This is a genomic window from Cellulosimicrobium sp. 22598 (assembly GCF_052044445.1).
Lineage (GTDB): Bacteria > Actinomycetota > Actinomycetes > Actinomycetales > Cellulomonadaceae > Cellulosimicrobium > Cellulosimicrobium cellulans_G.
Map to the genome: position 1 here is coordinate 1 of NZ_JBQEMZ010000006.1, position 56286 is coordinate 56286.

Sequence of the window (56286 nt, forward strand, 5' to 3'; positions counted from 1 at the left end):
AACCAAAGGAATCCCAGACACAACCAACCACCCCACCCGACGGGCGAAGACGATCAGCCATGCCACAGGGACAAAAATTGGCATTGACTAACAAGCACACTGTTGAGTTCTCAAACAACCGACACACACCAACTCAGCACCACCCGACCGGGCAGAACCTCGCTTGGGGCAACTTCTCTAATATACCAGACCCTCAGCGCCCTCTCCAACTCGGTGATCCGAGCGGAGGGAGCCGGGGGAACCGGCATCCCCGATCATGTCACGGCGCGCGAGGCTCCGTGTCCTTCTCGAGGGGGACCGCCCGGGGGACCAGCCACCGTCTCGTGCGATCGAGAACCGGTGTCCGTTCCTCCCTGCCGGGCGAACGTCGAGAACACTACACGCGCTCCGACCGGGTGCCAAATCCGTGTGGTGCGCTCCCTTCTCCCCCGCGGCAGCGCCGTCCCACGCTCGGTTCGCGGTCGCCCCGTCGCGGCGCGGGACGGCCGGGTCGCGCGGTCCTCCCGCCACGACGGGACGACGAAGGGGCCGGTCCCGCTCGACGCGGTCCGGCCCCTCCGTCCTCATGCCGACTCGGCTGCTCAGCCGGCGGCGCCGTCCGCGACGGCGACACCGAGCGTCTTCTTCCCCCGGCGCAGGAGGGCGAACTGCCCGTGCAGCAGGTCCTCCGCCGCGAGGACGGCGTCCTCGCTCGTCACCTTGACGTTGTTGACGTACGCCCCGCCCTCGGCCACCGCTCGACGCGCGGCCGCCTTGGAGGCGACGAGGCCCGACGCTGCGAAGAGGTCGACGACCGCGTCGCCCACCTGCGCCGCCGTGCGCGGCAGCTCGGCGACGGCCGCGCCCAGGGTTCCCGCGTCCAGGCCGGCGAGCTCGCCCCGGCCGAAGAGGGCCTGGCTCGCGGCGATCACCGACGCCGTCGCCTCCGCCCCGTGCACGAGCGTCGTCACGTCCGACGCGAGCGCGCGCTGTGCCTCGCGCGCCCCGGGCCGCTCGCGCACCGCGGTCTCGAGCTCGGCGATCTCCTCGCGCGTGCGGAACGTGAAGATCTTCAGCCAGCCCACCACGTCCTCGTCCGCGGCGTTGAGCCAGTACTGGTAGAAGGCGTACGGGCTCATCATGTCGGGCGCGAGCCAGACCGCCCCGCCCTCCGTCTTGCCGAACTTGGTCCCGTCGGCCTTGGTGATGAGCGGCGTCGTGAGGACGTGCACGGCCGCCCCCTCGGTCTTGCGGATGAGCTCGACGCCCGAGAGCAGGTTGCCCCACTGGTCGTTGCCCCCCGTCTGGAGGGACACGCCGTGCCGGCGGTACAGCTCGAGGAAGTCGATCCCCTGCAGGATCTGGTAGCTGAACTCGGTGAAGCTGATCCCCTCCTCCGAGCGCAGGCGGCGCGCGACGGTGTCCTTCGCGAGCATCGTGCCGAGGCGGTAGTGCTTGCCCACGTCGCGCAGGAAGTCGATCGCCGACAGCTCGGAGATCCAGTCGAGGTTGTTCACGAGGAGGGCGGGGTTGTCCCCCTCGAAGTCGAGGAAGCGTGACACCTGCGACTTCAGCCGCTCGGTCCACTCCGCGACGGTCTCCTTGGTGTTGAGCACCCGCTCCCCCGACTGGCGCGGGTCGCCGATCATGCCCGTCGCCCCGCCCACGAGCGCCACGGCGCGGTGGCCCGCGAGCTGGAGGTGACGCAGCACGACGAGCTGCACGAGGTGGCCGTGGTGGAGGCTCGGTGCCGTCGGGTCGAAGCCGCAGTAGTACGTGATCGGGCCCTCGGCCAGCGCGGCGCGCAGCGCGGCCTCGTCGGTGGACTGCGCCACCAGGCCCCGCCATTGCAGCTCGTCGAGAACGTCGCTCACTTCTGCTCCTTCGTCGAGTACCCGTGGACCGGGCACGTCCGGTGCTGCCGTGCGGCAGCGTGTCCTAGTCTGCCGTGCCGCGCGGCGTCCGACGTCCACCGCCCACCGGGCGGGCGCTCACCGCGCGCGGGCGCTCACGCGGCGGTAGGCCGAGACCGTGGGGTCGCCCGCGAGCCAGGAGCGCCACGGGTAGAGGTCGCCGTCTCCCCCGTCGCCCGCGACCCCGACCCTCGGACCGGTCGCGATCGCGGGACGCAGCGGCCCCCCGGACGCGCGGTGCAGCACGAGCTCCCCGTCGGGGTCCGTGAGCTCCGCGCCGTACTGGCGCAGGTCGAGGTCGAGCGCGACGGCGAGGCGCGCGGGACCCCGCGCGATCTGGCGGTCGGAGTCGCACCTCCCGGCGACGAGCCGCCGCGACCGGGCGAGGTCGACGCCGTCGGTCACCTCGCCCGCGCGCAGCAGGACGGCGGACGCCCTGCCGACCGGCCCGCACACGACGTTGACGCAGTGGTGCAGCCCGAGGTGCCGGTACACGTACAGCCGGCCGGGCTCGCCGAACATCGCGCGATTGCGCTCGGTGCGGCCACGGAAGGCGTGCGACCCCGGGTCGCGCTCGCCGTCGTACGCCTCGACCTCGGTGATCCGCAGGGTGACGTCGCCCGCGTCGCTGCGGCGGGTGAGGAACGACCCGAGCAGGTCGCGCGCGACCTCGTGGACGTCGCGCGCGTACCACCCCCGGGCAGGGACGTCCCACGGTCCGACGGCGCGGGACTCCCCGGTCCCCGTCGTCTGCGCCACGGCGTCCGTCACTTCGCACCACCTTCCGTCGTGGGCAATCTACGCCCCGTCGCGCTCGCGCGGGCTCCGCCGCGGCGGACGCGGACCCACGTACCAGGCCAGCACGGCGACCAGGGCGAGGCTCACCCACGTGGCGGGAACCCAGCAGCCGGCCGCGAGGCTCCGCAGACGGCCGGGGACGGCGTCGCCGGACCCGGCGACGACGAGGGCGAGGACCCACCACGTCCCCGCGGTCGCGGCCACGACGGCGCTCACGAGCGCGAGCGGTGCCGGGTAGGCACGCCGGCGCTCCACCCAGCGCCCTTGCCGGACGACCCGCCGACGGGCCGCCGCGGCCTCCCGAGCACGGCGCTGCGCCGCGCTGGGTGCGCTCCGCGCGCCGCGTCGTGGTCGAGACGCCGGCGAGCCCGCCACGGGCGGACGTCCGCCCTCGCGGGCCAGCCCCGTCTCGATCTCGGCACGCCGACGGCGCGTCCGCCGCGCACCGACGAGCGCCGCGACCGCGGGCGGCAGCAGGACGGCCACGGTGATCCACCACACGTCGGCGGTCGGGACGTCCCACACCCACCACGTTCCCGACCTGGTGCTGCTCCGGCTCGGGAGCAGGAACCAGGTCGAGAGCGTCGCCGAGCGGGCGGTCGCGGCGAGGACGACGGCCGTCGCCGTGCCCACGACGGCGAACGTCGTCACCCCGGCCGCGAGGCCGTCGGTCGCCCGGACGGCGCGGTCCCAGGCGGACCGGGCGGCCTCGACCTGCGCGTCGGACGCGCCGTCGCGGCCGGCGCTCATCGGTCCGCCGCGCGCACGACGTTCCCCCACCCGTCGAGCACGACGTCCGCGCGCTCGCGCGAGGCGTTGCGGGCGTAGTGCTCACGCTCGTCGAGCATCCACGCGAGCCAGTGCGCGCGCTGGTCCTCGCCGTCCCGGTCGAGCCCCCGGCGCAGGCGCACGTCGTCCGGGGCCTCGACCCACAGGCGCAGCGCGGCCACGCCGTCCGCCTCGCGGCGACCCGCCCCGCACCCCTCGACGACCAGGTACGGCGCCGGGGCGACGTCGTGCCACTCGGCGAAGCGGTCGAGCGTCCAGTCGAACCGGCGGTACCGACCCGGACGACCCGCGGCGAGAGGCGCGAGGACCCACTCGTCCAGGCGGCTCCACGCGGGCTCGAGCCCGCGCCAGCCCTCGTACAGGTCGTCCATGTGGAGCACCTGTGCGGGCAGTGCCTCGCCCAGCTGGGCGGCGAGCGTGGTCTTGCCCGAGCCGGCGGGCCCGTCAATCACCACGAGCCGGGTGCCCGACGCGCGTTCTCCGGCCGGCCCGTTGCCCGGGCCGTGCGACGGGCCGAGTCGCGGGTCGGCGTCGCGCACGCGACGCACGAGGTCCGCGAGGACGTCCTGGTCGACGCTCACGCGCGCACCCTCGGCACGGGCGCCGTCAGTCCTGGGCCCAGAAGCGGTACTCGGCCGAGCGCTCCTTCGCGGCCTCGAGCTGCTCGGCGACCCGCACCGGGGCGGTGCCGCCCACGGCGTCGCGCGACGCGAGCGAGCCCTCGACGCTCAGCACGTCGCGCACGCCCGGCGTGAGGTGCTCGGAGATCGACGCGAGGTCGTCGTCCGAGAGGTCCCACAGCTCGATGCCGCGCTCCTCGCACGCGCGCACGCACGCGCCCGCGACCTCGTGCGCGACGCGGAACGGCACGCCCTCGCGCACGAGCCACTCGGCGACGTCCGTCGCGAGCGAGAACCCCTGCGGCGCGAGCGACGCCATGCGGTCGGTGTCGAACTCGAGCGTCGCGACCATGCCCGAGAACGCGGGCAGGAGCACCTCGAGCGTGTCGACCTGGTCGAACACCGGCTCCTTGTCCTCCTGGAGGTCGCGGTTGTACGCGAGCGGCAGGCCCTTGAGCGTCGCGAGCAGGCCCGTCAGGTCGCCGATGAGGCGGCCCGCCTTGCCGCGCGCGAGCTCGGCGACGTCGGGGTTCTTCTTCTGCGGCATGATGCTCGACCCCGTGGAGTAGGAGTCGTGCAGGCGCACGAAGCCGAACTCCTTGGTCGCCCAGAGGATGACCTCCTCCGCGAGGCGCGAGAGGTCGACGCCCAGCATCGCGGCGACGAACGCGAACTCCGCGACGACGTCGCGCGACGCGGTGCCGTCGATCGAGTTCTCGACCGGGCCGTCGAACCCGAGCTCGGCGGCGACGGCCGCCGGGTCGAGGCCCAGCGACGAGCCCGCGAGCGCCCCCGACCCGTACGGCGAGCGCGCGGCGCGCACGTCCCAGTCGATGAAGCGGTCGACGTCGCGCAGCAGCGGCCACGCGTGGGCGAGCAGGTGGTGCGCGAGGAGCACCGGCTGGGCGTGCTGGAGGTGCGTGCGGCCGGGCATCGCCGCGCCCGGGTGCGCGGCGGCCTGCTCGATCAGCGCGTCGACGACGTCGAGCACGAGGCGCGCGATCGTGCGTGCCTCGTCGCGCAGGTACATGCGCGTGAGCGTCGCGATCTGGTCGTTGCGCGACCGGCCCGCGCGCAGCTTGCCGCCGAGCTCCGGCCCGGCGCGCTCGATGAGCCCGCGCTCGAGCGCGGTGTGCACGTCCTCGTCGTCGTCGGCCGCGACGAACGCGCCCGACGCGACGTCCTCGCGCAGGCGCTCGAGCGCCGCGAGCATCCCGTCGAGCTCGTCGTCGTCGAGCAGGCCCGCGGCGTGCAGGACCTTCGCGTGGGCCTTCGAGCCCGCGACGTCCTGGCCCGCGAGGCGCCAGTCGAAGTGCGTCGACTTGCTCAGCGCGGCGAGCGCGTCGGCGGGACCGCCGGCGAAGCGCCCGCCCCAGAGGCTCACGCGCCCGCCCGCCGGCGCGTCCTGGTCCACGTCCCCGGGCGCGGCGGTCCCGTCGGGCTGGGTGGCGTCCGTGACGCCCTGGTCGTCGTGCGTGCTCACAGTGCTCCTGCCCCGAGGTCCACACCGTTGCCGAACTTCTCGTCGCGCGCGGCGGCGAGCTTCGCGGTGAGACCGTAGATCTCGATGAACCCCTTGGCCTGCGACTGGTCGAACGAGTCGCCCTCGTCGTAGGTCGCCAGGTTGAAGTCGTACAGGCTCGCCTCCGAGCGGCGGCCGGTCACGGTCGCCCGTCCGCCGTGCAGCACGAGGCGCACGTCGCCGGAGACGTACCGCTGCGTGTCGTCGATGAACACGTCGAGCGAGCGCTTGAGCGGGCTGAACCACATGCCGTCGTAGACGAGCTCGGTCCAGCGCTGCTCGACGCCGCGCTTGAAGCGGGCCTGCTCGCGCTCCAGGGTGACGTTCTCGAGCTCCTGGTGCGCGGTGATGAGCGCGATCGCGCCCGGAGCCTCGTAGACCTCGCGCGACTTGATGCCGACGAGGCGGTCCTCGACGATGTCGATCCGCCCGACGCCCTGGGCGCCCGCGCGGCGGTTCATCTCCTGGATCGCCTGCAGCGGCGTCACCGCGACGCCGTCGAGCGCGATCGGGACGCCCTGCTCGAACGTGACGACGACCTCGTCCGCGACGGGCGGGAACGTCGGGTCGTCGGTGTAGTTGTAGACGTCCTTGGTCGGGGCGTTCCAGATGTCCTCGAGGAAGCCGGTCTCGACCGCGCGGCCCCACACGTTCTGGTCGATCGAGAACGGGTTGTGCTTGGTCGTCGCGATCGGCAGGGAGTGCTTCTCGGCGTACTCGATGGCCTTCTCGCGCGTGAGCGCGAGGTCGCGCACGGGCGCGATCGTCTTGAGCTCGGGCGCGAGCGACGTCGTCGCGACCTCGAAGCGCACCTGGTCGTTGCCCTTGCCCGTGCAGCCGTGGGCGACGGTCGTCGCACCGAACTGGCGCGCCGCCCGCACGAGGTGCTTGACGATGACCGGCCGCGAGATCGCGGAGACGAGCGGGTAGCGGTCGAGGTACAGGCCGTTCGCGCGCAGCGCGGGCATGCAGTACTCGGCGGCGAACTCGTCGCGCGCGTCGGCGACGTACGCCTCGACGGCGCCGCAGTCCAGGGCGCGCTGCCGGATGACCTCGAGGTCCTCCCCGCCCTGGCCGACGTCGACCGCGACGGCGACGACCTCGGCGCCCGTGGCCTCGGCGATCCAGCCGATGGCCACCGACGTGTCCAGGCCGCCCGAGTAGGCGAGCACGACGCGTTCAGTCATGACGGTCTCTTTCTGTGACGTGCGGGTGGGGTCCGGGGTCCAGTCTCGCAGGGCGGTCCGCCGCGCGAGGGATGGTCCGACGGCGGTCAGTCCGGCGTGCCGGGGACGGGCCCGCCGTGGGGCCCGGACAGCTCGAGGAAGCGGCGCGCGAGCTCGGCGCCGCCGTCGGGGTCGCGCGCGATGACGAGGATCGTGTCGTCGCCCGCGATGCAGCCGAGCACGTGCGGGAGCACGGAGTGGTCGATCGCGGACGCGAGGTAGTTCGCCGCGCCGGGAGGCGTGCGCAGGACCACGAGGTTCGCCGACGCCTCCGCGGAGACGAGCATCTCGGAGCACAGGCGCGCGAGCCGGGCCGCGAGGTACTCGGGCGACTCCGCGGTCTGCACGCTGCGGTCGCCGCCCTCCCCCGGCACCGCGTAGACGAGCGCGCCCGACGCCCCGCGCACCTTCTCGGCGCGCAGCTCGATGAGGTCGCGCGAGAGCGTCGCCTGCGTCACCGACAGCCCCTCGCGCTCGAGCTCGCGCGCCAGCTCCGCCTGGGAGTGGATCTCGGTGCGGCGCACGATCTCGGCGATGCGCGCGTGGCGCGCCGTCTTCGTCGTCGCCGTGCGGGCCTCGGTCACGACCGCTCCAGGAGGAACGTGAGCAGCGCCTTCTGGGCGTGCAGCCGGTTCTCCGCCTCGTCCCACACCGCCGAGCGGGGGCCGTCGATCACCTCGGCGGTGATCTCCTTGCCGCGGTAGGCGGGCAGGCAGTGCAGGACGATCGCGTCGTCCTTCGCGTGCGCGAGGAGGTCGTCGTTCACCTGGTAGGGCACGAAGGGCAGCGCGCGCTGCTCGGCCTCGGCCTCGTCCCCCATCGACACCCACGTGTCGGTCGCGACGACGTCCGCCCCCGCGACGGCCTCGACCGGGTCGGACGTGACGAGCACCGAGCCGCCGGTCTCGGCCGCGATCCGCTCGGCGTCGGCGACGAACACGGGGTGGGGCGGGTACCCGTCGGGCGTCCCGATCCGCACGTGCAGGCCGGCGGTCGCGCCACCGAGCAGGTAGGAGTGCGCCATGTTGTTCGCCCCGTCACCGACGTACGCGAGCGTCTGGCCCGCGAGCGCTCCGGTGCCGCCGCGGAGCTGGGCGATCGTGAGGAGGTCCGCGAGGATCTGGCACGGGTGGAAGTCGTCGGTGAGCGCGTTGACGACCGGGACCCGGCTGATCGCCGCCATCTCCTCGATCCGGTCCTGGCCGAACGTGCGCCACACGATCGCCGACGCCTGCCGGTCGAGCACGCGCGTGACGTCCGCGACGGACTCGCGCACGCCGACCTGGGCGAGCCGGCCGTCCACGACGACCGGGAAGCCCCCGAGCTCGGCGATGCCCGTCGCGAACGAGAGCTGCGTGCGCAGCGTCGGCTTGTCGAACAGCACGGCCACGCCCTGCGGTCCGGCCAGGGGCTGGCGGAACGTGCGGTCGTCGCGGAACGCGAGGCCGATCTCGAGGACCTGACGCTGCTCGGCGGGCGTGAGGTCGTCGTCGCGCAGGAAGTGCCGGGGGGCCATCAGGAGCTCCTCGTCGTGGGGCCGGTAGGTGTGGGGGTCGCGCCGGACGCGGCGGTCGGGTCGGCCGGGACGGTGACGGTCGCGAAGAACCCGACGACGTCCCGCACCTGCTCGGGCGTGAGGATCAGGGGCGGCGCGAGGCGGATCGCGTCGGGCGCGACGGCGTTCACGACGAACCCGGCGTCGAGCGCCGCGCGCGCGACGTCCGCCGCGACGGGCCGGGTGAGCTGGACGGCGAGGAGCAGCCCGCGCCCCCGCACGCCCGCGACGAGCGGGTTCCCGGCCCCGGCGATGCCGTCGCGCAGGAGCGCCCCGACGGTCCGCACGTTCTCGAGGAGCCCGTCGCGCTCGATCACCCCGAGCGTCGCGAGCGCCGCCGCGGCGGCGACCGGGTTGCCCCCGAACGTCGTGCCGTGCTGACCGCGACCGAGCAGTGTCGCCGCCCGCTCGCCGTACGCGACCACGGCACCCACGGGGAAGCCGCCGCCGAGGCCCTTGGCGAGCGTGACGACGTCGGGCACGATCCCGCCGCCGACCTCGGGCTGCTGGTAGGCGAACCACGAGCCCGTGCGCCCGACGCCCGTCTGCACCTCGTCGAGCACGAGCAGCGCGCCGTGGCGCGCCGTGAGCTCGCGCGCCGCGACGAGGTAGCCGGGCGAGAGCGACCGCACGCCCGCCTCCCCCTGCACCGGCTCGACGACGAGCGCCGCGACCTCGCCGCGCGCGGCGACCGCGGCGGGCGAGAAGGCCTCTTCGAGCGCGACGACGTCGTCGAACGCGACGAACTCCACCCCGCCCGGGAGCGGCTCGAACGGCTCGCGGTACGCGGCCTTCGACGTCAGCGCGAGCGCGCCCATCGACCGGCCGTGGAAGCCGCCCTGGAGCGCGAGGACCCGCGTCCGACGCCCCGTGCCATTGTTCCGGCGCGTCATCTTGAACGCCGCCTCGTTCGCCTCGGTGCCCGAGTTCGTGAAGAACACGCGCGACCCCTCGGGCGCCTCCGCGAGCGCCAGGAGGCGCTCGGCGAGCGCGATCTGCGTCGGGGTGCCGAAGAAGTTCGAGACGTGCCCGAGCGTGCCGAGCTGGGCGGAGACCGCCGCCGTGAGCGTCGGGTGGGCGTGGCCGAGCGCGTTGACCGCGATGCCCGCGAGCAGGTCGAGGTAGCGCTTGCCGTCGGCGTCCCACACGTACGCGCCCTCGCCGCGCACGAGCACGCGCTGCGGCGGGCCGAACGTGTCCATGACGGCGTGGGCGTACCGGTCGGTCCACTGGGCGACGGAGCCGTCGGCTTGGGCAGTCACGGCGCTCGTCGTCGCGGGCGCGGGCGCGTCCGCCGGGTGGTCGAGGGCGTTCACGCGGCTCCTCCGGTGGTCGTGGCGGGCACGGGCGCCGATGCGCCCGCGGGGTCCGGGACGACCATGGTCCCGTTGCCCTGGGTGGTGAAGACCTCGAGCAGCGTGGAGTGGGGCACGCGCCCGTCGATCACGGTCGCCGCGGGGACGCCGCCCTCGACCGCGCGCAGGCACGCCTCCATCTTGGGGACCATGCCCGCGGAGAGGGACGGCAGGAGCGCCGCGAGCTCGGAGCGCGTGATCTGCGCGACGAGCGACCCGCGGTCGGGCCACGACGTGTACAGACCCTCGACGTCGGTCAGGACGACGAGCTTCTTCGCGCCGAGCGCGACCGCGAGCGCCGCGGCGGCGGTGTCCGCGTTGACGTTGAGCACCTGGGTCGGGTCCTCGAGGTCGGGGGCGATGGTCGAGACGACGGGGATGCGCCCGGCGTCGAGCAGGTCCTGGACCGCGGCGGGGTGCACCTCGACGACGTCGCCGACGAGCCCGACGTCGACCGGCTCGCCGTCGACGGTCGCGTGCCGGCGCTGGGCCTGGAGCAGGCCGCCGTCCTCGCCCGAGAGCCCGACCGCGTACGGCCCGTGGGCGTTGATGAGGCCGACGAGCTCGCGCGAGACCTGGCCGGTGAGGACCATGCGCACGACGTCCATCGCCTCGGGCGTCGTGACGCGCAGGCCGCCGCGGAACTCGGACTCGATGCCGAGCCGGTCGAGCATCGCCGAGATCTGCGGGCCGCCTCCGTGCACGACGACGGGGCGCAGCCCGACGCGGCGCAGGAAGACCATGTCCTCGGCGAACGCGGCCTTGAGCGTGTCGTCGACCATGGCGTTGCCGCCGTACTTGACGACGACGAGCGCGCCGGCGAACTCCTCCAGCCACGGCAGGGCCTCGACGAGCACCTCGGCCTTCTGCTCGGGGCGCAGGTCGGTGCGCGTGTCGAACGCGGCGTCGTCCGGGTGGGGCGTGGGCGTGGTCGGGTCGCTCATGAGGAGTACGCGCTGTTCTCGTGGACGTAGTCGTGCGTGAGGTCGTTGGTCCAGACGGTCGCGGTCGCGGAGCCGGCGTGCAGGTCGATCTCGACGCGCACCTCGCGCTCGGCCGCGAGGTCGACGAGCTCGCGCGGCTCGCCCACTCCCCCGGCCCGGCACACCTGGACGCCGTTGACCGTCACGTCGAGCAGGAGCGCGTCGAACGGCGCGACGTCCTCGGGGACCGTCCCGACGGCCGAGACGATGCGCCCCCAGTTCGGGTCGTTGCCGAAGATCGCGGCCTTGAACAGGTTGGAGCGCGTCACCGCGCGCGCGACCGCGACCGCGGCGTCCTCGCTCGACGCGTTCACCACGGTGACGGCGACGTCGTGGCTCGCGCCCTCGGCGTCGGCCACGAGCTGGCGCGCGAGCGACGCGCTGGCCTCGGTCACGGCGTCCGTGAGCTCGTCGAGCGTCACCTCGACCCCGGACGCACCGGAGGCCAGGAGGATCACGGTGTCGTTCGTCGACATGCAGCCGTCCGAGTCGACGCGGTCGAACGTCGTGCGGGTCGCGGCGCGCAGCGCGGCGTCGGCCGTCGCGGCGTCGACGACGGCGTCCGTCGTGAGCACGCACAGCATCGTCGCGAGGCCGGGCGCGAGCATGCCCGCGCCCTTGGCCATTCCCCCGACCGTCCACGTCGCCGCACCGTCCGGCGCGGTGGCGTCGGCGACCTCGCGGACCACGGAGACCGTCTTGGGCACGGTGTCCGTCGTCATGATCGCGAGCGCGGCGTCGCCGCCCCCGTCGACGGTGGCCGCCGGGTCCGCGAGCGCCGCCGCGGCCGCGTCGACCCCGGCGAGCAGCTTCTCCAGCGGCAGGCGCACGCCGATGAGGCCCGTCGAGCACACGAGCACGTCGCCCGCGGACGTCGCGAGCACGTCGGCGACGTGCTCCGCCGTGCGGTGCGTGTCGGCGAAGCCGTCCGGCCCGGTGCACGCGTTGGCGCCGCCCGAGTTGAGCACGACGGCCGTCGCGCGCCCGTCGCTCACGGCCTGCCGCGTCCACGCGACCGGTGCGGCGAACACGCGGTTCGTCGTGAGGACGGCCGCGGCGACGTCGAGCGGCCCGTCGTTGACGACGAGCGCGACGTCGCGGGCGCCCGTGGACTTGAGCCCGGCGGCGACGCCGGCGGCCCGGAAGCCCTGCGGGGTGGTGACGGTCACGGGGCGACCCCCTCGGTCGTGAGGCCCGCCGTCTGCGGCAGGCCGAGCGCGATGTTCATGGACTGCACCGCGGCGCCCGCGGTGCCCTTGACGAGGTTGTCGATCGCCGTGACGGTGACGACGCGACCCGCCGCGTGGTCCACCGCGACCTGGACGAGCGCCGTGTTGGCGCCGAGCGTCATGGCCGTCGTCGGCCACTGCCCCACGGGCAGCACCCGGACGAACGGCTCGCCGACGTAGGCGTCCTCCCACGCCTGGCGGACGCGCGCGTCGAGCTCCGCGGGGTCCAGGCGCGCGGCGTCGTCGGACAGGCGTGCCGTCACCGTGGCGAGGATGCCGCGCGACATGGGCACGAGCGTCGGCGTGAACGAGATGCTCACGGCCGGGGCCCCCGCGGCCCGCAGGTTCTGCGCGATCTCCGGGATGTGCCGGTGCGACCCGCCGACGGCGTACGGCTGGGCCGACCCGAGCGCCTCGGACGCGAGCAGGTGCGGCTTGAGCGACTTGCCCGCGCCCGAGTACCCGTTGGCGAGCACCGCGACGAGGTCGCGCGCCTCGACGAGCCCGGACGCGACACCCGGCTGGATGCCCAGCGTGACCGCCGTGACGTTGCAGCCCGGCACCGCGATGCGGCGCGCACCGGCGAGCCGTTCGCGCTGCTTCGTCTCGCTCGCGGCGGCGCCGGGCTCGTGCGTGAGGAGCAGCTCCGGCAGCCCGTACGGCCACGTGCCCGCGTGCTCGGAGCCGTAGAACGCCGCCCAGTCCGCCGCGGACTCCAGCCGGTGGTCCGCGCCCAGGTCCAGCACGAGCACGTCGTCCGGGAGCTGCGCCGCGATCTCGCCCGACGCGCCGTGAGGCAGCGCGAGGACGACGACGTCGTGCCCCACGAGGTGCTCGACGCTCGTCGGCAGCAGCACGCGGTCGGCGAGGGATCGCAGGTGCGGCTGGTGCTCACCGAGGAGCGTCCCCGCGTTGCTGTGCGCCGTGACGGCGCCGATCTCCACCTCCGGGTGCCCGGCGAGCAGGCGGAGCGTCTCTCCGCCCGCGTACCCGGACGCACCCGCGACCGCGACTCTGATCGTCATATGCATCACTATACATACTTATGCAACGGCTGGGTCGAAGATCCCACCCACGGTACGCGTGGTCGGGTCCGCGGTGGGGTCGGGTCTCCTGCCCGCCGGGTCGGATCCGCGGTGGGGTCGGGTCTCCTGCCCGCCGGGTCGGGTCCGCGGTGGGGTCGGGTCTCCTGCCCGCCGGGTCGGGTCCGCGGTGGGGTCGGACCGTGTGCTTGGACTGGCGCACCGTCACCCTGGTCTTTCGGGCGAGGGTTCAAGGAGTGCGCCTCTGACGTCCTGCGCACACGGTCCGACCCCACCGCTCGTCCTGCCCGTCACCGCACGACCCGCAGCCCCGGTCCGGCGGTCACGCCCGGTCCGGGCGTGGGGACCGTCCTACCGCCCGCGTGGCGGGTGGTCCCCGGCCGAGATGCGAGAAGTGGCCCCTCGGAACCTCGTCCTCGGGGCCAGTTCTCGCGTCTCGTCACCAGGTGTACGGCTCGAACGAGGGTCGCGGACCCGACAAGTTCAGGACGTCGCCGCGCAGACGGCGCGGACGCTCGCGCCGAGGACGGAGGTGTCGCGGCCGACGGTCCAGCGCGGGGTTCCGTCGGGGCCGCGGTGCTCGAGGTAGGTGATCGCGGTCGCGTCGCTGCCCGTGCCGACGGACTGCTGGGTGAGCGCGAGGATCTCGACGGGCCGTCCGAGGCGGGCGAGCGCGTCGACGAGGGCGTCGACCGCGCCGGCACCGGTCCCGGACGTGGTGACCCGGGCGCCGTCGACGGCGAGGACCAACTCGAGGCGCTCGACGCCGTCGTCGGCGCGTCGGCTCGTCCACGCGAGGGGCTCGACGGCGCCGGGGCGCGCGTAGGCCGCGTCGAACAGCGCGAGGAGCGCGTCGGGCGTCACCTCGGCGCCGGTGGCGTCGGCGTGCTCCTGGACGCGGCGCGCGAGGTCGACCTGGAGACCGCGGGGCAGGTCGAGGCCGTGCACGGAGTGCAGCACGTACGCGACGCCGCCCTTGCCGGACTGGCTGTTCACGCGGACGAGGGCCTCGTACGTCCTCCCGAGGTCGGCGGGGTCGACGGGCAGGTAGGGCACGCGCCACGGCGCCCGGGCGGGGTCGAGGCCCGACGCCGCGGCGTCGGCCCGGTGCCGTGCCATGCCCTTGCGGATCGCGTCCTGGTGCGTGCCCGAGTAGGCGGTATGGACCAGCTCGCCCACGTAGGGGTGGCGTGGGTGCACGTCGATCCGGTTGCACGCGACGACGACGTCCCGGATCCCGTCGAGGTCGGAGAAGTCGACCATCGGGTCGACGCCCTGCGCGTGCAGGTTGAGGCCCAGGGTCACGAGGTCGACGTTCCCGGTGCGCTCGCCGTTGCCGAACAGGCACCCCTCGACGCGCTGCGCCCCGGCGAGGACGGCGAGCTCGGCGCACGCGACGCCCGTCCCGCGGTCGTTGTGCGGGTGGACCGAGAGGATCACCCCGTCGCGCCGCGCGAGGTTCCGGTCCATGTACTCGATCTGGTCGGCGTAGACGTTGGGCGTCGCGACCTCGACCGTGGCGGGCAGGTTGAGGATCACCGGGCGCTCGGGCGTCGCGTCCCAGAGCGTGGTCATGCGGTCGCACACGTCGAGCACGTAGTCCGGCTCGGTGAGGTTGAACACCTCGGGCGAGAACTCGAAGCGGACGCGCGGGTCGTCGCCGGCGTGGCGCAGCACGTCGGCCCCGGCGTCGGTGATCAGCCGGGCGAGCTCCTCGCGGTCGCGACCGAGGACGACGTCGCGCCAGACGGGCGCGGTCGCGGCGTAGACGTGGACGACGACGGGGTTGCGCAGGCCTCGCACGGCCTCGACCGTGCGCGCGATGAGGTCCGCGCGCGCGGCGGTGAACACGACGACCGTGACGTGCTCGGGCGCGAGATCGGTCTCGGCGAGCAGGCGCACGAAGTCGAAGTCGGTCTGCGACGCCGACGGGTAGCCCACCTCGATCTCGGTGTACCCCATCGCGACGAGCAGCTCGAAGAAGCGGCGCTTGCGCGCCGGGTCCATCGGTTCCGCGAGCGCCTGGTTGCCGTCGCGCAGGTCGACGGGGACCCACAGCGGCGCCTGCGTGAGGCGGCGCGAGGGCCACCGACGGTCGGGCAGCTCCGGCACGTCGACTCGCGCGTGGACGTCGGCATACCGGAACGAGGGCATGCGCGAGGGGCGCTGGCGGTACCAGGAGGGAGCGGGCCCGGTCGAGCGATCGGTCGAGGCGCCGGGGGTCCGCGCAGGGAGGGTGGGAGCGGTCATGGTCTGGCTGTCCTTCGGCTCGCGCCCCGCGGAAACGGGGCGGTGGGCGACCGGCGCGCGACGGACCCCCACGGCGGGGGGGCCGGTCCGGTCAGACCCCGCCGTGGCGCAGAAGGAGGAGCGCCGTCCAGGACATGCCAGGTACGCTAGCGCCGAACAAGTCCTCAGACAACCTGAGAGGTAACCCATGACCGCGCTGCACCGGCGCCCCCTCGCGGACCAGGCGGCCGAGCTCCTGCTCGACCGCGTGCGCTCCGGCGTCTGGCCCCTCGACCACCGGCTGCCCGGCGAGCAGGCGCTCGCGACCGAGCTCGGCGTCGGACGCTCCACCGTCCGCGAGGCGATCCGCCAGCTCGCGGGGCGCGGCGTGCTCGACAGTCGGCAGGGGTCGGGCGTGTACGTCGTGTCGACCGACACCGCGGACGACTGGGACGAGGTGCTGCGCCGCGGGGAGATCGTCGACGTGCTGGAGGTCCGCGCCGCCCTCGAGACCGAGGCTGCCGGCCTCGCCGCCGCGCGCCGCACCCCCGCGGACCTCCGTGCGATGACGACGGCGCTCTCCCGCCGCGGGAAGGTCCCGGCGACGTCGTCGGCCGCCGAGTACGTGGACGCGGACCTGGTCTTCCACCGGGCGGTCGTCGACGCCGCGCACAACGCCGTGCTGGGCGAGCTGTTCGCGACCTTCGTCCCGCGCCTGCGGCGCGCGATGGTCGCGATGGTCGACCTCGACCGCGCGGGCGAGGCGCACCGGCACGACCAGGACGCGCACGAGGCGATACTCGAGGCCGTGCGCGAGCGCGACGCCGTCCGCGCGTCCGCGGCGGCGCGCGAGCACCTCGCAGCCGTCCACGCGAAGGTCGCCGGGCGCGACCCCGGCGCGACGGGCGGCGAGCGGTGAGCGCCGAGGTCCTGTCCCTGCGCGGCGTCGACCTGGTGCGGGAGGGACGGGCGATCCTCGACGGCGTCGACCTCACCGTCCGGGCGGGTGAGCACTGGGCGCTGCTCGGGCCGAACGGGGCGGGCAAGAGCACGATCCTCGGGCTCTGCGGGGCGCGCCGGCACCCGACCCGCGGCACGGTGCATGTGCTCGGCGAGCGCCTGGGTCGCGTGGACATCCAAACCCTGCACCGCCGCATCGGCCACGTCGACCCGCGCCACGACCTGCGCTCGCCGCTGACCGTGCTCGAGGTGACCCTGACCGGCCTCACGGGGACCGTCGACTGGCGCCCGCGCTGGCAGCCGACCCCGGTCGAGGTCGCCGTCGCCCGCGGGCTGGTCGCCGACCTCGGCCTCGCGCACCGCGCGCACGACCCCTGGCCGACGCTCTCCCAGGGCGAGCGGGGACGGGCGCTCGTGGCGCGCGCCCTCCTGCCCGGCCCCGCGCTCCTCCTGCTGGACGAGCCGTCCACCGGGCTCGACGTCGCCGCGCGCGAGCAGCTCCTCGAGACGCTCGACGCCGTGCGCGCGACCCGCCCGCACGTCGCCTCGGTGCTGGTGACGCACCACCTCGAGGAGCTGCCGACCACGACGAGCCACGCGCTCCTGCTCGCGCACGGCCGCGTCGTCGCCGCGGGCGCCGCCGCGGACGTGCTCGTCACGGAGCACGTCACGCGCTGCTTCGACCACCCGGTGCACGTCGAGCGCCGGTTCGGCCGGTGGCACGCGTCGGCGGGCCACGCGCGTCCGCCCCGCCTGGTCGAGGACGACGCGGTCGGCGCAGGGGTCGCGGGCGGCGCCGGGACGGACGCGACCACGACCGGGAGGGCGGCCGGGCTCGCCGCACGACCCTAGGCTGGGGCCATGCACGCGATCGTGGCCCGCGCGGCGGGCGGCCCCGACGTCCTGGAGTACACCGAGCTGCCCGACCCCTCGCCCGGGCCGGGTCGGCTCCTCGTCCGGTCGGCCGTGGCCGGGGTGAACTTCATCGACACGTACAAGCGCTCCGGCGTGTACGCGATGGAATACCCCCACGTGGTCGGCAGCGAGGGCGCGGGCGTGGTCGCCGAGGTGGGCGACGGCGTCGAGGGCTTCGCCGTCGGCGACCGCGTCGTGTGGACCGAGGCGCCCGGGTCGTACGCGGACCTCGTCGTCGTGGACGCCGCCCAGGCGTTGCACGTCCCCGACGCCGTGTCGCTCGAGGACGCGACCGCCGTCGCGCTCCAGGGCCTCACCGCGCACTACCTGTGCACGTCGTCCTACCAGGTCCGCCCGGGCGACCGGGTGCTCGTGCACGCGGGCGCGGGCGGCGTCGGACTGCTCCTGACCCAGATGCTCGTGGCACGGGGCGCGCACGTGATCTCGACGGTCTCGACGCCCGAGAAGGCGGAGCTGTCGCGCGGCGCGGGCGCCGAGCACGCGATCCAGTACACGGCGTTCGCGGACCTCACCACCGAGCTGCCGGAGGTCGTGCGCGGGCTCACGGGCGGCGAGGGCGTCGCGGCGGTGTACGACTCGGTGGGCAAGGACACGTTCGACGCGTCGCTCGCGTCGCTGCACCGCCGGGGCACGCTCGTGCTCTACGGCGGCTCGTCCGGGCAGGTCCCGCCGTTCGACCCGCAGCGGCTCAACGCGGGCGGGTCGCTCTTCCTCACGCGCCCCAAGCTCGCCGACCACACGGCGACGCGCGCCGAGCTCGTCGAGCGGGCGACCGAGGTGCTCGGCGCCGTCGCGGGCGGCACGCTGCACGTGCGCGTCGGCGCCACGTTCGCGCTCGCCGACGCCGCCGACGCGCACCGCGCCCTGGAGGGCCGCGCGACCACGGGCAAGGTGCTGCTCGTCCCTGACGCAGCCGCGGCGCCTGACCCGGCCGCGGAGACGGGCGACGCGTGAGCTGGGACTGGGTGCCCGCGCGGCCGGGCGAGGAGGACGGGTCCGACGGCGGCCCCACCCCCGCCCTCCGCCGCGCCGTGACCATCCTCTCCGTCCTGCTCGCCGCGGCGCTCGCCGTGTACTGGGTGACGGTCGGTCTGCGCCAGCAGGCGGACGCGTGCGTCGCCGACCGCCCGGACGGCGTCGCGATCCAGGACGTCGACGCGCGGTGGCGCTGGGTCCCGCCGGGCTACGAGTGCGTCTACGCGACGGCCGAGGAGGACGTGGCCCGCGCCTGACCGACGTGACCGCTGCTCGCGCGCGGTCCGTCAGCGCGGCACGACGGGCGACGAGGCGTGCAGGTGGTCGACCGGGCCCCGGCCGGTCCCGACGCGCAGCTCCGCCCCGCCGCGCAGCGCGCCGGTGAGCCAGTCCTTGGCGTCGCGCGCTGCCTCATCCCAGCCCGCACGCTGCGGGCGCAGGGCAGCGAGCGCCGCGGAGAGCGAGCACCCGGTGCCGTGCGTATGGGGCGTGTCCACGCGCTCGCCGTCGAACGTCGTGACGGTCGGTGCCGCGTCCGACGACGGGCCGGCGGGCACGACGAGGGCGTCCGGCGACGTCGCACCGGTGAGGTGGCCGCCCTTGAGCAGCACGACGGCACCGCTCGTCTCCGCGTACGACGCGGCCTGGGTCAGCGCGTCGTCCCACGTCGTCGCGACGTCGCGGCCCGCGAGGACGGCCAGCTCGGGGAGGTTGGGGGTGACGACGTCGGCCCGTGCCGCGAGGTCGCGCACGGCCTGCTCCGCCCCCGCGTCGAGCAGCCGGTGCCCCGACGTGGCGACCATGACGGGGTCGAGGACGACCCAGGGCCGCGGGAGCCCGGCGTCGGTCCGCGCGGCCGCGAGCGCGTCGAGCCACGCCCCGATCTCGCGGGCGTTGGCCTCGTCGGCCACCATGCCGATCTTCACGGCGTCGATCTCGACGTCGTCGGACACGGCATCGAGCTGCTCGCGCAGGAACGTCGGACCGGGGACGTGCACGGACCGCACGCCGTGCGTGTTCTGCGCGACGAGCGCCGTCGTGACGGCCATGCCGTACGCGCCGTGCGCGGCGAAGGACTTGAGGTCCGCCTGGATGCCCGCGCCCCCGGTCGGGTCGGTCCCCGCGATCGACAGGACGCGCGGCCGCGCGGGCAGGGCGCCCGGGCCGCCGGCCGCACCGGGCGTGCGGTCGGCCGCGGGCCGGTGGGCGCGGTCGCGCCCGGGTGCGGGGTCGTGCGGGGGCAGGGCGAGCGTCATCGCGGGACATCCCTTCGCTGGTACGAGCCAGAGCAGGTTCGACGGGTCTCATCTCAGCCCTCGGCGGGGCACCCCGTGTCGCGCGTCATGCTACGTCCTGCGCGCCCGAGGGTTTCACCCGGTCTCGCGCGCGAGAACGCGTGCCGGACCGCGTCCTCCTGGGCATGCCGCACGACCGACCCGCCCGCCGACCCGCGCCGCGCTCCCCCGCGACGCCGCTGCTCCCTCCGGTCCCCGCCCGCTGGACGACCGTCGACCGCCGGGGGCGCCGCGTCGTGCTCGCCGGCGTCGTCACGCACGAAGACGGCGGCCGCGTCGCCTTCGAGCACGTCCACCCGGAGCGCGGTGTGTGGCACGTCTGGGTCGCCCGCGGGGCCGTCGCGTGCGACGCGCCCTGACGGACCGGACGTCAGGCCTGGTGCAGGGCCTCCCCCGCGATCTCGAGGCCGATCTTCTTGCCGACGAGGAACCCGCCCGTCTCGAGCAGCACGTTCCACACGAGACCGAAGCTCTCGCGGTCGATCTCGCCCGCGGCGTGGAAACCGAAGATGTCGCGGCCGTAGGGGTCGCGGCGCGCGCCCCCGTACTGCATCGACAGCACGGTCCGGTGCGTGACGCCGCGGACGGTGAGCAGTCCCTCGACGAGGAACCGCCCGGCCTGCGCCGTCCGGGGCTGCACCCGCTCCGGCGCGAGCTCGGCGCGCTCGGGCGAACGGTTCCGCAGTCGCGCCCACGCGAGGATCTGGTCCTGCTGCTCGCCCTGCCACGTGACCGCGGTGCTGCGGAACTCGATCGTCGGGTACGCGTCGACGTCGAGGAAGTCGGCGCTGCGCAGGTGCGCGTCGCGCTCCTCGTGGTGCGTCGCGAGGCTCGCCGTCTCGATCGTCGCGGACACCGCCGAGGCGAGCGGGTCCTCGCCGACGAGGATCGTGGCGCGCGCCCGGGTGAACTCGCCCCGGACGGGCGAGACCATCATGTGCATCCCGGTGAACCCGATGCGCTTGTGCGCCTCGTCGAGGGTGTAGGTGCCGGCCTCGGGAACGGTGAGGCCGTTCCACTGCCGGACAGGGCGTGCCGTCGTCATCCGTCGCTCCCACGCGTCGTCGAGCCGCGACGTCGGTGTCCGCCCGGTACTTGGTCAGGTGTCCAGGACAGCATCCCCGATGAGTGAGTGAAGTTTCAACCAGATGCCGGGTGATCTCCCCCGCCCGCGCTGCCCGCGCAGGCGTCGCCCGCGGACGCACGAGCGCCGCCCGACCGGAGGGGTCGGGCGGCGCTGCGGGTCGGTGCGGGCGGGTCCGCGACGCGCCGGGTGGTCGCGGCCACGCCGCGGGACGTCAGCGGCTCGGCAGCTCTCCCGGCATCGGGTCGTCCGCGCCCCAGCGCGTGACCCGCAGGCGCCGCGCGTCGGGGCCGGGCAGGGAGGACCCGCGGCCCAGGGCCTCCTCGGCCGCGGCCCGCAACGACGCCGGGGAGTCGTGCGTCACGCGCACGAACGCCCCCGAGAACGCGTCGAGCTCGCCGCGCGCGATCGCGACGACCATCTCGACCGTGCGCTCCACCGGGGTCCACTCGGTGCGGCCCTCGTGCATGACCATCGACGCCGTCATGTCGGTCTGGACGACTCCCGGCGAGACCTCGAACGTCCGCAGGCCGCGCGCGAACCCGGACCGGTGCAGGTTCGCGCCGAGCCGCAGGAGCGCGGTCTTGCTCGCGTTGTACGCGCTCGCGCCGTCCATGTCGTGCGAGCCCGCGCCGCTGTTCAGGTCGACGACGCGACCCCCGCCGCGCGCGAGCATCCCCGGGACGACGGCGCGCGCGAGGAGGAACGGCCCGCGCACGTTGGTCTCGACGACCGACCACCACTCGTCGGGGTCCGCCTCCCAGAGCGGCACCTCGGCGTCGACGCGCCCCGCGTTGTTGACGAGGAGGTCGACGCTCCCGAGCGCGTCCTGTGCCGCGCCCACGGCCGCCGCGACCGCCGCGGCGTCCGTGACGTCCGCCGTGACCACGACCGCGCGCCCCGCACCCCCGACGGTCAGGGCGCCGATCTCGTCGGCCACGCCCGCGAGCCGGTCGGCGTCGCGCGCGAGGAGCGCGACGTCGAGACCGGCGGCGGCGAGGCCGACCGCGATCGCGCGACCGATGCCACGCGACGCGCCGGTGACGAGCGCCGTCCGGGCGGGCGCGACGGCACCCGCCCCGTGCACGCTCACGCCCGCAGCTCCGCGCCCACGCGCTCGCGCGCGGCCGTCACGGCACCCTCGCGGACGCGCGCGACGTCGTCCGCGGTGAGCGTGCGGTCGGCCGCGCGCAGCCGCAGCGAGAACGCCAGCGACTTGCGCCCGGCACCGACCTGCTCGCCGGTGAAGACGTCGAACAGCGCGACGTCCTCGACCAGGTCCCCGGCGCCGTCGACGATCGCGTCGCGCAACGCCTGGGCGGTCACGCCGGCGTCCACCACGAACGCGAGGTCCTCCTTGGCGGCCGGGAAGCCCGAGACGGGCGTCGCCTGCACGGGCTCGTCCGGCGAACCGGCGACGAGCGCGGACAGGTCGACCTCGAACGCCACCGTGCGCGCGGGCAGGCCGAGGTTCTCGAGCACCTTGGGGTGCAGCTCGCCCGCGTGCCCGACCACGGTCCCGTCCGCGAGCTCCAGGCGCGCGCAGCGGCCCGGGTGGAACGGGGCGCGCGCCGTGTCGGCCACGACGGACACGTCGGCACCCACGTGGAGGCCCGCGCGCTCCACCACGAGCCGGGCCGCCGCGAGCGCGTCGGTCCAGTCCGCGGCACGGCCCGCTCCCCACCAGCCGGCGCGCTCGCGGCGGCCGACGAGGACGCCAGCGACGTGGCGCGGCTGCGCCGGGAGCGACGCGTCGATCGCGGCGAGCTGGTCGTCGGACGGCCGGACGCCACCCGGCAGCGCGGGCGCCGCCGGGGCACCCGCGCGCGGGTGCGTCACGAGACCGACCTCGAACAGCGCGACGTCGCCCAGCCCGCGGCCGACGTTGCGGCGCGCGGTCTCCAGCAGCGTGCTGAGGAGGTCGGTGCGCATCAGCGGCCGGTCGTCGGCGAGCGGGTTGAGCAGGCGCAGCGCCCGGCGGCGCTCGTCGTCCGCGGGCAGGCGCAGCGCGTCGAGCTCCGCGTCCCCGACGAACGGGTAGCTCAGCGTCTCGACGAACCCGTCCTCCGCGAGCGCCCGGGCGACCGAGCGCCGCACGCGCTGCTCGCGCGTGAGCCCGCGACCGCCGGGGGCGGCGGGCAGCAGGGACGGGATCTCGTCGTAGCCGACGAGCCGCGCGACCTCCTCCACGAGCTCGGCGGGCTCGGTGAGGTCGGGTCGCCACGACGGCGGGGTCACCACGAGCACGCCGGTGGCGTCCGCGTCGTCCGCCTCGACCGTGCACCCGATCGCGCCGAGCGTCCCGACGACCTGCTCCAGCGTGTACGGCACGCCGACGAGGCGCTCGGCCTCGCCGACCGGGAGGCGGATCGCGGCGGGGGCGACGACCCGGTCGAGGTCGCCCACCGCCGGGTCGGCCGTGCCGCCGCCGAGCTGGACGAGGAGGTCGACCACACGCTGCGCCGCGACCGCGGGCAGCAGCGGGTCGACGCCGCGCTCGAACCGCTTCGCAGCCTCGCTCGACAGCTTGTGGCGGCGCGACGTGCGCGCGACCGTCACCTGGTCGAAGTGCGCGGCCTCGACCAGCACGGCCGTCGTCGTCGGGCCGACCTCCGAGGAGGCACCGCCCATGACGCCCGCGAGCCCGAGCACGCGCGACGCGCGCGCACCTCCGGGGCTGTCCGTGATGAGCAGGTCCTCGGGGTCGAGGGCACGGTCCACGTCGTCGAGGGTCACCAGGCGCTCGCCCGGCGCGGCGCGACGCACGACGATCGGCGCCGCGACCTGCTCGAGGTCGTACGCGTGCAAGGGCTGGCCCAGGTCGAGCATCACGTAGTTCGTCACGTCGACCGCGAGCGAGATCGGGCGCATGCCGGACGCCGTGAGCCGCTTCTGCATCCAGGCGGGGGTCTGCGCCGCGGGGTCGATCCCCCGCACGACGCGCGTGACGAAGCGGTCGCACCCCACGACGCCGTGGATCGGCGCCGCGTCGTCCACCTCGACGGGGAAGCCGTCGGGCGTCGCCGCGGGCGGGGGCGTGGGCAGGGAGCCGGGCAGGCCCGGGTCCGTGAAGCGCGCCCCCGTCGAGTGCGAGAACTCGCGCGCGACGCCGCGGTAGGAGAACGCGTACCCGCGGTCGGGCGTCACGTTGATCTCGAGCACCTCGTCGCCGAGGCCGAGCAGCGCGACCGCGTCCTGCCCCGGGGTCAGGTCCTCGGCCGCGTACCCGAGCCGCGGCAGCACGATGATGCCGTCGTGGTCCTCGCCGAGCCCGAGCTCGCGCTGCGAGCAGATCATGCCGTCGGACACGTGTCCGTAGGTCTTGCGGCTCGCGATGGGGAACGGCCCGGGCAGGACGGAGCCCGGCAGCGCGACGACGACGAGGTCGCCCGGCGCGAAGTTGTGCGCCCCGCACACGATCCCCCGCGCACCGCCCGCCGGGACGTCGGCGGGGTCGACGCCCGTGATCTCGGCGGCGTTGTGCTCCGGTCCGACGTCGACCAGGCACCAGTTGATCGTCTTGCCGTTCTTCTGCGGCTCGGGCGTCATCTCGAGGACGCGCCCGACGACGAGGGGACCCGTCACGGCGGCGCCGTGGATCGCCTCCTCCTCCAGGCCGACGCGGACGAGGTCGGCGGCGAGCCGCTCGGCGGTGAGCCCCTCGGGCAGCTCGACGTGGTCGCCCAGCCAGTCGATGGCGACGTAGGGCATCAGATCTCCGTTCCGAACTGGGCGGAGAAGCGCACGTCGCCCTCCACCATGTCGTGCATGTCCGCGATCCCGTGGCGCAGCATGAGCGTGCGCTCGATGCCCATGCCGAACGCGAAGCCCGAATAGACGTCGGGGTCGACCCCGACGGACCGCAGCACGTTCGGGTTGACCATGCCGCAGCCGCCCCACTCGATCCAGCCGGGCCCGCCCTTCTTCTGCGGGAACCACAGGTCCATCTCGGCGCTCGGCTCGGTGAACGGGAAGTAGCTCGGCCGCAGGCGCGTGCGCGCCTCGGGGCCGAACATGGCGCGCGCGAACGCGTCCAGCGTCCCCAGCAGGTTCGCCATCGTCAGGCCCTCGTCGATCGCCAGTCCCTCGACCTGGTGGAAGACGGGCGTGTGGGTCGCGTCGAGCGCGTCGGTGCGGAACGTCTTCCCCGGGCACGCGACGTACAGCGGCACACCGCGCTCCAGGAGCGAGCGCGCCTGCACGGGCGACGTGTGCGTGCGCAGCACGAGGTTCGACGGGGCGTACGGACCGTCCGGTCCCTCGTCCAGCCCCGCCACGTAGAACGTGTCCTGCATCTGCCGCGCCGGGTGGTCGACGCCGAAGTTCAGGGCGTCGAAGTTGAACCACTCCGCCTCGACCTCGGGGCCCTCGGCGATCTCCCAGCCGAGCCCGACGAAGAAGTCGGCGACGCGCTCCTGCAGCGTCTCCAGGGGGTGGCGCGCGCCGGCGGGCACGCGGTCGACCGGGAGCGTGACGTCCACCGCCTCCTCGACGAGCACGCGCTCGTCGCGCTCGGCCTCGAGCTCGGCCTGGCGCGCGGCGAGCGCCTGGTTCACGCGGCCGCGGAGCGGGCCGAGGAGCTTGCCGGCGGTCTTCTTGTCCGCGGGCGCGAGCGAGCCGATCTGGCGGTTCGCGAGTGCGAGCGCGCTGCGGTCGCCCGTGTGCTCGGTGCGCACGAGCTTGAGCGCGTCGAGGTCGCCGGCCCCGGCGATCGCGGCGAGGGCGGCGTCGAGCGCGCGCTGGAGCGCGTCGGCGTCGAGCGGAGAGGGTGCGGTCGGGGTGTCCGGGCCGCCGTCCCCCGTGACGGGGGTGACGACGTCGGCGTCAGGGCTGGACATGCGTGCCTTCCTGGCGAGGGCGGGACTGCGGGAGCGGGCGACGACCAGGTCAGGAACCTCGATGGTGGCCTGGACGGGTGCCGCCTCGCGGGGCGCGACGCACGCGGCGCGCGCAGGCGCGCGCTGGTGCGCGCGTCGCGGTCATTCTAGGGCGCCCGTCCGGGCCCGGTCCGTCCCGCCTCAGGCGGGAGGTGTGCACGCGTCAGTCGCGCGGGCCCGTGACGGGCCCGGGAAATCGACGACCACCGTGCATGTTCATGGCCGCCATCCTCGCACAGCCGTCGTGCGCGCGCCGGGCCGTGCCCGTGCGGGGCTCTCGTCGCCCTCCCCGCGACGCGGTCGTCAGCCGCGCGCGGCCACCCCCGCCAGCGGGAAGGTCTCGACCGTGCGGTACACCCGCCGGCCCGACGTGTCACCCGGCAGGTCGCCGGACGTCGACTCGAGCAGCAGGAGCTCGTGCGCGGTCCAGTCGGGGCCCGCGTAGACGGACAGCGCCGCGGCCGGACCGGCGAGCGGGTCACCGGCGGCGAGGTCCGCGAGGCCTCCCCCCGAGCGCCGCGCGTGCGCGCGACGTCGAGCCTGCCGGGCCCCGGCGGCGGCGCGCGCCACGGTGAGGTGGGCGCGCTGCCGCGGTCGCCGGTCGACGCCGACGCCGACCTCGCGGGCCGCCTCGGCCACGGCCACGCTCAGGCCGGGGAGCGCGTCCGCGTCGAGCCCCCCGACGCCGACCCACAGCACACGCCGGTCGAAGACCCCCGCACCGCGCAGGCGCAGCGACGGCGGCGGCGTCTCGTGCGCCACCGGCGCGAGCGCGGCAGCGAGGTCGGGCACCGCCCCGTCCGGGACCGACCCGAAGAACGAGACGGTCACGTGCCACAGCTCGGGCGGGGTCCAGCGCACCAGCGGGGCGCCGTCGGGCCGGCGCGCCTCCTGGGCCTGCGCGCCCGAGAGCGCGAGCGCGAGATGGTCGAGCGCGGCGGTGCTCGGGCGGAGCGCGGCGAACAGGCTCACGCGCCGGCCCCTCCCGCCGCGGCCAGACGCCGGGCAGGCCGGTGCGCCCGGCTCGAGGCGTAGAGGCACACCGTCGCGGCGGTCGCGAGGTTGAGCGACTCGGCGAGCCCACGGATCGGGACGCGCACGACCGCGTCGGCGAGCTCCCGGTCCCGCTCGGGCAGGCCCCAGGCCTCGTTCCCGAAGACCCAGGCGGTCGGGGCCGCGAGGTCGACGCGCCGCTGTCCGTCGTCGAGCGCCCCCGCGCCCGCGGGCCCGGCCACGTCGAGGAGGTCGTCCAGATCCAGGTCGCCCGCGCCGTCGGCGGCGAGCACCGTGAGCCCGGCATCGCGCAGCGCGGCCACCGCGTCCGCGAGGCTCACGCCCGTGACGACGGGAAGGTGGAACAACGATCCCGCGGTCGAGCGGACGACCTTGGGGTTGTGCACGTCCACGCTCTCGCCCGCGAGCACGACCGCGTCCGCGCCGGCCGCGTCGGCGGCCCGGATCACGGTCCCGGCGTTCCCCGGGTCGCGCACCGTCGCCAGCACCGCGACGAGGGCGGGCCGCTCGCGGCCGGGCCCGGCGAGCGTGGCCACGACGTCCCCGAGCGTCGGCTCGTGCGCGCGGACGACGGCGAGCACGCCCTGCGCGTCGGCGCTCATCGCGGTCAGCACCTCGGCCGTCGCGACGTGGACGTGCAGGCCCGCCGCGCGGGCGTCCCCGACGATCTCGGGGTAGCGCTCGCCCGCCGTCGGCGTCACGTAGACGTCGCGGACCCGGTCGGGCGCGAGCCGCACGGCCTCGCGCACGCCCTGGGGGCCCTCCACGAGGAGCTGTCCGTGCCGCGAACGCGCCGGACGCCCGGCCAGCGCTCGGACCGCCTTGACCCGGTCGCTGCGAGGGTTCGTCAGCGTGGGGTCGAGCGGACCGGGCGCCGACCGGGCGTCCGGGGCCGACGCGCGGCCTGGTGAGGTGCTGGTCAGGCTGCGGCCTTCGGCGCGTTGACGTCCTCGGGGAGCGCGTCCTTCGCGACCTGGACCAGCGCGTTGAACGCGGCCACGTCGTTGACCGCGAGCTCGGCGAGCAGGCGACGGTCGACCTCGACACCCGCGGCCTTGAGGCCCTGGATGAGGCGGTTGTACGTCAGGCCCTGCGCGCGCGACGCCGCGTTGATGCGCTGGATCCACAGCTTGCGGAAGTCGCCCTTGCGCGCCTTGCGGTCACGGTAGGAGTAGACGAGGGAGTGGGTGACCTGCTCCTTCGCCTTGCGGTAGAGGCGCGAGCGCTGGCCGCGGTAGCCGCTGGCGCGCTCGAGGGTCGTACGGCGCTTCTTCTGGGCGTTGACCGCCCGCTTCACGCGTGCCACGTGATGCTCCTTGCAGTTCGGGGCTCAGGGGTGAGCCGGTCGGTGGCGGATCCCGCCACCTGCCGGGTCACTTGCCGAGCAGCTTCTTGATGGTCTTGACGTCGGCGGGCGAGACCACCTGGTCCTGGGCGAGGCGGCGCTTGCGCTTGGTGGCCTTGTGCTCGAGCAGGTGTCGAGCGTTGGCCTGCTCGCGCATGACCTTGCCGGTACCCGTGATGCGGAAGCGCTTCTTGGCACCCGAGTGCGTCTTGTTCTTCGGCATGACTGCCGTCTCTCCTTGTGTCCGGTCAGCCGCCTCGCGGCGGCCGACGTGTTCGGGTCCTGGCCGGTGGGCCCGGACCCCGAGCAGGGTCGGTCTGTGCTGCCGGCCGTCAGCCGGCCTTGCCTCGCGGTGCCGGCTTGGGCGCCGGGCGCGGGGCGCTCGGCTTGGGCGCGGCAGGCTTGGGGGCCGCCGGCTTGGCGCCGGACGCCGGCGCGGACGGCGCCGCCGGTGCCGGACGGGGGGTGGCCGGGCGCGGCGCCGCGGGCTTCGAGTCCGCAGCCGGTCGGGCAGCGGGACGCGGTGCCGCGGCCGGACGCGGCGCGGGCGCCGATCTCGGTGCGGCAGCCTTCGGCGCGGGAGCAGCCTTCGGCGCGGGCGCCTCGGCGGCCGGAGCCTCGGCGGGGGCAGCCGCCTCGGCCGGGGCCGGGGCGGTCTCGACCGCAGGGGCCTCGGCGCTCTCGGTGACCGCGACGGCCTCGGGCGCGTCGAGGTCGCCGGGCTCCGCGCCGTCACCGGTCCGCGCCGCGGCGCGCTGGGCGGACTTCGTCAGCCGGGGCTCGGCCTCCTGCGCCCGCTTGCGCTGCTCGCTCTTGGCGTCGGCCTTCTTCTTCACCGGGCCGAGCACCATGGTCATGTTGCGGCCGTCCTGCTTCGGCATCGACTCCACGAAGCCGAGCTCCGCGACGTCGTCCGCGAGGCGCTGGAGCAGGCGGACGCCCATCTCGGGGCGCGACTGCTCACGGCCACGGAACATGATCATGACCTTGACCTTGTCGCCCGCGGCGAGGAAGCGCTCGACGTGGCCCTTCTTGGTGCCGTAGTCGTGCGGGTCGATCTTCAGGCGGAAGCGGATCTCCTTGAGGACCGTGTTCGCCTGGTTGCGCCGCGCCTCACGCGCCTTCATGTCGGACTCGTACTTGAACTTGCCGAAGTCCATGAGCTTGGCGACGGGGGGCCGGGCGTCCGGGGCGACCTCGACGAGGTCGAGGTCCGCGTCCTGGGCAAGGCTCAGGGCAACCTCGGTGCGGACGACGCCGACCTGCTCCCCGCCGGGACCGATGAGTCGGACCTCGGGGACGCGGATCCGATCGTTGATGCGAGGCTCGCTGATGTGATGCTCCTAGGAAGTCGTCGGTAGACCACCCGGGACGAAGAAGGCCTCCGTCCCTGAGCGCAGGGCGGAGGCCATCAGGTCGGGACGTCGCACCGGGCGACGACCACGTCGGAACGTCCCCGAAGGGTGCGTCCCGGACCAGGACCCGGCCTCTGTCGCGACGTTCGTCGGCGGTCGAGACCCGGGTGGGATGAGATCCACTTGCGCACTCGCACCCCTCCCGTCGCCCGGAAGCCGGACGAGGAGACGCGCACGAGTCGGTCAGCCATCAAGGATAGCAGAGGGCGGGCCGGATGTTCGCACCCGCCCGACGGCGATCTCCTGATCGCCTCCATCATTGGAACTCTTCCAGTTTACGTGGTTAGAGTGGTGCCATGACGACAGGACCGACGCCCGGCGCGGGGACGACCCTCGACGACGGGCCACGACGCGCCCGCCACGAGGGCGAGCTCCGGGAGCACGGCTTGCGCGTCACCGCGGCCCGGTTGGCCGTGCTCGACGCGGTCGAGCTCCAGCAGCACGCCGACGCCGACGACGTCCTGCGCGCCGCGCGCGCGTCGCTCGGCTCCGTCTCGGTCCAGGCGGTCTACGACGTCCTGCACACGCTCACCGACAAGGGTCTGGTCCGCCGGATCGAGCCCGCGGGCCATCCTGCGCGCTACGAGCGCCGCCTCGACGACAACCACCACCACGTCGTGTGCCGGGGCTGCGGCGCCGTCGCCGACGTGGACTGCACCGTCGGTCACGCCCCCTGCCTGACGCCGAGCAGCACGTCGGGGTTCCAGATCGACACCGCCGAGGTGACGTTCTGGGGCCTCTGCCCCGACTGCGCGGACTGACCGCCCCCGCCCGCTCCCCGTGCCTCGCGCACCCGGAGCGCGCCCGTTTTCTCACGAAGATCCCGGTATGAGAACGCCAGACGGGCCGCGACCCGCGGCCCACGGAAGGAGACCCATGACCGCCCCCTTCACCACCACGAACGCCGGCGCGCCCGTCGCGTCGGACGCCCACGCCCAGACCGTCGGTGCCGACGGGCCGATCGTCCTGCACGACCACTACCTCGTCGAGAAGCTGGCCCAGTTCAACCGCGAGCGCGTCCCGGAGCGCGTCGTGCACGCCAAGGGCGGCGGTGCCTTCGGGACGTTCACGGTGACGAACGACGTCAGCGCGTACACGCGCGCGGCGCTCTTCCAGCCCGGCACGACGACCGAGATGCTCGCGCGCTTCTCCTCCGTCGCGGGCGAGCAGGGCTCCCCCGACACGTGGCGCGACCCCCGCGGCTTCGCGCTGAAGTTCTACACGACCGAGGGCAACTACGACCTCGTCGGCAACAACACGCCCGTGTTCTTCCTGCGCGACGGCATCAAGTTCCCCGACTTCATCCGGTCGCAGAAGCGCCTGCCGGGCTCGAACCTGCGCGACAACGACATGCAGTGGGACTTCTGGTCGCTCTCCCCCGAGTCGGCGCACCAGGTGACCTGGCTCATGGGCGACCGCGGCCTCCCGTCGAGCTGGCGCCACATGGACGGGTTCGGCTCGCACACCTACCAGTGGATCAACGCGGCGGGCGAGCGGTTCTGGGTCAAGTACCACTTCAAGACCCAGCAGGGCATCAAGAACCTCACCGCGGACGAGGCCTCGCAGCTCGCCGGGTCGGACTCGGACCACCACATCCGCGACCTGTACGAGCACATCGAGGCGGGCGACTTCCCGCGCTGGACGCTCTCGGTCCAGGTCATGCCGTACGAGGACGCCAAGACCTACCGGTTCAACCCGTTCGACCTCACGAAGGTGTGGCCGCACGCCGACTACCCGCTGGTCGAGGTGGGCGTCATGGAGCTGAACCGCAACCCGGAGAACTACTTCGCGCAGATCGAGCAGGCGACGTTCGCGCCGAGCAACTTCGTCCCCGGCATCGCGACGAGCCCGGACAAGATGCTCCTCGCGCGCATCTTCTCCTACGCCGACGCCCACCGGTACCGCGTGGGCACGAACCACGCCCAGCTCCCGGTGAACGCGCCGCACGCCGCGGCCGAGGGCGGTCACTCGTACGCGAAGGACGGGTCGATGCGCTACTCGTTCTCGTCGGCGACCACGCCGGTGTACGCGCCGAACAGCCGGGGCGGCGCGCACGCCGACCCGGCCCGCGCGGCGGAGTCCGCCGGGTGGGAGGCCGACGGCGAGCTGACGCGCAGCGCCGCGACGCTGCACCCGGAGGACGACGACTTCGGCCAGGCCGGCACGCTCTACCGCGAGGTCTTCGACGACGCGGCACGCGCGCGCTTCCTCGAGACGATCACGGGCCACGTCGGCGCCGTGCGCAGCGAGGACATCCGCGAGCGCGCGATCGCGTACTGGACGAACGTCGACGCGGGCCTCGGGGGCGCGCTGCGCGTCGCGCTCGCCGCCACCGGCGCGCCCGTCGAGGGCGGCCAGCCCGGCACCGCGGCGGAGCCGGTCCGCGTCTGACCCCGTCCGCGAGAGAGCGATCCCCTGCCGAGAGAGCGACGTACCGCGCCGGTACGTCGCTCTCTCGGCGGCAGGTCGCTCTCTCGGTGACGCCGGGAGACGGGTCGCGTCCGGGGTGGGCGGCACGGCACGACAGGATGGAAAGATGGTCGCCATGAGTACCGAGAACGCCGCCGTGCCCGACCCCGCCACCGACGCGGTGCGCGACATCGCCGACGTCGCCGCCGTGGAGGTCATCACGTCCGCGGCCGTCCACCTCATGAGCGCCGCGGCCGTCAAGTGCGGCCTGGCCGAGGACGCGCAGGAGCAGGGCCACCTCGACCTCGACGAGGCGCGCAAGCTCATCAACGCGCTCGCCGCGCTCGTCACGGCGAGCGCTCCGGACATCGGCAACCAGCACGCCCGCTCTCTCCGCGACGGGCTGCGCTCGCTCCAGCTCGCGTTCCGCGAGGCGTCGGTCTACCCCGACGCCCCGGGCGAGGGCCCGGGCGAGAAGTACACGGGCGCCGTGAGTTGAGCACGCCCCCGGTGCCCCCGCCGCACGGCGGGTCCCACGAGCAGCCGCCGTCGCCGACCCGACCGGAGAGCGTCCCGCGGGGGACGACGCCCCCCGTGGACCCGGGCGCGCGCGCCTCGGCCGGTGGACCGCCGTCGTTCGCCCCGGCCTCCGCGGCGCGGGGCACGGCCTCGGGCGGCGCGCCCGGCACCGTCGGCGCGGGCGTGGTCCCGGGAGCCACCGTCCCCCGGAGCGTCGGCGCACCGGGCACCGGCGCGCCCGGACCGGAGGGGGTGCCGTCCGCCGCTGACGCGACCGCGCCGGCGCGCCGCCGCCGCGGTGCGGTGGTCGCCATCGTGGTGCTGTCCCTCCTCCTCGCGGCCGCCCTGGGGGTGGGCGCCTACCTGTGGGTCACCACGACGCGGTGGCAGGAGTCGAGCGCGGACTGGGAGGGCGAGGCCCGCGGCCTGGGCGAGGACGTCGCCCGGCTCCAGACCGAGCTCGACGGCGCGAACGCCGAGCTCGACTCCGCGCGCACCCAGCTCACGGCCGCGCAGGACCGCATCAGCGACCTCGCCAACGAGAAGGCACAGCTCGGCGACGAGAACGAGGCGTCGCAGCAGTACCTCGACTACCAGAGCCGGGTCTCGGAGGCGGCCGGCAAGGTCGCGGCCGCGCTCGGCCAGTGCACGACGGCGCAGACGCAGCTCATCGGCTACCTCAACAACCGCGACGCGTACGACCCCGCGGACCTGGAGCGCTTCGCCGACCAGGTCGACCTGCTGTGCCAGGAGGCCACGGACGCGAACTCCCAGCTCCAGCAGGAGCTCGCCGGATGACCCGGCCCCGACCCGGGCCGTCCGCCCGGGGCGACGCCGGGCGCTCCGTCCGCCGGCGCGTCGTCGGGTCGCTCGTCTCGGCGTCCCTGCTCGCCGGCTCGCTGGCGGCCTGCGGCGTCCTGCCGGAGCTCCCCGAGCCCGTGCCGGACTCGGTCGTTCCGTCGCTCGTCGCGCCCGACGACCCGGCGGGGTCGGAGAACCTCTCGGCGGACGGCTTCGACGCGGTCCGGCGCATGGCCGTGCGCATCCGCAACGTGCGCTGCGACGGGCTGTCGACCGGCTCGGGGTTCGCCGTCGACTCCCGGACGCTCATCACCAACAAGCACGTGGTCGACTCGTCGCGCTCGCTGCAGCTCCTCACCTACGACGGCCGCGACATCGCGGCCCAGACCGCGAGCGTGGCCGGTCTCGCGGACCTCGCGATCGTCCGGACGGCGGAGGACCTCCCGTCGGCCCCCACCCTCGCGGCGGCCGACCCGGCGCCGGGCGACCCGGTGACGGTCGTGGGCTACCCCGAGGGCGGTCGGCTCACGGTGACGCAGGGCTCCGTCATCGGGACGACGACGGACCCGTTGCACGAGAACCTCGGCGAGGTGCTCGTCACCGACGCCCCGGTCGAGCCGGGAAGCTCCGGCTCCGCGGCGCTCAACGACGCCGGCGAGGTCATCGGCGTCGTCTACGCGAAGACGTCGACCGACAAGTCGCTGCTCGTCCCGGTGAGCACGCTGCAGACGATGCTCGGCGACGAGTCGGCGTTCACCGTCCTCCCGGAGTGCGACGCCTGACCGCCCGTGCAGGAGCGCGTCGGTGCGGTGGGGGGGGACGGTACGACCCGCCACGCCGCACCCCGCGCGCACCCGGGACCGCAGGTCTACCCTTCCTGCCATGAGCACACACGCGAGCTCGGACACGTCCCCGGTCGACCCGGCGCACATCACCCACGCGGCACGCGACACGCTCACCGTGCGTCGCGTCTTCGGAGAGTCCTACGAGCGCGACGGCACGCTCGTCATCCCCGTCGCGACCGTCTGGGGCGGCACCGGCTCGGGCTGGGGCTCCGGCGCGGGAGAGCTGTCCGGCAAGGGCGCGGCCGACTGGCGTCGCCGCATCGGGGCCGCGTCCGCGCCGGCGGAGGGCGAGGAGGCCGCGACGCCGAGCACGGGCGCGTCGTCCGACCCCGGGTCCGGCAACGCCGGCGGCGAGGCGGGCGGCGAGGGCTCCGGAGGCGGGGGCGGCTTCGGGGTCCGCGTCGTCGCCAAGGGGGTCTACGTCGTCGACGACGCGGGCGTGCGCTGGCAGCCCGCGCTGGACCTCAACCGCGTGATCCTCGGCGGGCAGGCGCTCGGGGCGGTCGTCGCGTTCTCGGCCGCGCTCGCGTGGGGCCTGAGCCGCCTGCGCCGTCGCTGACCCGGGACGGTCAGTCCGCCCGGCCGACCCGCAGCTCGAGCCCGTCGACGCGCTCGGACACGACGGCGTCGTTCGCCAGGGCGGCGTTGACCTGACCGAGCACCGCGTCGAGGCCCGCCCGGTCCAGCCCGGCGTCGATGCGCAGCACGACGGCGACCTCCGCGCGCCGCCCCGGCTCCGCCCACGCCCGCGCGACGTGCGGGATCCCGGCGAGCGCGCCCTGGACCGCCGCGAGCACCTCGGGGTCCACCGCGCCGTCGACGACGGCCGGCGACCAGTCCTTGCCCTGGGCGAGCGCCCACACGGCCGGCCGGGGCACGAGCGCCGTCACGGGGCCGCCCGGGTCGAGGACGAGCAGCGACCAGTCCTCGCTCACGGCGGACAGCGCCGCGCGGCGGGCGTCCACGGGGACGGGGCGAGCGCTCGCGCGCCACGCCGCCATCGTCGCCACGGACGTGAATACCGGGAGCGCGCGGCGACCGTCCGGCGCCTCGATCGCGACGACGCCCGCCGATGCCTCCTTGTCGACGGTGTGCCCGTGCTCGCCCTCGCCCGCGCTCTCGAGCTCGGCCAGGATCGGGATGAGGACGCGCGTCTCGCCGAGCCGCGCGACGACCTCGGCCAACGAGCCCGAGCCCGCGGCGTAGGCGTCGAGCAGCGCGGCCAGCGCCGGGTCCGCCGAGCCGTCGTCGCCCGCGAAGCCGGAGGACGGGGGCAGCGCCTTCCCTGCGGAGCCCGTCGTCACGGCCGACCCGCGACGTCGAGCGCCTGGGGCAGCGTGAACGCGCCCGCGTAGAGGGCCTTCCCCACGATCGCCCCCTCGACGCCCGCGGGCACGAGCGCGCGCAGCGCCTCGAGGTCGGCGAGGCTGGAGATGCCGCCCGACGCGACGACCGGCGCCTCGGTGCGCGCCGCGACGTCGCGCAGGAGGTCGAGGTTGGGGCCGCGCAGCGTGCCGTCCTTGGTCACGTCCGTGACGACGTAGCGCGCGCACCCGGCGGCCTCCAGACGGTCGAGGACCTCCCAGAGGTCGCCGCCCTCCTGGGTCCACCCGCGCGCCGCGAGCGTCGTGCCGCGCACGTCGAGGCCGACGGCGATCGCGTCCCCGTGCTCCGCGATAACCTTCGCCGTCCACTCGGGGTTCTCGAGCGCCGCGGTGCCGAGGTTGACGCGGCGCGCTCCGGTGGCGAGAGCGCGCTCGAGCGACGCGTCGTCGCGGATCCCGCCGGAGAGCTCGACCTGGACGTCGAGACGCGCGACGACGTCGGCGAGCAGCTCCGCGTTGGAGCCGCGGCCGAACGCGGCGTCGAGGTCCACGAGGTGGATCCACTCGGCACCGCCCGACTGCCAGTCGAGCGCGGCGGCGAGCGGGTCGCCGTACGAGGTCTCGGAGCCGGCCTCGCCCTGGACGAGGCGGACGGCCTGGCCGTCGGCGACGTCGACGGCGGGGAGCAGCACGAGGCGGTCGGTCACGGGGTTCTCCATCGGTGTCGGCGGCGCGTCGCTGTCGCGCCGGGCGGTGCGCGCCGGGCGAGGTGCACCCGGCGCGCGGTCGGTCAGAGCGAGCGGACCCAGTTCTCGAGCAGGGTCGCGCCCGCGTCGCCGGACTTCTCGGGGTGGAACTGCGTGGCGGACAACGGCCCGTTCTCCACGGCGGCGACGAACCTCCCGCCGTGGTCGGACCACGTGACGAGCGGTCGCCGGATCGGCGAGTCGGCGGGCAGGTCCTGGCCCGTCGTGAATGCCCGGGCGGCGTAGGAGTGGACGAAGTAGAAGCGCTCGTCCTCGACGCCGCGGAACAGCACGCTGCCCGCGGGCACGTCGACCGTGTCCCAGCCCATGTGGGGCACGACCTCCGCCTCGAGCCGGTCGACGAGACCGGCCCACTCCCCCAGCCCGTCGGTCAGGGTGCCGTGCTCGTCGCCCCGGTCGAACATGACCTGCATGCCCACGCAGATGCCGAGCACGGGGCGCCCGCCGGCGAGCCGCCGTCCGACGATCTCGTCGCCGCGGACGCCGCGCAGGCCCGCCATGACCGCGGCGAACGCGCCGACGCCGGGGACGACGAGCCCGTCGGCGTCCTGGGCCGCGGCACGGTCCGCGGTGAGCTCGACGTCCGCGCCGACGCGCTCGAGCGCACGCACGGCCGAGCGGACGTTGCCGAACCCGTAGTCGAGCACGACGACGGACGGGCGCCGCACGCCCGACGCCTCGCCGACGACCGGCTCGCTCATGCGCCGCTCCTCCGGGCCCGGCGCGCGGCGGACGTGAGCAGCCGCATCGCCTTCCAGCGCGAGATCGACGAGCTCGCGACGACGCCGGCCTGGTCGGCGAGCGTCGTCGTGCCGGTGAGCAGGTCCTCGAGCGCCTCGGGCGCGCCGCCGAGCACCAGGCCCGGCGCGAGCTGGTCCCCCGGGGCGCCGTCGGTCCAGCGCGTCATCGTGAGCTGTTCGCCGCTGCGCGCCACGAGCACGAGCGGCACGCCCTTGACCAGGGTGGTCAGCGCGGCGGCGGCGTGCGCGGGCGCGTCGCCGGCCGTGTCGCGGAGCACCGCGACGGCGCCCACGTCGGTCGGCACGACGTCGGCCTCGACCTGGGCGAGCGAGCACGCCGCGGCGAGCGGCTCGGCCCCGGCGATCTGCGTGATGAGCGCGACGAGGTCGGGCGCCGCGGAAGGACCCGTGAGGGACGAGAGGTCGTCCGGGATCTCGACGCCGTCGAGCGCGTCGTCGTCGTGCGTGCTCACAGGGCCCCCTTGGTGGACGGGACGCCCTCGACGCGCGGGTCGGGAGCGACCGCGGCGCGCAGCGCGCGCGCGAGGGCCTTGAACTGCGCCTCGACGATGTGGTGCGGGTCGCGACCGGCGAGGACGCGCACGTGGATGCAGATGCCCGCGTGGTGCGCGATCGACTCGAGCACGTGGCGCGTGAGCGACCCCGTGAAGTGCCCGCCGATGAGGTGGTACTCCTGGCCCTCCGGCTCGCCCGAGTGGACGAGGTACGGGCGTCCGGACACGTCCACGACGGCGAGCGCGAGCGCCTCGTCGAGGGGAACGGTGGCGTCGCCGAAGCGGCCGATGCCGGCCTTGTCCCCGAGCGCGACGCGCAGCGCCTCGCCGATCGTGATCGCCACGTCCTCGACGGTGTGGTGCGCGTCGATGTGCGTGTCGCCCGTCGCGACGACCTTGAGGTCGATGAGCGAGTGCTTGCCCAGCGCCGTGAGCATGTGGTCGTAGAACGGGACGGTCGTCGAGATCTCCGTCCGTCCCGTGCCGTCGAGGTCGAGCTCGACGAGCACGCTCGACTCGGACGTCGCGCGCTCGATGCGCGCGGTGCGCTTCACAGTCCTGCCACCTCCACGAGGGCCTGTCGGAAGGCCCGCATCTCCTCGCCGGTGCCGATCGACACCCGCAGCCAGCCGTCGGGACCAGTCTCCCGGATGAGCACGCCCCGCTCCAACAGGCCCGCCCAGACCGCGTGCCGGTCGTCGAACGTGCCGAAGAGGACGAAGTTCGCGTCGGACTCCGCGACCGCGAGCGCGCGCCCGTCCGGGTGCCGCAGCGAGCGCAGCCACGCGACGGTCTCGTCGCGCCGCTCGCGCAGGGCCGAGACCTGCGCGAGCAGCTCCGCCGAGTGCGACAGGGCCGCGCGCGCGACCGCCTGGGTCACGGCGGACAGGTGGTACGGGAGCCGGACCACGCGCAGCGCGTCGACGAGCTCGCGCGACGCCGCGAGGTAGCCCACGCGGGCGCCCGCGAGCGCGAACGCCTTGGACATCGTGCGCGTCACGGCGAGGTTCGGGTACCGGTCGAGCAGCTCGAGCGCGGAGGGAGTGCCGGCGCGGCGGAACTCGCCGTACGCCTCGTCGACGACGACGACGGCCGGCGCCTCGCGCCCGTCGGCGAGCGGCACGCGGACCGCGAGCGCCGCCTCGCACACCGCCTCGACGGTCGCCGCGGGCAGCGCGGTCCCGGTCGGGTTGTTGGGGCTCGCGAGCAGGACGACCGAGGGCCGCTCGCGCGCGACCACCTCACGCGCGTGCTCCGGGTCGAGCGTGAAGTCCTCGGCGCGGCGCCCGACGACCCACGTCGTGTGGGTGTCGCGCGCGTACTCCGGGTACATCGAGTACGTGGGCGCGAACGACACCGCGGTGCGGCCCGGGCCGCCGAACGCCTGCAGCACGTGGAGCATGATCTCGTTCGACCCGTTGGCCGCCCAGAGCTGCTCGGCGCCCAGCGCGACGCCGGACTCCGCGCCCAGGTACGCCGCGAGGTCGGCGCGCAGCCCGAGGAAGTCGCGGTCGGGATAGCGGTTGAGGCCCGCGGCGGCGTCGCGCACGGCCTGCGTGATCGTCGCGACGACTGCCTCGCTCGGCGCGTGCGGGTTCTCGTTGACGTTGAGCAGGACCGGGACGTCGAGCTGCGGCGCGCCGTACGGCTCGACACCGGCGAGCTCGGGGCGCAGCGGGAGCAGGGGCCGTCCCGCGACGGAGGGTGGGGTCACCCGGACAGTCTACGAACCGCGTGCGCACCGACGTCCGTGACGTCCGGCACGCGGGCAGCGGCGCTGGTCGTGGCCGGGCTCGCGCCGACCTCGCGCCCGGCGCGCGGTCGCCGGCCGCCACGTCAGGCGGACGTGACCTCGCCGCCGTCGACCGTCACGGGCACCTCGGGCAGGGGCGCGGGTGCCGGCCCGCCGAGCACGGCGCCGGTCGCGAGGTCGTAGCGGGACGCGTGGCACGGGCACAGGAGCTCGCCGTCCCCGGGCGCGACCGTGCAGCCCTGGTGGGTGCAGATCGCGCTGAAGGCCGCGAACGTCCCCTCCTCGGGCTGCGTGACGAGGAGCGGGGCGCCCGCGACGGTGACCGCGAGCGCACCGCCGACCGGGACGTCGTCGGTGCTGGCGAGCGCCTGTCCGGGCTCGACGACGGCCTCGCCCCTGCCGGAGCCGTCGTCGCCGCTCGTCGCCCCGTCCTGCGTCCCCGACGGCTCGCCGCCGCACGCGGCGAGGAGGGCGAGCGCGGCGCCCGCGCCGGACCCGGCGAGGACGACGCGCCGCGTCGGCGTCGCCGCGTGGGGGACACGCGGCAGCGGGGCCGAACCCCGGTCCGGGCCACGGGCCGGAGCCCTCGTGCTCCGGTCGGGTCCGGCGCCGTGCGCGGCGTCTGCGCGGTGCGGTGCGTCCATGTCCGGCCTCCCTGCACGGTGCCTGCACGGCGGACCCCTCGACCCGCCCCGGCCGCCCGGCGCGCGCGACGACGTCGGCGGCGGTTCCATTGAAGCACCGGGGCGCGCGGGCCCGCGCCCCGACCGCCCACGAGCGGAGGAGACGACGATGTCCGTGACCACGGGGCCGCCCACGCCGCCCGTCCGGGAGGGCCGCGCGCTCGGCGCGTGGGTCCTGCGCGGCCTGACCGCCGCCGGGCTGCTGCTCTCGGCCGACGTCCACCTCGCCCTGTTCGTCGAGGGGTACCGCGACATCGACGTGGTCGGTCCGCTCTTCGCGCTCAACGCGGTCGCGGGACTGGTCCTCGGCCTCCTCGTGCTCGTGTGGCGGCACTGGCTCCCGCTCCTCGGCGCGGTCGGGTTCGGGGCGCTCACCCTCGCCGCGTTCTACCTGTCGACGACCGTGGGGTTCTTCGGCGTGAACGAGACGGTGGGCGGGACGCAGCAGGTGCTCGCCGCGGTGAGCGAGTGGGTCGTCGTGGTGGCGGGGACTCTCGCCCTCGTCGTGGAGAGGCGAAGGTCACGAGCCGCACGGCCCTGAGTCGTCGATACCGCCGCTCACCGCGCCGGCCCTCCCCGGCGCGCGTAGCGTCGAGGACGAGGCAGGACCGCCGGCACGGTCCGGCCGCCACTCTCCCCGAGGATCCGAGGTGATCGTCATGCCCACCATGCGTGCCGCCGTCGTCCACTCCTTCACGGACCCGCTGCGCGTCGACGAGGTCGAGGTCCCCACCCCCGGACCGCACGAGGCCCTCGTCAAGGTCGACTACACCGGCGTGTGCCACACGGACCTGCACGCCGCGCACGGCGACTGGCCGGTGAAGCCCTCGCCCCCGTTCGTGCCCGGACACGAGGGCGTCGGCACGGTCGTCGCGGTGGGCGACCAGGTGACCCGCGTCCGGGTCGGCGACACGGTCGGCAACGCCTGGCTCTGGAGCGCGTGCGGCGAGTGCGAGTACTGCGAGACGGGCTGGGAGACGCTGTGCCCGCACCAGAAGAACGGCGGCTACTCGGTCGACGGCTCGTTCGGCCAGTACATGCTCGTCGACTCGCGCTACTGCCCGGTGGTCCCGGACGGGGTCGACCTGTCCGCCGTGGGGCCGATCCTGTGCGCGGGCGTCACCGTCTACAAGGGCCTCAAGGTCACGGACACCCAGCCCGGCGAGTGGGTGCTGGTCTCCGGGATCGGCGGGCTCGGGCACATCGCGGTGCAGTACGCCGTCGCGATGGGCCGCCGCGTCGCCGCGGTGGACGTGGACGACGAGAAGCTCGCCCTCGCGCGCAAGCACGGCGCGGAGGTCACGGTCAACGCCGCGACGTCGCCCGACGCCGCCGCCGAGATCCAGGAGCAGACGGGCGGCGGCGTCCACGGCGCGCTGGTCACCGCCGTCAACGCGCACGCGTTCCCCCAGGCCGTGGGAGCGCTGCGCCGCGGCGGCACGGTCTCGCTCGTCGGGCTCCCGCCGGAGAAGTTCCCCCTCGACATCTTCACGACCGTCCTCTTCGGGCTGACCGTGCGCGGGTCGATCGTCGGGACGCGCAAGGACATGGCGGAGGCGCTCGACTTCTTCGCCCGCGGGAAGATCAGCCCGACGTACACGGTGCGCCCGCTCGACGACGTCAACGCGATCTTCTCCGAGATGGAGGAGGGCAGGATCGACGGTCGCGTGGTCATGGACATGCGCTCCTGACGTCCCACGCGCTCGGCTCCCGCGGCCCGCGACCCCGTCCCCGGGGTCCGCGGGCCGCGGCCTGTGCACGACGACCCGAGGGTCGGCGGGTGCGCCTACGATCGTGCGGGTGAGCCCCACCGACCCGTACGCCGACCTGCCCTTCGACCCGGCCGACGCGCCGCCGCTCGACGAGCCCGCCGACCCGTACGGCGACCCCTGGGCGGAGGCCGCGCCGTCGGGGCCCGGCCCGGACCCGGCGCCGGCGCCGGCGCCGCGCGTGGCGGTACCGGACGGCACCGACGTCCCGACCCGTGCGTCCTCCCCCGCGCCCGACGGCGGGGAGGCCGCCAAGCGGGCCAAGCTCGCCATGCTGCGGGGCCTGCTCGACGGCCAGTCGCTGCGCGAGGACGCCGAGACGGCGCTGCGCGCGCTCGTGGGGCGCGACGACGCGGCGCTGCGCGAGGACCAGTGGCGCGCGATCGAGGCGCTCGTGGCGTTCCGGCGTCGTGCGCTCGTCGTGCAGCGCACCGGGTGGGGCAAGTCCGCGGTGTACTTCGTGGCCACGCGCCTGCTGCGCGACCGCGGCGCCGGGCCGACCGTCATCGTCTCCCCGCTCCTGGCGCTCATGCGCGACCAGATCTCGGCCGCGGCGCGGGCGGGCATCAAGGCCGTCACCATCAACTCCGCCAACGTCACCGAGTGGGACGACGTGCACCGGGCCATCGCCGCCGGCGAGGTCGACGTGCTGCTCTGCTCGCCCGAGCGGCTCAACAACCCGGGCTTCCGCGACGAGGTGCTCCCCCGGCTCGCGGCCGACGCCGGCCTCGTCGTCATCGACGAGGCGCACTGCATCTCGGACTGGGGCCACGACTTCCGGCCCGACTACCGCCGCATCCGCACGCTCCTCGCCGACCTGCCGCCCGGCATCCCCGTGCTCGCGACGACGGCGACGGCGAACGCGCGCGTGACGGCGGACGTCGCCGAGCAGCTCGGCGTGACCGCGGCGCACGCGTCCGGCGCGGCCGCCGGAGCCGGCGAGGCGGGCCACGAGGACGTGCTCGTCCTGCGCGGCGGGCTGGACCGCGAGTCGCTGCACCTCGCCGTCCTGCGCCTGCCCGACCAGCCCACGCGCGTCGCGTGGCTCGTCGAGGCGCTGCAGGACGTCGACGGGTCGGGCATCGTCTACTGCCTCACCGTCTCCGCGGCCGAGCAGGTCGCGAGCCAGCTCCGCGCGGCGGGGCTCGCCGTCGCCTCGTACACGGGCCAGACCGACCCGGCCGAGCGCGAGCGCCTGGAGGAGGACCTCAAGGAGAACCGGGTCAAGGCGCTCGTGGCGACCTCGGCGCTCGGGATGGGCTTCGACAAGCCCGACCTCGCGTTCGTCGTCCACCTCGGTGCGCCGAGCTCGCCCATCGCCTACTACCAGCAGGTCGGGCGTGCGGGCCGCGGCGTGGACTCCGCCGTCGTCGTGCTGCTGCCCGGCGAGGAGGACCGGCGCATCTGGGAGTGGTTCGCCTCGACCGCGTTCCCGCCGCAGTCCCAGGTCCGCGCGACGCTCGACGCCCTGAGCACCGGAGGGACCCAGTCGGTCGCGCAGCTCGAGACGCAGGTCGACCTCAAGCGCTCGCGCCTCGAGGGCATGCTCAAGGTGCTCGACGTCGACGGCGCCGTCCGGCGCGTCAAGGGCGGCTGGGAGGCCACGGGGCGGCCGTGGACGTACGACGCGGAGCGGTACGAGCGCGTCGACGCCACGCGCACCGCCGAGCAGCAGGCGATGCTCGACTACGAGGCGACCGACGGGTGCCGCATGGCGTTCCTGCGTGCCGCGCTCGACGACCCGGAGCTCGAGGACGGGTGGCGCTGCGGGCGCTGCGACACGTGCGGCGGCGTGACGCTGCCCGCGCTCCCGGACGCCGAGGCCGTCGCCGCCGCGCGCGCCGACATGGACCGCCCGGGGGTGGAGGTCGTGGCACGCCGCCAGTGGCCGAGCGGCATGGACCGCCTGGGCCTCGACCTGCGCGGTCGCCTCGGCGCGGACGAGCTCGCGGAGACCGGGCGGGCCGTCGCGCGGCTCGACGGGCTCGGCTGGTCGGCGCCGCTGCGCGAGCTCTTCGCCCCCGGGACGCTCGACGGCGACACGCCCGTCGCGCTCCGGCGCGCGGCCGCGCGGGTGCTCGACGACTGGGCGGAGCTCTACGAGGCCGCCGCTGCGCCGGAGGCGGAGACCGGGCCCGGCGAGGGCGCCGAACCCGGCACCACGGCTCCCGCTGGACGCCGGCTCCTCGTGGACGGCGTCGTCGCGGTCCGCTCGGCGACGCGACCGCGGCTCACGTTCCACCTCGCGAACGGGCTCGCGAGCTACCTCGGCAAGCCGCTCATCGGCGCCGTCGGGCCGGTCCCGGGCCGCGAGGAGCCGGGCCGGCACGACGTGAACTCCGCGACCCGGCTCGCGGGGGTCGCCGGCCGCCTGCAGCTCGAGCTGTCGGACGCCGCGCGGGCGGGGCTCGCCGGTCGCCGCGTGCTCCTCGTCGACGACTACACCGAGTCGGGCTGGACCCTCACCGTCGCGGCGCGCCTGCTGCGCCAGGCGGGCGCCACCGCCGTGCACCCCTTCGTCCTGGGGGTCCGCTGACGGCCCCGCGAGCGCATCACCACCGCAGGCGCAGCTCCGTGTACGTCGTGTCGACGAAGCCGAGCCCGCGGTACAGGGACTCGCCGTCGGGCGTGGCGTGCAGGGAGACCGAGTCCGCACCGTTCGCGCGCGCCCAGTCGAGGGCCGCGACGACGCACGCGCGCGCGTAGCCCTGGCCCCTCGCCCCGGGCACGGTGCAGACGTTCGACACGTGCGCCGTCGTGCCGTGCGGGTTCCGCGCGGACGGCACCGACCGGTGCAGCTCGACGAGGGCGCACGCCGCGACCTGGTCGGGCGCGTCGACGACGAAGGCGACGACGTCCTCCGAGCCGAGCCTGCGGGCGAACCACTCCCTCGCCCGGCGCTGCCAGGCGCCGTCCTCGGCGTCCGACTCCCCCATCGCGCGCATGAGGTGCACGCGCAGGGCGACGAGGTCGTCGGCATCGCGCGGGACCGCGCGCCGCACCGGCACGCGGTGCTCGCGCGCGGCCGTCACAGGAACCGCGCCCGCACCGCCTCGCCGTGGGCCGGGAGGTCCTCGTCGTTCGCGACGGCGACGATCCGGTCCGCCAGCTCCTCCAGGGCGTCACGGTCGTACTCGACGACCTGGACCGCCTTGACGTAGCTGTGCACCCCGAGGCCGCTCGAGAAGTGCGCGCAGCCGCCGGTCGGCAGCACGTGGTTGGACCCGGCCATGTAGTCGCCGAGCGAGACGGGCGACCAGGGGCCGACGAAGATCGCACCCGCGCTCGTGACCCGCTCGGCCAGCGCTGCCGCGCCGTCCGCCTGGATCTCGAGGTGCTCCGCGCCGTAGGCGTCGACCACCTGCAGACCGTGCTCGAGGTCGTCGACGAGCACGATCGCGGACTGCGGACCGGCGAGCGCCTGCGCGACGCGCGCGGCGTGCTTCGTCGCCGTCACGAGGTCCGCGAGGCGCGCCTCGACCGCGGCGGCCAGCTCGACGGACGGCGTGACGAGGACGGCCGCCGCGAGCGGGTCGTGCTCGGCCTGGCTGATGAGGTCGGCCGCGACGTGGCCCGGGTCGGCGGTGCCGTCCGCGAGGATCGCGATCTCGGTGGGGCCCGCCTCCGCGTCGATGCCGACGACGCCGCGCACGAGCCGCTTGGCCGCGGCCACGAACACGTTGCCGGGGCCCGTCACCACGTCGACCGGCTCGCACAGCACGTCCCCGTCCTGCGGCTCGCTGCCCGCGGCGCCGTAGGCGAACATCGCGACCGCCTGCGCACCGCCCACCGCGTAGACCTCGTCGACCCCGAGCAGCGCGCAGGCCGCGAGGATCGTCGGGTGCGGCAGGCCGCCGTTCTCCTTCTGGGGCGGCGACGCGACCGCGAGGCTGCGGACGCCCGCCTCCTGCGCCGCGACGACGTTCATCACCACCGACGACGGGTAGACCGCGAGGCCGCCGGGAGCGTAGAGCCCGACGCGCCGCACCGGCACCCAGCGCTGGCGGACCTGCGCCCCGGGCGCGATCTCGACCGTGAAGTCCTGCGGGCGCTGCGCGGCGTGCACGAGCCGCACACGACGGATCGCCTCCTCCAGGCCTGACCGGACGTCGAGGTCGAGGCCCGCGAGCGCGTCGGCGAGCGCGTCGGCCGGGACGCGCAGGTGCTCGGGGCGCACGCCGTCGAACCGCTCGGCGTACTCGCGCAGCGCGTCCGCGCCGCGCTCCCGGACCGCCTCGATGATCGGGGCGACCCGATGCGCCGCGTCCTCGACGCCGAGCTCTGCGCGCGGCAGGGTCTCGACGAGCTCGCGGGCGGACAGGGAACGTCCTCGAAGATCGATGCGGGTGATCATGGGGTCGAGTCTAGGAGCCCGCGCGCCGCCGCGACGAGGCGTTTCGTCCACCGGTCGTCCGGTGCCGGCCTCGTCGCCACGGGGTCGTGGCGGTGCCCGCGGGCGGGGACAATGGATCCATGAGCTCCCCCGACGACGCCCGCCCGGTCGAGATCTCCGACGACGTGATCCGCCTCGGCCAGTTCCTCAAGCTCGCCGGCCTCGCCGAGTCCGGCGCCGAGGCGCGCGAGCTCGTCACGGAGGGCGAGGTCCGCGTCAACGGGGAGGTCGACACGCGCCGCGGCCGCCAGCTCCACCGTGGCGACGTCGTCTCGGTCGACCACCCCCAGGGGACCGAGAGCGCGATCGTCGCCTGAGCGACCGTCAGGCCATGTAGGTCGAGGCCATCACCTTGTCGGGCGTGAGGCGGAGGACGACGCGCTCGGGGTTGTGGTCGAGCGGGCGGTACCGACGGGCGTAGCGCGCGACGGCGTCCGCCACCTCGTCCTCGTCCTCGACGACCTCGATCGTGCCCTCGAGCGTGATCCACCGGCCGCCCTCGACCTGGCACACCGCGGCACGCGGGGCGCCCCCGTCGGCGCCCGGCAGGCGCGCGTTGCGGGCCTTGACCGACGCGCGGTTCGTCGTGATGCGCAGCACGCCCGCGTCGGGGTCCCACGTGAAGGCGACGGGGACGACGTGCGGCGTGCCGTCGGCGCGCAGCGTGGTGAGGGTCGCCAGGTGGCGTTCGGTGACGAAGACGAGCTGTTCGGGGTTGAGGCGCATCACGGCGTCGAGCCTACGGGTTCCGGCGCCGACGCTCCCCGCGCCCGCGCGCGTCAGGCGTCGAACCCGAAGGTCATGACCACCGGCACCGTGCCCGCCCGCAGGGCGCGCAGGACGTGCAGCTCGTGCGGGACGACCGGGTCGGGCAGGGCGTCCAGCGCGAACCACCGCAGGTCGGCCGCCTTGTCCTGCTCCTGGAGCGTCGGCTCGCCGGACCAGGCCGCGGTCGCGAAGAAGAAGTCGGCGCGCTGCTCGAGCGCCGGCCCGCCCGGCTCGCCGCGGTGCAGGGCGGTGAGCGGACGCAGGTCGGCGGGGTCGATCTCGACCCCCAGCTCCTCGCGCGCCTCGCGCACCGCCGCCGCGACGACCGACTCGCCCGCCTCGACGTGCCCGGCCGCGGCCGCGGCCCAGAACCCGTCCCGGTAGCCGGTGCCCTGCCGGAGCTGGAGCAGCACCGCGTCGCCGCGCCGCAGCAGCACGTAGGCCGCCGGCACGACCCGGAACCGGTGCGACGCCGAGCCGTCGTCCCACGACGCGCGTCCGGGACCGTCGACCGCCTCGGTCATCCGCGTCAGCCGACCAGGCACGACGGCCCGAGCAGGGCCTTGAGGTCGCCGAACAGCGCCGGTGACTTCTCGACGCGCAGCCCGTCCCCCGCGCGCACGACCGTCGTCTTGCCGGGTTCCAGGACCTGGACGTGGACCTCGGCCGAGCCGGGGTGCGTCGCGAGCACCTCGCGCAGCCGCACGATGATCGGCTCCACGCAGCGCGTGTGGGACACCTTCACGGCGAGCGGCGACTCCGCCCCCACGGTGATGTCGGGCAGCGACACCTCCATCGCCTGGAGCTGCATCGTGTCGTCGCGACGGCGCACCCGCCCGCGCAGCACGACGACCTGGTCCTCGGCGAGGATCGTCGAGTAGGCGAGGTAGGTCTCGCCGAAGAACATGACCTCCACGGCACCCTCGAGGTCCTCGATGGTCACCGCCGCCCACGGGTTGCCGTTCTTGCTCATCTTGCGCTGGAGCGACGTGACCAGGCCCGCGATCACCACCGTCGACCCGTCCGGCCGCCCCTCGTCGGCGAGCAGGTTCGCGATGCCGGTGTCCGCGGCCCGCGTGAGCACGTGCTCCAGGCCGGAGAGCGGGTGGTCGGACACGTAGAGACCGAGCATCTCGCGCTCGAACGCGAGCCGCTGCTTCTTGTCCCAGTCCGGCAGGTCGGGCACGTCGACGGAGAACGACATGCCGTCCTCGGCGTCGCCGCCGAAGTCGGCGAACAGGTCGAACTGCCCCTCGGCCTCCTTGCGCTTGACGCTGATGACCGAGTCGACCGCCTGCTCGTGCACGACGAGCAGCGCGCGCCGGGGGTGACCGAGCGAGTCGAACGCGCCCGCCTTGATGAGCGACTCGATGGTGCGCTTGTTGCAGACGACGGCCGGCACCTTGTCGAGGAAGTCGGTGAACGACGTGAACGCGCCCTTCTCCTCGCGCGTGCGGATGATCGCGTCGACGACGTTCGCGCCGACGTTGCGCACGCCCGTGAGGCCGAAGCGGATGTCGTTGCCGACGGCCGTGAACTTGGCCGCGGAGTCGTTCACGTCGGGCGGCAGCACCGTGATGTGCATGCGCCGGCACTCGTTGAGGTACAGGGCGAGCTTGTCCTTGTCGTCCCGCACGCTCTGCAGGAGCGCCGCCATGTACTCGGTCGGGTAGTTCGCCTTGAGGAAGGCCGTCCAGTAGGCGACGAGGCCGTAGCCCGCGGAGTGCGCCTTGTTGAACGCGTAACCCGCGAACGGGACCAGCGTGTCCCAGACCGCCTGGATCGCGCCGTCGGAGTACCCGCGCTCGCGGCAGCCCGCCTGGAAGGGCACGAACTCCTTGTCGAGGATCTCCTTCTTCTTCTTGCCCATCGCGCGCCGGAGCAGGTCGGCCTGGCCGAGCGAGTACCCGGCGAGGATCTGCGCGGCGCGCTGCACCTGCTCCTGGTAGACGATGAGCCCGTAGGTCTCGTCCAGGATCTCCGCGAGCGGCTTCTCGAGCTCCGGGTGGATCGGCTCGATCTTCTGCAGGCCGTTCTTGCGCAGCGCGTAGTTCGTGTGCGAGTTCATGCCCATGGGGCCCGGGCGGTACAGCGCGATGACGGCCGAGAGGTCGTCGAACTTGTCCGGCTTCATCTGCCGCAGCAGCGCGCGCATCGGCCCGCCGTCGAGCTGGAACACGCCGAGGGTGTCACCGCGCGCCAGCAGGTCGTAGGACGCCTTGTCGTCGAGCGCGAGCGACTCGATCTCGATCGGGTCCTTGCCGTTCATCTCGATGTTCTCGAGCGCGTCGTCGAGGATCGTGAGGTTGCGCAGCCCCAGGAAGTCCATCTTGATGAGCCCGAGGCCCTCGGACGTCGGGTAGTCGAACTGCGTGATGACCGCGCCGTCCTGCGGGCGGCGCATGATCGGGATGATGTCGATGAGCGGGTCGCTCGACATGATGACGCCCGCGGCGTGCACGCCCCACTGCCGCTTCAGGCCCTCGATGCCGCGCGCGAGCTCGACGACGCGCTGCGCCTCGGGGTCCGTGTCGTGGAGCTGACGGAACTCCGCCGCCTCGGGGTACCGCTCGTGCTTCGGGTCGAAGATCCCGGACAGCGGGATGTCCTTGCCCATGACCGCGGGCGGCATCGCCTTCGTGAGCTTCTCGCCCATCGCGAAGGGGAAGCCCAGGAGGCGCGCCGAGTCCTTGAGCGCCTGCTTGGCCTTGATCGTGCCGTACGTGACGATCTGGGCGACGCGGTCGTCCCCGTACTTCTCCGTGACGTACCGGATGACCTCCCCGCGCCGACGCTCGTCGAAGTCGACGTCGACGTCGGGCATCGACACGCGCTCGGGGTTGAGGAACCGCTCGAAGATCAGGCCGTGCTCGAGCGGGTCGAGCTCGGTGATCCCCATGAGGTAGGAGGCCATCGACCCGGCCGCCGAGCCACGGCCCGGCCCGACCCGGATCCCCTGCTCCTTGGCCCAGTTGATGAAGTCGGCGACCACGAGGAAGTACCCCGGGAAGCCCATCTGGATGATGACCTCGGTCTCGTACTGCGCCTGCTTGCGCGACGCGTCCGGGATCCCGTTCGGGTACCGCCGGTGCAGCCCGCGCTCGATCTCCTTGACGAACCAGCTCGTCTCGTCCTCGCCGTCGGGGACGGGGAACCGCGGCATGTAGTTCGCCGAGGTGTCGAACGACACCTCGCACTGCTCGGCGATGAGCAGGGTGTTGTCGCACGCCTCGGGCAGCTCGGCGAACACCCGGCGCATCTCCGCCGCCGACTTCACGTAGTAGCCGGTGCCGTCGAACTTGAACCGGTCCGGGTCGTCGAGCGTCGACCCCGAGTTGATCGCGAGCAGGGCCTCCTGGCTCGACGCGTCCTCCTCGCGGACGTAGTGGAGGTCGTTCGTCGCGACGAGCGGCGCGCCGATCGTCTCCGCGAGCCGCAGCAGGTCCTGCGTGACCCGGGTCTCGATGTCGAGACCGTGGTCCATGAGCTCGACGTAGAAGTTCTCGCGGCCGAACACGTCCTGGAGCTCGCCCGCGGTCCGCACGGCCTCGTCCCACTGGCCGAGGCGCAGGCGCGTCTGGATCTCCCCCGACGGGCAGCCGCTCGTCGCGACGAGGCCCTTGCCGTAGGTCTGGAGCAGGTCCCGGTCCATGCGGGGCCACTTGCCCATCTGCCCCTCCAGCGACGCCAGCGAGGACGCCCGGAACAGGTTGTGCAGTCCCTCGTTGTCCTTGGCGAGGAGCGTCATGTGCGTGTACGCGCCGCGCGCCGAGACGTCGTCGGCCTCCTGCCCCTGCTGGCCGAACCGCACGCGCGTCTGGTCGAACCGGCTCGTCCCCGGCGTGATGTACGCCTCGACGCCGATGATCGGCTTGATGCCCTTCGCCTGCGCGCGCGACCAGAACTCGAACGCCCCGAACACGTAGCCGTGGTCCGTGGTCGCGATGGCCTTCTGCCCGAGCCGCTCGACCTCGTCGAACAGGTCCCCGATCCGCGCCGCGCCGTCCAGCATCGAGTACTCGGTGTGGACGTGGAGGTGGACGAAGTCCTCAGCGGCGGTCGGCATGCACCGATCCTAAGTCGCCCCACCCACGCGCCCGGGCACCGTCGGCGGTCTCCGGCGTGCCGCGTCGCACACTCCTCGCCGGGGCCCCGGACGAGGGGTCGGGCACGCCGGTCGCCGACGCGTCAGGCGTCGGTCGAGAGGGTCTTCGCGGCGTCGCGGTGGTCGATCCCCGCGTCGAGGTAGACGGGTCCCGAGACGGTGTAGCCGAGCCGTTCGTAGAAGCCGATCGCCTGGACCTGGGCGGAGAGCAGGACGCGCACGAGGCGCCGCCCGTCGGTCCCCGGCGTCGCGTGCTCGGCGAGCGCGATCCCCTCCAGCGCGCGCATCACCGCGGTGCCCGCGCCGGTGCCGCGTGCGGCCGCGGACACCGCGACCCGCCCGACGTGGACCTCGCCCGGGTGCGCCGGGTCGGTCAGCAGCCGCCCCGTCCCGACGACCAGGTCCTCCTGCTCGCGGTCGCGCACGAGGACGTGCGTCGTCGTCGGCGCGGTGTCGAGGTCGTCGATCTCCTCTTCGACGGGGACGCCCTGCTCGTCGACGAAGACCGCGAGCCGCAGCGCGTGCGCCGCGGCCAGCCCGGCGTCGTCGACCACGCGCTCGACGGCCAGCCGACCGGCCCCGGCCGTCTCGGCACCCGCGGCTGCCCTCGAGCTCACGCGTACGCCCCGCGCAGCACCTCGAGCGCGTGCGCGAGGTCGTCCGGGTACGCGCTCGTCAGCTCGAGCCACTGCCCGGTCGTCGGGTGCTCGAACCCGAGGCGCACGGCGTGGAGCCACTGTCGTGCCAGGGCGACGCGCGAGGCGAGCACCGGGTCGGCACCGTAGGTGAGGTCGCCGACGCACGGGTGGCGCAGCGCGGAGAAGTGCACGCGGATCTGGTGCGTGCGCCCGGTCTCGAGGTGCACCTCGACGAGCGACGCCGCGGGCAGCATCTCCAGGACCTCGTAGTGCGTGACCGACGGCTTGCCCTCCGCGGTGACGGCGAACTTCCAGTCGGCGCTGGGGTGGCGACCGATGGGCGCGTCGATCGTCCCGGTGGTCGGCTCGGGGTGCCCCTGGACGAGCGCGTGGTAGACCTTCTCGACCGTGCGCTCCTTGAAGGCACGCTTGAGCGCCGTGTACGCGACCTCGCTCTTCGCGACGACCATGAGGCCCGAGGTCCCGACGTCGAGCCGGTGCACGATGCCCTGACGCTCGGCCGCGCCCGACGTGGAGATCCGGTAGCCCGCGGCGGCGAGCGCGCCGACGACGGTCGGGCCGGTCCAGCCGGGCGACGGGTGCGCGGCCACGCCCACGGGCTTGTCGACGACCACGACGTCGTCGTCGTCGTAGACGATGCCCATCCCCGGCACGGGCTCGGCGACGACCTCGACCGCCGCCGGGGCGGCGTCGGGCACGTCGACCTCGAGCCACGCTCCCGGGACGAGCCGGTCGGACTTGCCGACCTCGCGGCCGTCGAGGCGGACCGCACCGTCCGCGGCGAGCTCCGCCGCCCGCGTGCGGGAGAGACCGAGGAGACGTGCCAGCCCGGCGTCGACCCGCTCGCCCGCGAGCCCGTCCGGGACCGGGAGGGAGCGCAGGCTCACCGCTCCTCCTCGCCCTCGGCGTGCACCGTCGTCGGGCCGGTCTCGGCCGCCGCCCCGGCGTCCGGCTCGGGCGCCTCGTCGCCACCGTGACGCGTCCCGTCCAGCCCGATGCCGAGGACCGAGAGCACGGCGATCATCACCGCGGCGGCCACGATCGCGATGTCCGCGACGTTGCCCACGAACCAGTTCGCGTAGGCGATGAAGTCGACGACGTGCCCGCGGGCGAAGCCCGGCTCGCGGAAGAACCGGTCCACGAGGTTCCCCAGCGCTCCGCCGAGCAGCAGCCCGAGGGCGACGGCCCACGCGCGGGAGCCGATCCGGCTCACCATGCGCACGATGACGACCACCACGGCCACGACGACGATCGTCAGGACCCAGGTCATCCCCGTCGCGATGGAGAGCGCCGCACCGGGGTTGTAGATGAGCCGGAGCCCCAGCAGGGACCCGAGGAGCGGGATCGTGTCGTCGCCGACCGTGAGGCTGGACTCCGCCCACCACTTGGTGAGCTGGTCGAGCACCAGGACGAGTGCGGCGAGGACGACCGTCCAGACCACGAGGACGCGCCGCGGCCCGCGGCCGGGGGTGCCGGCCTCGGGACCGGACGGGACGCTGGTCTCGGTGCTCGTCTCGGTGCCGGTCTCGGTGCCGGGCGCACCGCCGGGATCGGGGGCGTCGGCGGGTTCGGTGGGCTCGGGGAGCGCGGAGGTGGACATCGGCGGCAAGTCTGCCACGTCGGCCACGACCTCTGCGCGGGCCCCGCCCGACCGTCCGTGCGAGCGACGCTCAGCGCCGCTCGGCGCGCTGCTTCGCCTCGACCGAGAGGTTCGCCCGCGGGAACGCCTGGAGACGTGCCTTCCCGATCGGCAGCCCGGTCTCCTCGCAGGTCGCGTACGTGCCCGCCGCGATGCGGTCGAGCGCGTGCGACGTCTGCGCGAGGAGGTCGCGCACGTTGTTGACGAGGGTCAGCTCCTGCTCCCGCTCCAGCGCGCTCGAGCCGGAGTCCGCCTGGTCGTCGCCCGCCCCGTCCCCGGAGTGGCGCAGGAGGTTCGAGAGCTCCTCGTCGGCGGAGGCGAGCTCCCCCTCCAGGCGCTCCTTCTCCGCGAGGAGCTCGGCGGCGAGCTCCTCGGCCTCCCGCAGGGTCCAGGGCTCCTCCCCGTCGCGCACGGGGAAGGACTTGACGTCCTTCGCGAGGTTCGGGAATCGGTCGCGCACGGCCGTGCGGGCCGCGGTGGTGAGCTTGGTCATGTCGCCCCTCCAAGTTCGAGTCACGCGAGAGTAGACGCAGCGGCCGGTACGCACAACACACCACGCCGGGCCGCCGAGGCGGAAAGACGCAGGTGCGAGGCGTACCGGCCGCTGCCGGACGGTCGACGCAGGTGCTAGATGCCGGGAGCGAGGTCGCTCGTCCGGCTCGCCCCGCCGACGTTGCTGCGCGGCGGGAGGGCGCTGCCCCGGTTGTCGAGGTCGCCCAGCAGGTTCTGCAGGTAGCTCTTGAGGCGCGTGCGGTAGTCGCGCTCGAAGATGCGCAGCTCGTCGATCTTGCGCTCGAGGAGCGAGCGCTCCTGCTCGAGCTGCGACAGCGTGCGGTGCGAGGTCTCCTCGGCCTCGCGCACGATGCGCGTGCCCTCCTCCTTCGCCTCCGCGATGAGCCGGTCGCCCTCCTCCTGGCCCGAGCGCACGTAGTCGTCGTGCAGCTTCTGGGCGAGCTGGAGCATGCCGGTCGCCGACTCGGGCTCCGCGCCGTTCTTCGCGACCACGGCCTGCGAGATCGGCGCGACCGGGGCGGGCTCCGGCTCGGGCGCCTTGGGCGCCTCGACGACGGCGGGCTGCACCACGGCGCTGGACGCGTCGGCCCGGCTGAGCTCGGCGATACGACGCTCCGCGGCAGCGAGCTTCGACTTGAGGTCCTCGTTCTCCTCCTGCACGGAGTTGAGAGTCCTCACCACCTCGTCCAAGAAGTCGTCGACCTCTTCGACGTCGTACCCCTCGCGGAACTTCGTCGCCGAGAACTTCTTGTTCAGGATGTCCTCTGCAGTGAGCAGTGCCATCGGTTCACCTCATAGCGTTTGCGTGTCGGTCCGGGCGACCTCGCGATCACCAGAGTCCAAAGTAGCGGAGATTGCCCGTGGGAGCCGGGAGCGGTCGTGCGTTCGCGCGCCGCGCGCCCGTGTGGATGACGTGACGGTGTGGCGTCGGGCCGGTCGCGGTCGGGGCGAACCGGACGTAGCACGCCTCGGTGGTCCGCCCGCAGCGGACCTCCGCGTGACGTGCGTCTCAGAGCGACGACACGATCTGCGCCGCGATCGTCACCGCGAAGAAGAGGATGATGAACGCCAGGTCGAGGCGCACCTGCCCCAACGAGAGCGGCGGGACGAGACGGCGCAGCGCGCGCAGCGGCGGGTCCGTCGCCGAGTAGATCACCTCGGCGAGCACGAGCATCACGCCTCGCGGTCGCCAGTCGCGCGCGAAGAACTGCACCCAGTCGAACACGAGCCGACCGATGAGCAGCAGCAGGTAGAGCCAGAGCAGGAATCCGACGATCCCTGTGATGAGGTCCCAGATCACGGGTCAACTGTGCCAGACGCACGTCGCGCGGCCGGGCACGGGACACGCGGGCCGCGAGGCGGACAGCAGGAGAGGGACGGACGTGTCGCCACGTCCGTCCCTCCGTGCGCCGTGCGCGGGGCGCGTGCTCGGCGGGCGCTGCGCGCCCCGCACGCCGTCAGCTCTGGTTGTAGAACCCGGCGCGCCCGGGGGCCGGCGCCGCGGCCTGCTCCTCGCCGGTGATCTCCACGTGCTCGGGCGAGAGCAGGAACACCTTGTTCGTGACACGCTCGATGGCGCCGTGGAGCCCGAAGATGAGTCCGGCGGAGAAGTCGACCAGGCGCTTCGCGTCCGCGTCATCCATGTCCGACAGGTTCATGATCACGGGCGTCCCTCCGCGGAACGCCTCCCCGATCACGCGCGCGTCGTTGTACGACCGCGGGTGGACCGTCGTGATCCGGCGCAGCTCGGCGGCCGACATGCTCGTCTGCGGCACCTCGCGCGGTCCGAGCGCGCGGTGCAGCGGCGTCACCTGGGCCTGGTAGTCGTGCGACACGTCCGCCCCCGTCTCGTCGAGCTCGTCGACGTACTCGTCCTGCTCGTCCTCGCCGCGATCATCAGCGAGGCCCAGATACAGCATGGTCTTGCGCAGCGCTCCCGCCATGGGCCTTGCTCCGTCCTCGATCGATCCGTCGGTCCACCGGCCGTCGGACCGGTGCGTTCACGCTAACCGAGGGCGTCGGACGATCACGGGACGACACGCCCGTCGGCCTCAACCTCACCCGGAGGTCGAGGCCGGGGGTGTCACGCGCCGGAGAGCGTGACCAGTCCGGCGAAGCGACCCGTCGTCGTCCCGCCGCGCGCCGCGCGCCGGTGCGAGAAGAACCGGTCGTCCTCGATCGTGCACGCGTCGACGTGCACGACGTCCTCGACCCCGGCGGCGACGAGGTCGGCCACCACGCCGGCCGGCAGGTCGAGCGCCGGGGTGCCCCACGACGTCGTGGACCGCGTGGCCGGCCGCGCGAGCGCGACGTCGTCGCGCATCGTCGCGGGGACCTCGTAGCACCGGCCGCACGCGCTCGGCCCGACGGCGGCCCGGACGTTCCGGGTCCGGGCGCCCGCCGCGCGCATCGCCTCGAGGACCGCCGGGACGACGCCGTGCGCGAGCCCGCGCCGTCCCGCGTGGGCGACCCCGACGACACCCGCGTCGGCGTCCGCGAGGAGGACGGGCACGCAGTCGGCCACGAGCACGCCGAGCCCCACGCCCGGGGCGGTCGCGACGATCGCGTCGGCCTCGCCCACCGAGTCCACGGGCGCACCGGCCGCGTCCCGGGGCGGCGAGCCGAGCCGCACGACGTCCGTGCCGTGCACCTGGGAGGAGAAGGCGACCGGAGCCCCGAGCCACGCGGACGCGCGCGCACGGTTGCTCCGGACGCGCGTCGCGTCGTCGGTCACGTTGAGGCCGAGGTTGAGCGAGTCCCAGGGCGCCGGCGAGACGCCGCCCGTGCGGGTCGTGAACCCGGCGCGCACGCCGGGACCGAGGTCGACAGCGAGCACGACGGGAGGGGCGGCGTCGAGGACGCCGCCCCTCCCGTCGGACGCAGGTCGGGTGCTCATCGGGTCCGGTCCCGGGTCAGCACCGGGTCACTTGAGGAAGTCGGG

Annotated in this window: 59 protein-coding genes and 1 riboswitch (1 of these 60 only partly in view); of the genes, 15 read left to right on the forward strand and 44 right to left on the reverse strand. The window is 74.7% G+C overall.

The genetic code is table 11. The features are described from left to right. Positions 1-581 precede the first annotated feature (581 nt). The 13 genes from tyrS to ACTJIY_RS07935 all read right to left on the reverse strand — a co-directional run bounded on the left by tyrS (position 582) and on the right by ACTJIY_RS07935 (position 15262). Entirely contained in the window at positions 582-1853 is a 1272-nt protein-coding gene (gene tyrS, locus ACTJIY_RS07875; RefSeq protein ID WP_253051417.1) for a tyrosine--tRNA ligase, read from the reverse strand. A gap of 117 nt (positions 1854-1970) precedes the next feature. Further along, a complete protein-coding gene (locus tag ACTJIY_RS07880) occupies positions 1971-2651 on the reverse strand; it encodes a DNA-3-methyladenine glycosylase (RefSeq protein ID WP_440674236.1) in 681 nt (226 codons plus the stop codon). 39 nt (positions 2652-2690) lie between these two features. Further along, on the reverse strand, positions 2691-3440 hold the full coding sequence (locus ACTJIY_RS07885; RefSeq protein WP_440674231.1) for a hypothetical protein: 750 nt from the start codon (positions 3438-3440) through the stop codon (positions 2691-2693). Further along, positions 3437-4060 carry a uridine kinase family protein gene (locus ACTJIY_RS07890; RefSeq protein ID WP_353709435.1) on the reverse strand — a complete coding sequence of 208 codons (624 nt, stop codon included), beginning with the start codon at positions 4058-4060 and terminating at the stop codon, positions 3437-3439. The genes ACTJIY_RS07885 and ACTJIY_RS07890 overlap by 4 nt, the downstream gene beginning before the upstream one ends. A gap of 25 nt (positions 4061-4085) precedes the next feature. Beyond that, complete coding sequence (argH, locus tag ACTJIY_RS07895; RefSeq protein WP_253051478.1) at positions 4086-5513, reverse strand: argininosuccinate lyase; 1428 nt, start codon at positions 5511-5513, stop codon at positions 4086-4088. Positions 5514-5578: 65 nt separating this feature from the next. Next, complete coding sequence (locus ACTJIY_RS07900) at positions 5579-6808, reverse strand: argininosuccinate synthase (RefSeq protein WP_253051414.1); 1230 nt, start codon at positions 6806-6808, stop codon at positions 5579-5581. Positions 6809-6894: 86 nt separating this feature from the next. Continuing rightward, positions 6895-7431 (reverse strand): arginine repressor, encoded by a 537-nt coding sequence (locus ACTJIY_RS07905; protein WP_253051413.1) that lies wholly within the window; start codon positions 7429-7431, stop codon positions 6895-6897. Continuing rightward, the gene (gene argF / locus ACTJIY_RS07910) at positions 7428-8363 is read right to left on the reverse strand and encodes an ornithine carbamoyltransferase (RefSeq protein ID WP_440674230.1); all 936 of its coding nucleotides are present in this window, start codon (positions 8361-8363) and stop codon (positions 7428-7430) included. The genes ACTJIY_RS07905 and argF overlap by 4 nt, the downstream gene beginning before the upstream one ends. Next, positions 8363-9718 (reverse strand): acetylornithine transaminase, encoded by a 1356-nt coding sequence (locus ACTJIY_RS07915; protein WP_440674229.1) that lies wholly within the window; start codon positions 9716-9718, stop codon positions 8363-8365. The genes argF and ACTJIY_RS07915 overlap by 1 nt, the downstream gene beginning before the upstream one ends. Further along, on the reverse strand, positions 9715-10701 hold the full coding sequence (gene argB / locus ACTJIY_RS07920; RefSeq protein ID WP_440674228.1) for an acetylglutamate kinase: 987 nt from the start codon (positions 10699-10701) through the stop codon (positions 9715-9717). Before argB ends, ACTJIY_RS07915 begins: the two co-directional genes overlap by 4 nt. Beyond that, on the reverse strand, positions 10698-11909 hold the full coding sequence (argJ, locus tag ACTJIY_RS07925; protein ID WP_440674227.1) for a bifunctional glutamate N-acetyltransferase/amino-acid acetyltransferase ArgJ: 1212 nt from the start codon (positions 11907-11909) through the stop codon (positions 10698-10700). Before argJ ends, argB begins: the two co-directional genes overlap by 4 nt. Beyond that, on the reverse strand, positions 11906-13000 hold the full coding sequence (gene argC / locus ACTJIY_RS07930) for an N-acetyl-gamma-glutamyl-phosphate reductase (protein ID WP_440674226.1): 1095 nt from the start codon (positions 12998-13000) through the stop codon (positions 11906-11908). The genes argJ and argC overlap by 4 nt, the downstream gene beginning before the upstream one ends. Positions 13001-13495: 495 nt before the next feature. Next, entirely contained in the window at positions 13496-15262 is a 1767-nt protein-coding gene (locus ACTJIY_RS07935; RefSeq protein ID WP_440674225.1) for a 2-isopropylmalate synthase, read from the reverse strand. A gap of 187 nt (positions 15263-15449) precedes the next feature. On the opposite strand from ACTJIY_RS07935, the gene ACTJIY_RS07940 reads away from it, so the two are divergent. Genes ACTJIY_RS07940 through ACTJIY_RS07955 form a run of 4 tightly spaced genes read left to right on the forward strand, consistent with a single transcriptional unit; the run spans position 15450 to position 18369 of the window. Further along, complete coding sequence (locus tag ACTJIY_RS07940; protein ID WP_440674224.1) at positions 15450-16160, forward strand: FadR/GntR family transcriptional regulator; 711 nt, start codon at positions 15450-15452, stop codon at positions 16158-16160. Then, a complete protein-coding gene (locus ACTJIY_RS07945) occupies positions 16157-17053 on the forward strand; it encodes an ABC transporter ATP-binding protein (RefSeq protein ID WP_440674223.1) in 897 nt (298 codons plus the stop codon). Before ACTJIY_RS07940 ends, ACTJIY_RS07945 begins: the two co-directional genes overlap by 4 nt. A gap of 9 nt (positions 17054-17062) precedes the next feature. Further along, on the forward strand, positions 17063-18091 hold the full coding sequence (locus ACTJIY_RS07950) for a quinone oxidoreductase family protein (protein WP_440674222.1): 1029 nt from the start codon (positions 17063-17065) through the stop codon (positions 18089-18091). After that, positions 18088-18369: a hypothetical protein gene (locus ACTJIY_RS07955; RefSeq protein ID WP_440674221.1), complete on the forward strand. Its 282-nt coding sequence runs from the start codon at positions 18088-18090 to the stop codon at positions 18367-18369. Before ACTJIY_RS07950 ends, ACTJIY_RS07955 begins: the two co-directional genes overlap by 4 nt. Positions 18370-18399: 30 nt before the next feature. Here the strand turns inward: ACTJIY_RS07955 and thiD are convergent, their stop codons facing one another. Then, on the reverse strand, positions 18400-19368 hold the full coding sequence (gene thiD, locus ACTJIY_RS07960; RefSeq protein WP_440674220.1) for a bifunctional hydroxymethylpyrimidine kinase/phosphomethylpyrimidine kinase: 969 nt from the start codon (positions 19366-19368) through the stop codon (positions 18400-18402). Continuing rightward, a riboswitch (TPP riboswitch) is annotated at positions 19361-19454 on the reverse strand. Its footprint overlaps the gene before it by 8 nt. Before the next feature lie 54 nt (positions 19455-19508). Between thiD and ACTJIY_RS07965 the strand changes: the two genes are divergently transcribed. Continuing rightward, on the forward strand, positions 19509-19766 hold the full coding sequence (locus tag ACTJIY_RS07965) for a hypothetical protein (RefSeq protein ID WP_440674219.1): 258 nt from the start codon (positions 19509-19511) through the stop codon (positions 19764-19766). A gap of 11 nt (positions 19767-19777) precedes the next feature. Here ACTJIY_RS07965 and ACTJIY_RS07970 read toward each other — a convergent pair whose 3' ends face one another. From ACTJIY_RS07970 to infC, 9 genes are all read right to left on the reverse strand, one after another. After that, complete coding sequence (locus ACTJIY_RS07970) at positions 19778-20452, reverse strand: YceI family protein (protein ID WP_440674218.1); 675 nt, start codon at positions 20450-20452, stop codon at positions 19778-19780. A gap of 253 nt (positions 20453-20705) precedes the next feature. Next, positions 20706-21584: an SDR family oxidoreductase gene (locus ACTJIY_RS07975; RefSeq protein ID WP_440674217.1), complete on the reverse strand. Its 879-nt coding sequence runs from the start codon at positions 21582-21584 to the stop codon at positions 20706-20708. Continuing rightward, on the reverse strand, positions 21581-24202 hold the full coding sequence (pheT, locus tag ACTJIY_RS07980) for a phenylalanine--tRNA ligase subunit beta (protein ID WP_440674216.1): 2622 nt from the start codon (positions 24200-24202) through the stop codon (positions 21581-21583). Before pheT ends, ACTJIY_RS07975 begins: the two co-directional genes overlap by 4 nt. Next, positions 24202-25329, reverse strand: a complete 1128-nt coding sequence (gene pheS / locus ACTJIY_RS07985) for a phenylalanine--tRNA ligase subunit alpha (protein WP_253051399.1) — start codon at positions 25327-25329, stop codon at positions 24202-24204. The genes pheT and pheS overlap by 1 nt, the downstream gene beginning before the upstream one ends. Before the next feature lie 342 nt (positions 25330-25671). Further along, entirely contained in the window at positions 25672-26340 is a 669-nt protein-coding gene (gene thpR, locus ACTJIY_RS07990) for an RNA 2',3'-cyclic phosphodiesterase (RefSeq protein WP_440674215.1), read from the reverse strand. After that, entirely contained in the window at positions 26337-27233 is an 897-nt protein-coding gene (locus ACTJIY_RS07995; protein ID WP_440674235.1) for a TrmH family RNA methyltransferase, read from the reverse strand. Before ACTJIY_RS07995 ends, thpR begins: the two co-directional genes overlap by 4 nt. Before the next feature lie 68 nt (positions 27234-27301). After that, positions 27302-27688, reverse strand: coding sequence for a 50S ribosomal protein L20 (rplT, locus tag ACTJIY_RS08000; RefSeq protein ID WP_024840664.1), 387 nt, complete (start codon positions 27686-27688; stop codon positions 27302-27304). 67 nt (positions 27689-27755) lie between these two features. After that, entirely contained in the window at positions 27756-27950 is a 195-nt protein-coding gene (gene rpmI, locus ACTJIY_RS08005) for a 50S ribosomal protein L35 (RefSeq protein ID WP_047233980.1), read from the reverse strand. A gap of 109 nt (positions 27951-28059) precedes the next feature. After that, positions 28060-29061, reverse strand: a complete 1002-nt coding sequence (gene infC, locus ACTJIY_RS08010) for a translation initiation factor IF-3 (RefSeq protein ID WP_440697230.1) — start codon at positions 29059-29061, stop codon at positions 28060-28062. A gap of 377 nt (positions 29062-29438) precedes the next feature. Here infC and ACTJIY_RS08015 point away from each other — a divergent pair, with 377 nt between their 5' ends. The 6 genes from ACTJIY_RS08015 to ACTJIY_RS08040 all read left to right on the forward strand — a co-directional run bounded on the left by ACTJIY_RS08015 (position 29439) and on the right by ACTJIY_RS08040 (position 34275). Then, positions 29439-29903 carry a Fur family transcriptional regulator gene (locus ACTJIY_RS08015; RefSeq protein WP_253051397.1) on the forward strand — a complete coding sequence of 155 codons (465 nt, stop codon included), beginning with the start codon at positions 29439-29441 and terminating at the stop codon, positions 29901-29903. Between the two features lie 115 nt (positions 29904-30018). Beyond that, positions 30019-31533: a catalase gene (locus tag ACTJIY_RS08020; RefSeq protein ID WP_440674214.1), complete on the forward strand. Its 1515-nt coding sequence runs from the start codon at positions 30019-30021 to the stop codon at positions 31531-31533. Positions 31534-31678: 145 nt separating this feature from the next. Then, positions 31679-32050, forward strand: coding sequence for a DUF1844 domain-containing protein (locus ACTJIY_RS08025; protein ID WP_374059024.1), 372 nt, complete (start codon positions 31679-31681; stop codon positions 32048-32050). Between the two features lie 95 nt (positions 32051-32145). Next, a complete protein-coding gene (locus ACTJIY_RS08030) occupies positions 32146-32868 on the forward strand; it encodes a hypothetical protein (RefSeq protein WP_440674213.1) in 723 nt (240 codons plus the stop codon). After that, the gene (locus ACTJIY_RS08035) at positions 32865-33653 is read left to right on the forward strand and encodes a S1C family serine protease (RefSeq protein ID WP_440674212.1); all 789 of its coding nucleotides are present in this window, start codon (positions 32865-32867) and stop codon (positions 33651-33653) included. Before ACTJIY_RS08030 ends, ACTJIY_RS08035 begins: the two co-directional genes overlap by 4 nt. A 100-nt stretch (positions 33654-33753) precedes the next feature. After that, positions 33754-34275, forward strand: a complete 522-nt coding sequence (locus ACTJIY_RS08040) for a hypothetical protein (protein WP_253051393.1) — start codon at positions 33754-33756, stop codon at positions 34273-34275. Between the two features lie 10 nt (positions 34276-34285). On the opposite strand, the gene ACTJIY_RS08045 is transcribed toward ACTJIY_RS08040, so the two are convergent. From ACTJIY_RS08045 to ACTJIY_RS08075, 7 genes are all read right to left on the reverse strand, one after another. After that, positions 34286-35020 carry an SseB family protein gene (locus ACTJIY_RS08045; protein ID WP_440674211.1) on the reverse strand — a complete coding sequence of 245 codons (735 nt, stop codon included), beginning with the start codon at positions 35018-35020 and terminating at the stop codon, positions 34286-34288. Then, complete coding sequence (gene priA / locus ACTJIY_RS08050; RefSeq protein WP_374614627.1) at positions 35017-35748, reverse strand: bifunctional 1-(5-phosphoribosyl)-5-((5-phosphoribosylamino)methylideneamino)imidazole-4-carboxamide isomerase/phosphoribosylanthranilate isomerase PriA; 732 nt, start codon at positions 35746-35748, stop codon at positions 35017-35019. Before priA ends, ACTJIY_RS08045 begins: the two co-directional genes overlap by 4 nt. Before the next feature lie 83 nt (positions 35749-35831). Beyond that, positions 35832-36509, reverse strand: coding sequence for an imidazole glycerol phosphate synthase subunit HisH (gene hisH / locus ACTJIY_RS08055; RefSeq protein WP_440674210.1), 678 nt, complete (start codon positions 36507-36509; stop codon positions 35832-35834). Next, a complete protein-coding gene (locus ACTJIY_RS08060) occupies positions 36506-37021 on the reverse strand; it encodes a hypothetical protein (protein ID WP_353709451.1) in 516 nt (171 codons plus the stop codon). Before ACTJIY_RS08060 ends, hisH begins: the two co-directional genes overlap by 4 nt. Continuing rightward, positions 37018-37617 (reverse strand): imidazoleglycerol-phosphate dehydratase HisB, encoded by a 600-nt coding sequence (hisB, locus tag ACTJIY_RS08065; RefSeq protein ID WP_047233989.1) that lies wholly within the window; start codon positions 37615-37617, stop codon positions 37018-37020. The genes ACTJIY_RS08060 and hisB overlap by 4 nt, the downstream gene beginning before the upstream one ends. Beyond that, complete coding sequence (locus tag ACTJIY_RS08070; protein WP_440674209.1) at positions 37614-38777, reverse strand: histidinol-phosphate transaminase; 1164 nt, start codon at positions 38775-38777, stop codon at positions 37614-37616. The genes hisB and ACTJIY_RS08070 overlap by 4 nt, the downstream gene beginning before the upstream one ends. Positions 38778-38899: 122 nt before the next feature. After that, entirely contained in the window at positions 38900-39460 is a 561-nt protein-coding gene (locus ACTJIY_RS08075) for a Rieske (2Fe-2S) protein (protein WP_440674208.1), read from the reverse strand. A 148-nt stretch (positions 39461-39608) separates the two neighbouring features. On the opposite strand from ACTJIY_RS08075, the gene ACTJIY_RS08080 reads away from it, so the two are divergent. The 3 genes from ACTJIY_RS08080 (at position 39609) to ACTJIY_RS08090 (ending at position 43804) form a co-directional block, all read left to right on the forward strand. Continuing rightward, positions 39609-40040 carry a hypothetical protein gene (locus tag ACTJIY_RS08080; RefSeq protein ID WP_353709453.1) on the forward strand — a complete coding sequence of 144 codons (432 nt, stop codon included), beginning with the start codon at positions 39609-39611 and terminating at the stop codon, positions 40038-40040. 118 nt (positions 40041-40158) lie between these two features. Further along, positions 40159-41190 (forward strand): alcohol dehydrogenase AdhP, encoded by a 1032-nt coding sequence (adhP, locus tag ACTJIY_RS08085; RefSeq protein ID WP_353709454.1) that lies wholly within the window; start codon positions 40159-40161, stop codon positions 41188-41190. Between the two features lie 349 nt (positions 41191-41539). After that, positions 41540-43804, forward strand: coding sequence for a RecQ family ATP-dependent DNA helicase (locus ACTJIY_RS08090; RefSeq protein WP_440674233.1), 2265 nt, complete (start codon positions 41540-41542; stop codon positions 43802-43804). A gap of 16 nt (positions 43805-43820) precedes the next feature. Here the strand turns inward: ACTJIY_RS08090 and ACTJIY_RS08095 are convergent, their stop codons facing one another. Next, positions 43821-44300: a GNAT family N-acetyltransferase gene (locus ACTJIY_RS08095; protein WP_353709455.1), complete on the reverse strand. Its 480-nt coding sequence runs from the start codon at positions 44298-44300 to the stop codon at positions 43821-43823. After that, on the reverse strand, positions 44297-45622 hold the full coding sequence (gene hisD / locus ACTJIY_RS08100) for a histidinol dehydrogenase (RefSeq protein ID WP_440674207.1): 1326 nt from the start codon (positions 45620-45622) through the stop codon (positions 44297-44299). Before hisD ends, ACTJIY_RS08095 begins: the two co-directional genes overlap by 4 nt. Before the next feature lie 119 nt (positions 45623-45741). On the opposite strand from hisD, the gene ACTJIY_RS08105 reads away from it, so the two are divergent. Continuing rightward, the gene (locus tag ACTJIY_RS08105) at positions 45742-45978 is read left to right on the forward strand and encodes an RNA-binding S4 domain-containing protein (RefSeq protein ID WP_253051382.1); all 237 of its coding nucleotides are present in this window, start codon (positions 45742-45744) and stop codon (positions 45976-45978) included. Between the two features lie 7 nt (positions 45979-45985). Here ACTJIY_RS08105 and ACTJIY_RS08110 read toward each other — a convergent pair whose 3' ends face one another. The 12 genes from ACTJIY_RS08110 to ftsZ all read right to left on the reverse strand — a co-directional run. Further along, complete coding sequence (locus ACTJIY_RS08110; protein ID WP_253051381.1) at positions 45986-46390, reverse strand: pyridoxamine 5'-phosphate oxidase family protein; 405 nt, start codon at positions 46388-46390, stop codon at positions 45986-45988. 50 nt (positions 46391-46440) lie between these two features. Then, a complete protein-coding gene (locus tag ACTJIY_RS08115; protein WP_253051380.1) occupies positions 46441-46953 on the reverse strand; it encodes an NUDIX hydrolase in 513 nt (170 codons plus the stop codon). 5 nt (positions 46954-46958) lie between these two features. Continuing rightward, a complete protein-coding gene (gene dnaE / locus ACTJIY_RS08120) occupies positions 46959-50495 on the reverse strand; it encodes a DNA polymerase III subunit alpha (RefSeq protein ID WP_253051379.1) in 3537 nt (1178 codons plus the stop codon). A gap of 122 nt (positions 50496-50617) precedes the next feature. Next, complete coding sequence (locus tag ACTJIY_RS08125; protein ID WP_440674206.1) at positions 50618-51151, reverse strand: GNAT family N-acetyltransferase; 534 nt, start codon at positions 51149-51151, stop codon at positions 50618-50620. Beyond that, positions 51148-52080 (reverse strand): RluA family pseudouridine synthase, encoded by a 933-nt coding sequence (locus tag ACTJIY_RS08130; protein WP_253051377.1) that lies wholly within the window; start codon positions 52078-52080, stop codon positions 51148-51150. Before ACTJIY_RS08130 ends, ACTJIY_RS08125 begins: the two co-directional genes overlap by 4 nt. Then, positions 52077-52793 (reverse strand): signal peptidase II, encoded by a 717-nt coding sequence (locus ACTJIY_RS08135; protein WP_440674205.1) that lies wholly within the window; start codon positions 52791-52793, stop codon positions 52077-52079. Before ACTJIY_RS08135 ends, ACTJIY_RS08130 begins: the two co-directional genes overlap by 4 nt. 70 nt (positions 52794-52863) lie before the next feature. Further along, entirely contained in the window at positions 52864-53325 is a 462-nt protein-coding gene (locus tag ACTJIY_RS08140; protein ID WP_253051375.1) for a TraR/DksA family transcriptional regulator, read from the reverse strand. Positions 53326-53459: 134 nt separating this feature from the next. Continuing rightward, positions 53460-54128: a DivIVA domain-containing protein gene (locus ACTJIY_RS08145; RefSeq protein WP_253051374.1), complete on the reverse strand. Its 669-nt coding sequence runs from the start codon at positions 54126-54128 to the stop codon at positions 53460-53462. A 226-nt stretch (positions 54129-54354) separates the two neighbouring features. Continuing rightward, positions 54355-54645, reverse strand: a complete 291-nt coding sequence (locus tag ACTJIY_RS08150; RefSeq protein WP_353709461.1) for a YggT family protein — start codon at positions 54643-54645, stop codon at positions 54355-54357. A gap of 157 nt (positions 54646-54802) precedes the next feature. Further along, positions 54803-55288 (reverse strand): cell division protein SepF, encoded by a 486-nt coding sequence (locus ACTJIY_RS08155; RefSeq protein ID WP_047234000.1) that lies wholly within the window; start codon positions 55286-55288, stop codon positions 54803-54805. 140 nt (positions 55289-55428) lie between these two features. Further along, a complete protein-coding gene (gene pgeF / locus ACTJIY_RS08160; protein WP_353709462.1) occupies positions 55429-56241 on the reverse strand; it encodes a peptidoglycan editing factor PgeF in 813 nt (270 codons plus the stop codon). 27 nt (positions 56242-56268) lie between these two features. Continuing rightward, on the reverse strand, positions 56269-56286 hold the end of the coding sequence (ftsZ, locus tag ACTJIY_RS08165; RefSeq protein ID WP_253051371.1) for a cell division protein FtsZ. The gene runs 1326 nt beyond the window's last position; 18 of the gene's 1344 nt are visible here — the last part of the coding sequence; the start codon falls outside the window, past its right edge; the stop codon is at positions 56269-56271.

Bases quoted from the DNA above. Each gene is read 5' to 3' on its own strand.
- ACTJIY_RS07885 (WP_440674231.1), bottom strand. From the start codon at position 3,440: ATGAGCGCCGGCCGCGACGGCGCGTCCGACGCGCAGGTCGAGGCCGCC.
- ACTJIY_RS07900 (WP_253051414.1), bottom strand. From the start codon at position 6,808: ATGACTGAACGCGTCGTGCTCGCCTACTCGGGCGGCCTGGACACGTCG.
- argF (WP_440674230.1), bottom strand. From the start codon at position 8,363: ATGGCCCCCCGGCACTTCCTGCGCGACGACGACCTCACGCCCGCCGAG.
- argB (WP_440674228.1), bottom strand. From the start codon at position 10,701: ATGAGCGACCCGACCACGCCCACGCCCCACCCGGACGACGCCGCGTTC.
- argC (WP_440674226.1), bottom strand. From the start codon at position 13,000: ATGCATATGACGATCAGAGTCGCGGTCGCGGGTGCGTCCGGGTACGCG.
- ACTJIY_RS07935 (WP_440674225.1), bottom strand. From the start codon at position 15,262: ATGACCGCTCCCACCCTCCCTGCGCGGACCCCCGGCGCCTCGACCGAT.
- ACTJIY_RS07940 (WP_440674224.1), top strand. From the start codon at position 15,450: ATGACCGCGCTGCACCGGCGCCCCCTCGCGGACCAGGCGGCCGAGCTC.
- ACTJIY_RS07950 (WP_440674222.1), top strand. From the start codon at position 17,063: ATGCACGCGATCGTGGCCCGCGCGGCGGGCGGCCCCGACGTCCTGGAG.
- thiD (WP_440674220.1), bottom strand. From the start codon at position 19,368: ATGACGCTCGCCCTGCCCCCGCACGACCCCGCACCCGGGCGCGACCGC.
- ACTJIY_RS07970 (WP_440674218.1), bottom strand. From the start codon at position 20,452: ATGACGACGGCACGCCCTGTCCGGCAGTGGAACGGCCTCACCGTTCCC.
- pheT (WP_440674216.1), bottom strand. From the start codon at position 24,202: ATGCCCTACGTCGCCATCGACTGGCTGGGCGACCACGTCGAGCTGCCC.
- pheS (WP_253051399.1), bottom strand. From the start codon at position 25,329: ATGTCCAGCCCTGACGCCGACGTCGTCACCCCCGTCACGGGGGACGGC.
- rpmI (WP_047233980.1), bottom strand. From the start codon at position 27,950: ATGCCGAAGAACAAGACGCACTCGGGTGCCAAGAAGCGCTTCCGCATC.
- ACTJIY_RS08015 (WP_253051397.1), top strand. From the start codon at position 29,439: ATGACGACAGGACCGACGCCCGGCGCGGGGACGACCCTCGACGACGGG.
- ACTJIY_RS08020 (WP_440674214.1), top strand. From the start codon at position 30,019: ATGACCGCCCCCTTCACCACCACGAACGCCGGCGCGCCCGTCGCGTCG.
- ACTJIY_RS08025 (WP_374059024.1), top strand. From the start codon at position 31,679: ATGGTCGCCATGAGTACCGAGAACGCCGCCGTGCCCGACCCCGCCACC.
- ACTJIY_RS08035 (WP_440674212.1), top strand. From the start codon at position 32,865: ATGACCCGGCCCCGACCCGGGCCGTCCGCCCGGGGCGACGCCGGGCGC.
- ACTJIY_RS08040 (WP_253051393.1), top strand. From the start codon at position 33,754: ATGAGCACACACGCGAGCTCGGACACGTCCCCGGTCGACCCGGCGCAC.
- hisH (WP_440674210.1), bottom strand. From the start codon at position 36,509: ATGAGCGAGCCGGTCGTCGGCGAGGCGTCGGGCGTGCGGCGCCCGTCC.
- ACTJIY_RS08075 (WP_440674208.1), bottom strand. From the start codon at position 39,460: ATGGACGCACCGCACCGCGCAGACGCCGCGCACGGCGCCGGACCCGAC.
- ACTJIY_RS08080 (WP_353709453.1), top strand. From the start codon at position 39,609: ATGTCCGTGACCACGGGGCCGCCCACGCCGCCCGTCCGGGAGGGCCGC.
- adhP (WP_353709454.1), top strand. From the start codon at position 40,159: ATGCCCACCATGCGTGCCGCCGTCGTCCACTCCTTCACGGACCCGCTG.
- ACTJIY_RS08090 (WP_440674233.1), top strand. From the start codon at position 41,540: ATGCTGCGGGGCCTGCTCGACGGCCAGTCGCTGCGCGAGGACGCCGAG.
- hisD (WP_440674207.1), bottom strand. From the start codon at position 45,622: ATGATCACCCGCATCGATCTTCGAGGACGTTCCCTGTCCGCCCGCGAG.
- ACTJIY_RS08105 (WP_253051382.1), top strand. From the start codon at position 45,742: ATGAGCTCCCCCGACGACGCCCGCCCGGTCGAGATCTCCGACGACGTG.
- ACTJIY_RS08115 (WP_253051380.1), bottom strand. From the start codon at position 46,953: ATGACCGAGGCGGTCGACGGTCCCGGACGCGCGTCGTGGGACGACGGC.
- dnaE (WP_253051379.1), bottom strand. From the start codon at position 50,495: ATGCCGACCGCCGCTGAGGACTTCGTCCACCTCCACGTCCACACCGAG.
- ACTJIY_RS08135 (WP_440674205.1), bottom strand. From the start codon at position 52,793: ATGTCCACCTCCGCGCTCCCCGAGCCCACCGAACCCGCCGACGCCCCC.
- ACTJIY_RS08140 (WP_253051375.1), bottom strand. From the start codon at position 53,325: ATGACCAAGCTCACCACCGCGGCCCGCACGGCCGTGCGCGACCGATTC.
- ACTJIY_RS08145 (WP_253051374.1), bottom strand. From the start codon at position 54,128: ATGGCACTGCTCACTGCAGAGGACATCCTGAACAAGAAGTTCTCGGCG.
- ACTJIY_RS08155 (WP_047234000.1), bottom strand. From the start codon at position 55,288: ATGGCGGGAGCGCTGCGCAAGACCATGCTGTATCTGGGCCTCGCTGAT.
- pgeF (WP_353709462.1), bottom strand. From the start codon at position 56,241: ATGAGCACCCGACCTGCGTCCGACGGGAGGGGCGGCGTCCTCGACGCC.